Annotated in this window: 48 protein-coding genes and 2 pseudogenes (1 of these 50 running past the window's edge); 22 read left to right on the plus strand and 28 right to left on the minus strand. The window is 63.8% G+C overall.

The window, feature by feature from the left end:
- The first annotated feature begins 66 nt into the window (after window positions 1–66).
- From IPN92_09540 to IPN92_09555, 4 genes are all read left to right on the plus strand, one after another.
- Entirely contained in the window at window positions 67–744 is a 678-nt protein-coding gene (locus IPN92_09540) for an ABC transporter ATP-binding protein (GenBank protein MBK8638503.1), read from the plus strand.
- Window positions 744–3302 (plus strand): ABC transporter permease, encoded by a 2559-nt coding sequence (locus IPN92_09545; GenBank protein MBK8638504.1) that lies wholly within the window; start codon window positions 744–746, stop codon window positions 3300–3302. The genes IPN92_09540 and IPN92_09545 overlap by 1 nt, the downstream gene beginning before the upstream one ends.
- Before the next feature lie 71 nt (window positions 3303–3373).
- Window positions 3374–4411 carry a carotenoid 1,2-hydratase gene (locus tag IPN92_09550; GenBank protein MBK8638505.1) on the plus strand — a complete coding sequence of 346 codons (1038 nt, stop codon included), beginning with the start codon at window positions 3374–3376 and terminating at the stop codon, window positions 4409–4411.
- A 62-nt stretch (window positions 4412–4473) separates the two neighbouring features.
- A complete protein-coding gene (locus tag IPN92_09555; GenBank protein MBK8638506.1) occupies window positions 4474–4815 on the plus strand; it encodes a hypothetical protein in 342 nt (113 codons plus the stop codon).
- An 18-nt stretch (window positions 4816–4833) separates the two neighbouring features.
- On the opposite strand, the gene IPN92_09560 is transcribed toward IPN92_09555, so the two are convergent.
- Window positions 4834–5160 (minus strand): tetratricopeptide repeat protein, encoded by a 327-nt coding sequence (locus tag IPN92_09560; GenBank protein MBK8638507.1) that lies wholly within the window; start codon window positions 5158–5160, stop codon window positions 4834–4836.
- Between the two features lie 186 nt (window positions 5161–5346).
- Here IPN92_09560 and IPN92_09565 point away from each other — a divergent pair, with 186 nt between their 5' ends.
- Entirely contained in the window at window positions 5347–5853 is a 507-nt protein-coding gene (locus IPN92_09565) for a DOMON-like domain-containing protein (GenBank protein ID MBK8638508.1), read from the plus strand.
- A 102-nt stretch (window positions 5854–5955) separates the two neighbouring features.
- On the plus strand, window positions 5956–6312 hold the full coding sequence (locus IPN92_09570) for a hypothetical protein (protein MBK8638509.1): 357 nt from the start codon (window positions 5956–5958) through the stop codon (window positions 6310–6312).
- Window positions 6313–6426: 114 nt separating this feature from the next.
- Here IPN92_09570 and IPN92_09575 read toward each other — a convergent pair whose 3' ends face one another.
- From IPN92_09575 to IPN92_09585, 3 genes are read right to left on the minus strand one after another with little or no spacing between them, the layout of a single operon-like run.
- Window positions 6427–6891 carry an EVE domain-containing protein gene (locus IPN92_09575; protein MBK8638510.1) on the minus strand — a complete coding sequence of 155 codons (465 nt, stop codon included), beginning with the start codon at window positions 6889–6891 and terminating at the stop codon, window positions 6427–6429.
- Window positions 6892–6927: 36 nt separating this feature from the next.
- Complete coding sequence (gene rsgA / locus IPN92_09580; protein MBK8638511.1) at window positions 6928–7944, minus strand: ribosome small subunit-dependent GTPase A; 1017 nt, start codon at window positions 7942–7944, stop codon at window positions 6928–6930.
- The gene (locus tag IPN92_09585) at window positions 7944–8222 is read right to left on the minus strand and encodes a cytochrome c (GenBank protein ID MBK8638512.1); all 279 of its coding nucleotides are present in this window, start codon (window positions 8220–8222) and stop codon (window positions 7944–7946) included. The genes rsgA and IPN92_09585 overlap by 1 nt, the downstream gene beginning before the upstream one ends.
- A 320-nt stretch (window positions 8223–8542) precedes the next feature.
- Between IPN92_09585 and orn the strand changes: the two genes are divergently transcribed.
- Window positions 8543–9088, plus strand: coding sequence for an oligoribonuclease (orn, locus tag IPN92_09590; GenBank protein MBK8638513.1), 546 nt, complete (start codon window positions 8543–8545; stop codon window positions 9086–9088).
- On the opposite strand, the gene queG is transcribed toward orn, so the two are convergent.
- Window positions 9061–10233, minus strand: coding sequence for a tRNA epoxyqueuosine(34) reductase QueG (gene queG / locus IPN92_09595; GenBank protein MBK8638514.1), 1173 nt, complete (start codon window positions 10231–10233; stop codon window positions 9061–9063). The genes orn and queG overlap by 28 nt on opposite strands.
- Between queG and folB the strand changes: the two genes are divergently transcribed.
- Together folB and folK are read left to right on the plus strand one after the other, a co-directional pair.
- Entirely contained in the window at window positions 10232–10597 is a 366-nt protein-coding gene (folB, locus tag IPN92_09600; GenBank protein ID MBK8638515.1) for a dihydroneopterin aldolase, read from the plus strand. The genes queG and folB overlap by 2 nt on opposite strands.
- Window positions 10590–11129, plus strand: a complete 540-nt coding sequence (folK, locus tag IPN92_09605; protein ID MBK8638516.1) for a 2-amino-4-hydroxy-6-hydroxymethyldihydropteridine diphosphokinase — start codon at window positions 10590–10592, stop codon at window positions 11127–11129. The genes folB and folK overlap by 8 nt, the downstream gene beginning before the upstream one ends.
- Here the strand turns inward: folK and IPN92_09610 are convergent.
- The 3 genes from IPN92_09610 to mnmA form a co-directional block, all read right to left on the minus strand.
- A complete protein-coding gene (locus tag IPN92_09610) occupies window positions 11111–11407 on the minus strand; it encodes a hypothetical protein (protein ID MBK8638517.1) in 297 nt (98 codons plus the stop codon). The genes folK and IPN92_09610 overlap by 19 nt on opposite strands.
- Before the next feature lie 16 nt (window positions 11408–11423).
- Window positions 11424–12050: a high frequency lysogenization protein HflD gene (gene hflD, locus IPN92_09615; GenBank protein MBK8638518.1), complete on the minus strand. Its 627-nt coding sequence runs from the start codon at window positions 12048–12050 to the stop codon at window positions 11424–11426.
- Window positions 12051–12129: 79 nt separating this feature from the next.
- Window positions 12130–13245, minus strand: a complete 1116-nt coding sequence (mnmA, locus tag IPN92_09620; protein MBK8638519.1) for a tRNA 2-thiouridine(34) synthase MnmA — start codon at window positions 13243–13245, stop codon at window positions 12130–12132.
- A gap of 146 nt (window positions 13246–13391) precedes the next feature.
- On the opposite strand from mnmA, the pseudogene icd (IPN92_09625) reads away from it, so the two are divergent.
- Window positions 13392–14341 (plus strand): annotated as a pseudogene (gene icd / locus IPN92_09625) (NADP-dependent isocitrate dehydrogenase).
- A 484-nt stretch (window positions 14342–14825) separates the two neighbouring features.
- On the opposite strand, the gene IPN92_09630 reads toward icd (IPN92_09625), so the two are convergent.
- The 14 genes from IPN92_09630 to IPN92_09695 all read right to left on the minus strand — a co-directional run bounded on the left by IPN92_09630 (window position 14826) and on the right by IPN92_09695 (window position 37574).
- Window positions 14826–15404, minus strand: coding sequence for an RnfABCDGE type electron transport complex subunit A (locus IPN92_09630; GenBank protein MBK8638520.1), 579 nt, complete (start codon window positions 15402–15404; stop codon window positions 14826–14828).
- Window positions 15401–16051: an electron transport complex subunit RsxE gene (rsxE, locus tag IPN92_09635; protein ID MBK8638521.1), complete on the minus strand. Its 651-nt coding sequence runs from the start codon at window positions 16049–16051 to the stop codon at window positions 15401–15403. Before rsxE ends, IPN92_09630 begins: the two co-directional genes overlap by 4 nt.
- A gap of 187 nt (window positions 16052–16238) precedes the next feature.
- Window positions 16239–16925, minus strand: coding sequence for an FMN-binding protein (locus IPN92_09640; protein ID MBK8638522.1), 687 nt, complete (start codon window positions 16923–16925; stop codon window positions 16239–16241).
- A complete protein-coding gene (locus IPN92_09645) occupies window positions 16922–17941 on the minus strand; it encodes an RnfABCDGE type electron transport complex subunit D (GenBank protein MBK8638523.1) in 1020 nt (339 codons plus the stop codon). The genes IPN92_09640 and IPN92_09645 overlap by 4 nt, the downstream gene beginning before the upstream one ends.
- Window positions 17938–19281: an electron transport complex subunit RsxC gene (gene rsxC / locus IPN92_09650; GenBank protein ID MBK8638524.1), complete on the minus strand. Its 1344-nt coding sequence runs from the start codon at window positions 19279–19281 to the stop codon at window positions 17938–17940. The genes IPN92_09645 and rsxC overlap by 4 nt, the downstream gene beginning before the upstream one ends.
- A 2-nt stretch (window positions 19282–19283) precedes the next feature.
- Window positions 19284–23858: a 4Fe-4S binding protein gene (locus IPN92_09655; protein ID MBK8638525.1), complete on the minus strand. Its 4575-nt coding sequence runs from the start codon at window positions 23856–23858 to the stop codon at window positions 19284–19286.
- A 16-nt stretch (window positions 23859–23874) separates the two neighbouring features.
- Window positions 23875–24708, minus strand: coding sequence for a 4Fe-4S binding protein (locus tag IPN92_09660; GenBank protein MBK8638526.1), 834 nt, complete (start codon window positions 24706–24708; stop codon window positions 23875–23877).
- A 26-nt stretch (window positions 24709–24734) separates the two neighbouring features.
- Window positions 24735–27257 carry a ferredoxin gene (locus tag IPN92_09665; GenBank protein MBK8638527.1) on the minus strand — a complete coding sequence of 841 codons (2523 nt, stop codon included), beginning with the start codon at window positions 27255–27257 and terminating at the stop codon, window positions 24735–24737.
- Window positions 27258–27292: 35 nt separating this feature from the next.
- Window positions 27293–28246 carry a 2-oxoglutarate oxidoreductase gene (locus tag IPN92_09670; protein ID MBK8638528.1) on the minus strand — a complete coding sequence of 318 codons (954 nt, stop codon included), beginning with the start codon at window positions 28244–28246 and terminating at the stop codon, window positions 27293–27295.
- Window positions 28246–30126 (minus strand): 2-oxoacid:acceptor oxidoreductase subunit alpha, encoded by a 1881-nt coding sequence (locus IPN92_09675; protein MBK8638529.1) that lies wholly within the window; start codon window positions 30124–30126, stop codon window positions 28246–28248. Before IPN92_09675 ends, IPN92_09670 begins: the two co-directional genes overlap by 1 nt.
- A gap of 210 nt (window positions 30127–30336) precedes the next feature.
- Window positions 30337–31746, minus strand: a complete 1410-nt coding sequence (gene pntB, locus IPN92_09680; GenBank protein ID MBK8638530.1) for a Re/Si-specific NAD(P)(+) transhydrogenase subunit beta — start codon at window positions 31744–31746, stop codon at window positions 30337–30339.
- A gap of 14 nt (window positions 31747–31760) precedes the next feature.
- Entirely contained in the window at window positions 31761–33344 is a 1584-nt protein-coding gene (locus IPN92_09685; protein ID MBK8638531.1) for a Re/Si-specific NAD(P)(+) transhydrogenase subunit alpha, read from the minus strand.
- 170 nt (window positions 33345–33514) lie between these two features.
- On the minus strand, window positions 33515–36280 hold the full coding sequence (locus tag IPN92_09690; GenBank protein MBK8638532.1) for a CoA-binding protein: 2766 nt from the start codon (window positions 36278–36280) through the stop codon (window positions 33515–33517).
- 19 nt (window positions 36281–36299) lie between these two features.
- Window positions 36300–37574, minus strand: coding sequence for a carboxylate--amine ligase (locus IPN92_09695; GenBank protein ID MBK8638533.1), 1275 nt, complete (start codon window positions 37572–37574; stop codon window positions 36300–36302).
- Between the two features lie 684 nt (window positions 37575–38258).
- Between IPN92_09695 and frdA the strand changes: the two genes are divergently transcribed.
- The 6 genes and pseudogenes from frdA to icd (IPN92_09725) all read left to right on the plus strand — a co-directional run bounded on the left by frdA (window position 38259) and on the right by icd (IPN92_09725) (window position 45014).
- Window positions 38259–40010: a fumarate reductase (quinol) flavoprotein subunit gene (frdA, locus tag IPN92_09700; protein ID MBK8638534.1), complete on the plus strand. Its 1752-nt coding sequence runs from the start codon at window positions 38259–38261 to the stop codon at window positions 40008–40010.
- Window positions 40007–40756, plus strand: a complete 750-nt coding sequence (locus IPN92_09705) for a succinate dehydrogenase/fumarate reductase iron-sulfur subunit (protein MBK8638535.1) — start codon at window positions 40007–40009, stop codon at window positions 40754–40756. The genes frdA and IPN92_09705 overlap by 4 nt, the downstream gene beginning before the upstream one ends.
- Entirely contained in the window at window positions 40753–41166 is a 414-nt protein-coding gene (locus tag IPN92_09710; protein ID MBK8638536.1) for a fumarate reductase subunit C, read from the plus strand. The genes IPN92_09705 and IPN92_09710 overlap by 4 nt, the downstream gene beginning before the upstream one ends.
- Window positions 41159–41500: a fumarate reductase subunit D gene (locus IPN92_09715; GenBank protein ID MBK8638537.1), complete on the plus strand. Its 342-nt coding sequence runs from the start codon at window positions 41159–41161 to the stop codon at window positions 41498–41500. The genes IPN92_09710 and IPN92_09715 overlap by 8 nt, the downstream gene beginning before the upstream one ends.
- Before the next feature lie 90 nt (window positions 41501–41590).
- Window positions 41591–43510: an aconitate hydratase gene (locus IPN92_09720; GenBank protein MBK8638538.1), complete on the plus strand. Its 1920-nt coding sequence runs from the start codon at window positions 41591–41593 to the stop codon at window positions 43508–43510.
- Window positions 43511–43758: 248 nt separating this feature from the next.
- A pseudogene (gene icd / locus IPN92_09725) lies at window positions 43759–45014 on the plus strand (NADP-dependent isocitrate dehydrogenase).
- Between the two features lie 49 nt (window positions 45015–45063).
- On the opposite strand, the gene cspD reads toward icd (IPN92_09725), so the two are convergent.
- Window positions 45064–45270, minus strand: coding sequence for a cold shock domain-containing protein CspD (gene cspD, locus IPN92_09730; GenBank protein MBK8638539.1), 207 nt, complete (start codon window positions 45268–45270; stop codon window positions 45064–45066).
- Between the two features lie 312 nt (window positions 45271–45582).
- Here cspD and clpS point away from each other — a divergent pair, with 312 nt between their 5' ends.
- Entirely contained in the window at window positions 45583–45906 is a 324-nt protein-coding gene (gene clpS / locus IPN92_09735; protein MBK8638540.1) for an ATP-dependent Clp protease adapter ClpS, read from the plus strand.
- A gap of 32 nt (window positions 45907–45938) precedes the next feature.
- On the plus strand, window positions 45939–48197 hold the full coding sequence (gene clpA / locus IPN92_09740; protein ID MBK8638541.1) for an ATP-dependent Clp protease ATP-binding subunit ClpA: 2259 nt from the start codon (window positions 45939–45941) through the stop codon (window positions 48195–48197).
- Between the two features lie 49 nt (window positions 48198–48246).
- Here the strand turns inward: clpA and infA are convergent, their stop codons facing one another.
- Both infA and IPN92_09750 read right to left on the minus strand, forming a co-directional pair.
- Entirely contained in the window at window positions 48247–48465 is a 219-nt protein-coding gene (gene infA / locus IPN92_09745) for a translation initiation factor IF-1 (GenBank protein ID MBK8638542.1), read from the minus strand.
- Between the two features lie 549 nt (window positions 48466–49014).
- Window positions 49015–49218 carry a DUF2892 domain-containing protein gene (locus IPN92_09750; GenBank protein ID MBK8638543.1) on the minus strand — a complete coding sequence of 68 codons (204 nt, stop codon included), beginning with the start codon at window positions 49216–49218 and terminating at the stop codon, window positions 49015–49017.
- A gap of 136 nt (window positions 49219–49354) precedes the next feature.
- Here IPN92_09750 and IPN92_09755 point away from each other — a divergent pair, with 136 nt between their 5' ends.
- Complete coding sequence (locus tag IPN92_09755) at window positions 49355–50926, plus strand: AAA family ATPase (GenBank protein ID MBK8638544.1); 1572 nt, start codon at window positions 49355–49357, stop codon at window positions 50924–50926.
- A gap of 42 nt (window positions 50927–50968) precedes the next feature.
- On the opposite strand, the gene rho is transcribed toward IPN92_09755, so the two are convergent.
- Together rho and trxA are read right to left on the minus strand one after the other, a co-directional pair.
- A complete protein-coding gene (gene rho / locus IPN92_09760; GenBank protein MBK8638545.1) occupies window positions 50969–52225 on the minus strand; it encodes a transcription termination factor Rho in 1257 nt (418 codons plus the stop codon).
- A gap of 160 nt (window positions 52226–52385) precedes the next feature.
- Window positions 52386–52712 (minus strand): thioredoxin TrxA, encoded by a 327-nt coding sequence (gene trxA / locus IPN92_09765; GenBank protein MBK8638546.1) that lies wholly within the window; start codon window positions 52710–52712, stop codon window positions 52386–52388.
- A 213-nt stretch (window positions 52713–52925) separates the two neighbouring features.
- Between trxA and IPN92_09770 the strand changes: the two genes are divergently transcribed.
- Window positions 52926–54446, plus strand: coding sequence for a DEAD/DEAH box helicase (locus IPN92_09770; protein ID MBK8638547.1), 1521 nt, complete (start codon window positions 52926–52928; stop codon window positions 54444–54446).
- Between the two features lie 17 nt (window positions 54447–54463).
- On the opposite strand, the gene yrfG is transcribed toward IPN92_09770, so the two are convergent.
- Window positions 54464–55126 (minus strand): GMP/IMP nucleotidase, encoded by a 663-nt coding sequence (gene yrfG / locus IPN92_09775; protein ID MBK8638548.1) that lies wholly within the window; start codon window positions 55124–55126, stop codon window positions 54464–54466.
- Window positions 55127–55290: 164 nt separating this feature from the next.
- Here yrfG and IPN92_09780 point away from each other — a divergent pair, with 164 nt between their 5' ends.
- Together IPN92_09780 and pta are read left to right on the plus strand one after the other, a co-directional pair.
- Window positions 55291–56307, plus strand: coding sequence for a thioredoxin fold domain-containing protein (locus IPN92_09780; GenBank protein ID MBK8638549.1), 1017 nt, complete (start codon window positions 55291–55293; stop codon window positions 56305–56307).
- Between the two features lie 113 nt (window positions 56308–56420).
- Window positions 56421–57314, plus strand: partial view of a phosphate acetyltransferase gene (gene pta, locus IPN92_09785; protein MBK8638550.1) — the 5' portion only. Its footprint extends 1200 nt past the window's final position; the window shows 894 of its 2094 coding nt (coding positions 1–894); its start codon is at window positions 56421–56423; its stop codon lies beyond the right edge, outside the window.

Consider the following 57314-nt stretch of genomic DNA (forward strand, 5'->3'; position numbering starts at 1 on the left):
GGTGGCACCTGTCGGCGACTGGCCGGCTGACAGGGCCCGGCGCCATCGCTGAGCAGGGAAGCCAGCATGCTTGCCATCGACAATCTCTCGAAACGTTTTGATATCTCCTGCGAGCAGGCCCTCTTCGAGCGGGTCTCCCTGCGGCTGGCCCCGGGCGAGTCCGTGGCGATCATGGGCGAGTCAGGGGTTGGGAAATCAACCTTCCTCAACTGCATCGCGGGCCTGGAGCCCGTCGATGGGGGACGCATCCAACTGTGGGACCGGGAACTGACGACCCTGGACGAGGATGCCTTCGCGCGGCTGCGGCGGCGGGACTTCGGCTTCGTGTTCCAGGCCTTTCACCTGCTGCCGCATTTGACACTCGCTCAGAACGTCGCCCTGCCACTCTGGTTGCTGGAACAGGACGAGGCCAGCGCCGCCGCCCGCGCCCGCGCCCTGCTCGAACGGGTCGGCCTTGGCCACCGCGCCGATGACTGGCCGCGCCACCTCTCGGGCGGGGAGATGCAGCGGGTGGCCATCGCCCGCGCCCTGGTCCATGAGCCGAAGCTGGTGCTGTGCGATGAGCCCACGGGCAACCTCGATCCCGCCCGGGCCCTGGGGGTGCTGGAACTCCTATTCGAGGGCATCCGGACTAGCGGTGCCATGGGTATCCTGGTCACCCACTCACGGCTGGCGGCGTCCTATGCCAATCGCATCCTGCGCCTGACCCCCCTCGGTTTGGTCGAGGAGCCCGGTGGGACATGATGCTGGGCGCCCTATCGAGGCATGTCTTTCTGGGCAGCCTGTGGCGACGGCGCCTGGCCACCAGCCTGTCGCTATTGGCTATTGCCCTGGGGGTGGCGCTGGGGTTGGCAGTGCAACTCATCCATGCCGCGGCCCTGGATGAATTCGGGCGCGGTATGCGCTTGATTAGCGGGGAGGCCGATCTGCAGGTCGTGGGGCCCCAGAGTGGCTTTGATGATGGCCTTTATCCGCTGTTGGCCCAGCGCCCGGAGGTGTCCGAGGCCAGCCCTCTGCTGGAAATCGAGGCCCGCTTGCCTGGTCGAACCACCAGCCTGCGCATCCTCGGCATCGACCTCTTTCGCGCCGCTCGCGTCACTCCCTCCTTGCTGCCCCTGGCCGAGGCCCCGGCGGGGGGAGAGGCAACCTCCGACCGGATCGTACCCACGGCCCGGGGCGATTTCCGGCTGGACGCCCTCAAGCCCGATGCCCTCTTTGCGAGCCCCGCCGCCGCGACCCAACTCGCCCTGGCCAGCGGGGCCATCCTGAAGGTGCAGATTGGCACCCGCGAGGTGGGACTACGCCTCGCCGGCTCGGTACCCGCCGCGGGTGTTGGTCAGGTGCTGGCCGTGATGGATATTGCCGCTGCTCAGCAGACCTTTGAGCGGATCGGTCGCCTGAGCCGGATCGATATACGTCTCGCCCCCGGTACCGATAGGGATCGGGCCCGTCAAACCCTGAGCGCGCTGCTGCCCCCGGGTGTCAGCCTCCGCACCCCGGCCGACGCCCAGTCCGAGATCCAGAGTCTGTCCCGCGCCTACCGGGTCAATCTAACTATGCTGGCGGCCATCGCCCTCTTGACCGGGGGCTTCCTGGTCTTTTCCGCCCAGTGGCTCGCGGTGGTACGACGGCGGCAGGAATTTGCCTTTTTGCGGGCCCTTGGCCTGGATCGTGCCGGACTGCGGCGTGGTCTGCTGGCCGAGGGGGCCCTGCTGGGGCTGGTTGGCGGACTTATTGGCGTGGTCCTGGCCCATGGGCTGACCGCCCTGGCCTTCCGGTTGATTGGCGGCGATTTGGGGGCCGGTTACTTTCGGGGCCTGGCCCCGCAACTCCAGTGGGAGCCCGGCCTGATCCTCGCCTATCTGGTCCTGGGGATTGGCGCGGGGCTGGCCGGGGCCTGGCTGCCAGCGCGCGAGGCCGCGCGGCTGATCCCCGCCCGGGGCCTGCGGGCAGGTGACGAGGCCGAGGCCTACCAGGCACCCCCGCGCTGGGGCCTGACCCTGAGCCTCTTCGCCCTGGCGGCCCTCTGTTGTCTTCTCCCGCCGCTCGATGGCCTGCCCCTGGGCGGCTATCTGGCGGTGGCCCTGATCCTGGTGGGGGCCGTGATGGCCTTGCCGGGGGTCACCCCCTGGGCCATGCGTCCCCTGGCGGGGGGCCGGGGGATACTGATGCGACTGGCGCGGGCGCGTCTTGCCGCGGCGCCCGGACAGGCGGTGGTGGCGGGCGCCGGGGTGGTGGCCAGCGTCGCCCTGGCGGTCTCCATGGCCATCATGGTCAGCTCCTTCCGAGGTTCGCTGGACGACTGGCTGACCCAGATGCTGCCCGCCGATCTCTATCTGCGCGCGGCCGCCGCGGGTAGTAGCGGCTATCTGGAACCCGCCTGGGTGGACCGAGTGGGCCAACTGCCAGGGGTGACGGCGGTGCGCCCCGTGCGCTTCGAGAGCCTGCGCAGTGCCGAAGGCGGCGAGGCGATCGCGCTCATCGCCCGTCACGTCACGGATAGCCTGGGCCTGCCGCTGGTGGCCGGCACCACCGCTCCGGACTTGGGACCCGGCACGAACCCGCCGGCCTGGATCTCGGAGGCGGTGGCTGATCGACGGGGCCTCGGGGTCGCCGATCCCCTTTCGCTGCCCCTAGGCGAGCAAGTCCAGGTCTTTCGTGTCGCCGGCATCTGGCGGGACTATGCCCGCCAGCAGGGGGCCGTCGTCATCGAACTGGAAACCTTTCGGAGGCTGACCGGGGATGGGCGCATCAACGATCTCGGGCTCTTTCTGGCCGCCGGGACTGACCCCTCGGGGGTGATGAGCGCGATCCGTGTTCTGCTCGGCACGGAGGTGAGCGAGATGGTCCTGCCGGGGGAGCTGCGCGCCATGATCCTCGGGGTCTTCGATCGCACCTTCCTGGTAACCTACCTGATGGAGGCGGTTGCGGTCATGATCGGGCTCTTTGGGATCAGCACCAGCTTTGCCGCTCTGGCCACCAGTCGGCGTAAGGAACTGGGCATCCTGCGCCATCTCGGCCTGAGGCGGTGCCAGATCGGGACCCTGCTGGCCACCGAGGCGGCCCTGACCGCCGCGGTCGGCGTGGTGATCGGCCTGGTCGCGGGCGCGGCCATCGCCTGGATCCTGATCGAGGTTATCAATCGTCAGAGTTTCCACTGGAGCATGGATATGCAATGGCCCCTGGGTGTACTGCTGGTCTTCAGTTTCGCCATGATCCTGCTCGCGGCCCTGGCCGCCCGGCTCTCCGGCCGTCAGGCGATGCGGCAGGATGCGGTCCTGGCGGTTCGGGAGGACTGGTGAAGAGGCCGGTTCCGCCCGGCGGTCGTCGCTACCCTGGGTGGGGCTGGCCCCGTCCCGCCCCGCGTCTGGGTATGGCCCTGGGCATTTTTCTGAGCCTGATGCTGATTCCGGCCCTCCAGGCGAGCGACTTTACCCCGGTGATAGAAGGTCGGCGCCTGGTCTTTCCCGCCGATATCGGCGCCCACCCGGACTACCGGACGGAATGGTGGTATATCACCGGCTGGCTGACCGATGAGGCTGGCGCCGAGCGGGGTTTTCAGGTGACCTTCTTTCGGGTCGCCACCGGTATCGGCGCGGATAATCCCAGCCGCTTCGCGCCACGTCAGTTGATTCTGGCCCATGCCGCCATCGCTGACCCGGCCACCGGCCATCTGCTCCATGCCGAGCGGGCCGAGCGCGGCCTGGAGCCCCTCGCTGGCGCGGCACCCGAGCGGACCCATGCCTGGATCAAGGATTGGGCGCTGGCCCTGGACGGGGACCGGTATCAGGCGCGGATCGAGACCGAAGCCTTCGCGCTCGACCTCGAGCTGATCCCCGCCGGTCCCCCTGTCCTCAATGGTCGCGAGGGCTTCAGCCAGAAGACCCCGGATCCCCACCATGCCAGCTTTTATTACAGCCGCCCCCAAGTCGCCGTCAGGGGCCGGATGCGCCTGAACGCCGAGGAGCGCCCGGTCACCGGACGGGCCTGGCTGGATCATGAATGGTCCAGCGAACTGCTGTCCGAGGAGGCCCAGGGCTGGGACTGGATCGGCATCAATCTGCATGATGGCGGTTCCCTGATGGCCTTCCAGATGCGCCATGCCGACGGTTCGGTCATCTGGAGCGCCGGTACTCTGCGCGAGGGGAGCGCCAGCGCACGGCACCTGACGCCCGAGCAGGTCCGGTTTCACCCCCAACGCCGCTGGCAGTCGCCGCGCACGGGTAAGTCATATCCGGTCGCGTGGGGTCTGGAGATCGATGGACGCTCCTGGGAACTCCTGCCCCTGATGGATGACCAAGAGTTGGATGGCCGCCAGTCCACCGGGGTCGTTTACTGGGAAGGCGCGGTCCGCCTCATGGCGGCGGACCGGGAAATCGGCCGCGGCTATCTGGAGATGACGGGGTATTGACCGCCTTGGCCCCGCCGGAAATTGGCCTTGATCGCCGGGATAAAGTAGGAGCTTGCGGGGACATGATTGACTTGAGAGAGATCTTGGCCGCCTGGGACACGCCCGGGCGCGAGGCCGCCCTGAAGCGGGCCCTGGAGGGCCTGGATGCCGCGGGTCTGCCCTTGCAACAGGCCCTGACGCAGGGGAGTCAGGTGACGGCGGAGCCCTTCCAGGTCATGGTCCTGACGACGGCGGAGACGGAGGACGGCCTGGAGGCACGGGTGGGGGTCTTTTTCACCAGCCTCCTAGGCGGCTGTCAGTGTGCGGACGATCCGACACCCCTGGAGCCTTTGCCTGAATATGCCCAGATCGAGGTCACCATCCATCGCGAGACTGGGATGGCGCGCCTTAGCCTCCTGGATTGATCCGGTTAAATTTTGGATTTAGGAGGATGCCAGGGCCTTCAGTGCCCGCTTGCGGAAGACGCCCATCTCCTTGGCGGCCTGGATGTCGCCTCTAGCCTCGGCAACGGCGATGCCTTGATTCAGGACGGCAATCGCCTTCGCGGGGCGGCCGCTGGCCTGGAGGGCCTTGCCGTGAAGCTTCCAGGCGGCGGAGTAACGCGGGTCGAGTCGGGTCGCCGTGGCCAGGTGCTCGATGGCCCTTTCCAGATCCCCAAGCTTGAGATATTCATTGCCGAGGCTGTACCGCAGCAGGGCGTTATCCGGTCCCTTGGCAAGCAGGGCCTCCAGGTTGGTGACAGTGGTCATGGGCGTCTCCCGAAGGGATGAAATATGAATCGCAAGAGGTGGGTTGTGGCGATCCGGCGCACAAGAGGGCTGGCTAAATTTCGGGGGCGGGCAGGGTGCCCAGGGCGAGACCGGGGTGTGCCGGGCGCCGTGCCCTGGCGGACGCTGGTCTGCCATCCCGCCTCCCCGGCGCCGGGGACTTGGCGCTTGCGCGTCAAATTGATCTGGGCCGGGGATGGCGCCCTCCGGCTCGATTACCAGCTTCGGGCGCCGCGAGGGGCCCTGGCCATGCCGCCCCGGACCAATCCGGGCCGCCAGGATGGGCTCTGGCGGCATAGCTGCTGCGAGGCCTTCATCGGCCTGGCGGGGGAGACGGCTTACCGTGAGTTCAATTTTTCTCCTTCGGGGGCCTGGGCGCTTTATGACTTTGCCGATGAGCGGGTGCCTGTGCCTCAACCCCAAGTCGAGGGTGAGGGGGGCGCTCCCGGCGTCCGGTGCGAACGTCGCCGCCACGCCTGGTGCCTACGCGCCCGTATTCCCGTGGATCTGCTGCCCAGGCGACCGCCTGGCGCGGCTCTGCTCCTGGGGCTGGCGACCGTGGTCGAGGATAGGCGGGGCGGTCTCACCTACTGGGCACTGGCCCATCCTTGCCCCCAGCCGGATTTCCATCACCCGGGGGGGCGGGTGGTGACCTGGTCAGGGCCTGGTCAATAGCGCCGGGCTGGAACAGAGTGGGAGCTTGCCCCGGTCCGGGTGGCTTTGGATTCAGCCTCGCCGCCACCAGATTGGCGCCATTCAACTTCGGGGGAGCCGAACATGCAGGACAAACCCATCATCCGTACCGCCATTCCCAAACGCCGCTACCAGATCGGCGATCATGCCGCCAGTCTGCTGGGAGAGATCGAGAGTGGGGATGCCCGGGCCTTTCGTTACATCCTCGCCTTCGTCGCCCTGGGCAAGGCGGAGCCGTCCCTCTATGTCTTGTCCGAGCTGAGTCCCCCGCGCGAGGCGGACCTGGGCCGTTATCGCCTGCGCCTCGTCAACGAGACCCTGTCCGAGGTCATGGATAGCGATGATCGCTGGGGCGATCTGGAGACCTTCGCCGAGCAGGCCCTCAAGCTCGGCATTCAAGCCTTGGGCCTGCAACGGGAGGCGGTGATTCGTCTCCTGTAGCCGGACCAGTATCCAGTGCCCCGGTGAACGCCGCCTCGCTGGGCTCGCCAGCCAGGAAGGGGCTCCCATCCTGGGATAAGCGGGGCTGTTCGCGATTCTGGACGTCCCAGGCGGCTATTCCAGGGATAGGATGAAATCCCACTGTTCCGGGGTCACCGGCATGACGGAGAGTCGGTTGCCCTGGCGCACCAGGGGCATGCCCGCCAGGGGGCCATCGGCATGGGCCTTGAGTTCGGCCAGGGTGATGTTGCGCCGCAGATGGCGCACATAGCGCACCTCTACCATGACCCAGCGCGGCTTGTCTGGGTCGCTCTTGGGGTCGAAATACTTGGCCTCGGGATCGAAGGCGGTGTGGTCGGGGTAGGCCTCCCGCGCCACCTCCATGAGGCCGACGATGCCGGGCTCTGCGCAGTTGGAGTGGTAAAAGAAGACCGGGTCGCCCACCTTCATCTCGTCACGCATCATGTTGCGCGCCTGATAGTTGCGCACCCCGTCCCAGGGTTCGGTCTGGCCCGGAGCGGCGACCAGGTGGTCGATGCCGAAGACATGGGGCTCTGATTTCATCAGCCAGTAGGCCATGATTAGTTCTCTCAGTTAAACATGGGGTTCGTGGTATTAGCGCCACGCGCTGGATCGCTCCAGGGTGGCGCTCATGTGCAGGAAGTTCGCCAGCCGCTCCGGATTGAGCTCCCCTCCCGCCACGGCACCCTTGAGGGCGCAGCCGGGCTCCCGGTCGTGGTTGCAGTTCGCGAAGCGACAATGCCCGATGAGGGGGGCAATGTCCCGGAAGCCATGCTCCAGATCGGCCTGATCGTCCAGGGTCAGCCGGAAGCTGCGTACCCCGGGGGAGTCGATGAGATGGCCCCCACCCGGCAGGTGGTAACAGGTGGTAGTGGAGGTGGTGTGCCGGCCCAGTCCGGTGGCCAGGGACAGGCGTCCGATCTGGATGTCGAGATCCGGCAGCAGGGCCTTGACCAGGGACGACTTGCCCACCCCCGATTGGCCCACCAGGATGTTGGTCTCCCCCGCCAGTTGGGCCGCCAGGGGTCTCAGGTCCGGGTCGTCGAGCAGGCTTAACCAGACCAGGGGGTAGCGGATCCGCTCGTAAGGGGCCAGCAGGCTGGCCATGGTGGTCCGGCCCTGGGCATCCAGCAGGTCGGTTTTGTTGCAGGCGATCAGGGCCTTGACGCCCAGGCGTTCGGCGGCGGCCAGGTATTGGTCGAGCAGGTAGGTGCTGGGCTCGGGCCGGGGGGCGAGGATGGCCACCAGTTGGGTCAGGTTGGCCGCCAGGGCTTTGTCGCGGCCGCTGTAATCCGGACGGGCCAGGACCGTCGTACGCGCCTGAATGGCGGTGACCACGCCGCGATCCGGGCCACTGGCCTGCCAAACCACCCGGTCGCCGCAGACGGGATGGCCCATGTTCTGACGCGCCAGACAATGCCAGACCTGGCCCGCCTCGTCCTCCACGGCCAGGTCGGCCCCATGACGCACCACCACAAGGCCGTGGCGAGGCTGGTCGATCTCGCAGGTCGCCAGGACCTGTTCGGCGCGCTCGTCCAGCCGTTGGCGCCGCTGGTCCTGAAGGTTGAGGATGCGCGCCTTCTGGCGATCCGAGAGCCGGCGGCCCGGCATCAGGGTTTGAATTTGTAGTAGTGCGTGTTCAGGTAGGCCGCCATGTCGGTGATCTCTTCGTCGAACCATTTGAGCCCCAGGGACTGCTCGCAGCGCCGGACTTGCGACTCCAGACTGGCCAGGGAGGTCACCTTGCGATCGGTGCGCGTATAGACCTCGGCGCCATGGCAGGAGGTGCAGTTGAATTGGTAGAGGTCGGTGACGTCCTTGTCCTCGCCGGCCAGGACCGGGAGGGCGGTGGCGAGGCCGAGTGACAGTAAAATCAGGCGTGGGTGCATGGGTGGGTCTCCGGGAAAGGGATGTCGTTGGGATTCTATGCCATTTTGTCGGGGTGCCGATATCGGGAATGGCTGCCGGTAGCATGTGGCCAGGGGCGGGACGGCAAGGTTGAGGTTATACCCGAGACACCCGGTTTTTCGGTTTCCCGGGCCGGGTGGTGTCTGGCGGGGGGCGCCGTGATTACCTCCCTGTAGGCTTGACGACACAGCATCCCTGCTGTCGACACCCCCGCCAGCCCCCACCCGGCCCTCCCGCGATATGCCGCGAGTGGCCTCGCTGGGTATAAACTGAGGCCTTTCTCAGCGCGATACAAGACAGCATGAAACCCGACGACAACCATTTGGTTTGGCTGGACCTGGAAATGACGGGTCTGGAACCAGCACAGGATCGGATCCTCGAGATCGCTACCCTCGTTACCGACACCCACCTGGAGGTCCTGGCGGAGGGGCCGGTCATTGCCATCCATCAGCCCGAGGTGGTGCTGGCGGCCATGGACGATTGGAACCGGGAACACCATGGGGCCTCTGGCCTGTTGCAGCGGGTTCGGGCCAGCGATCGGGACGAGGCAGGGGCGGAACTCGAAACCCTGGCGTTTCTCGCGGCATGGGTGCCGGCGGGCAAGTCGCCCCTCTGCGGCAACAGCATCTGCCAGGACCGGCGTTTTCTTGCCGGGTCCATGCCCCAGCTGGAGGCCTGGTTCCATTACCGCAATCTGGACGTGAGCAGCCTCAAGATCCTGGCGCAGCGCTGGGCGCCGGCGGTGGCGGACGCCTTCAAAAAGCAATCGGCCCACCGCGCCATGGACGATATTCGCGAATCCATCGCCGAACTCCGGCACTATCGGGAGCACCTGCTGCGGCTCTGACGGGCCAGGGCCCAGACGACGTGCTCGCGGACCAGTTCGCTGGCATGATCGCGTCGTCCCTCCAGTGCCGCGATGGCGGCGGGGGAGGGCGGGGCATTGCCTAGGGCGACGGCGAGATTGCGCAGCCAGCGGGGATGCCCGATGCGGCGGATGGCGCTGCCCGCGGTGCGGTGCAGGAACTCCGCCTCGTCCCAGGCGAAGAGGGCGATGAGGGTGGCGGCTTCCAGGCCCTGGCGGGGGTGGAAATCCCCCTCCCGGGTGAGCCGGGAGAAGCGGTTCCAGGGGCAGACCAACTGGCAGTCATCGCAGCCATAAATCCGGTTGCCCATCAAGGGCCGCAGGGGTGCGGGGATGGGGCCCTTCAGTTCGATGGTGAGATAGGAGATACAGCGGCGGGCGTCGAGCTGGTAGGGCGCCAGAATGGCGCCGGTCGGGCAGACGTCCAGGCAGGCCTGGCACCGCCCGCAGTGATGAGTGGCCGGTGTATCCGGCGGTAGCGGTAAATCGACGAAGAGTTCGCCGAGAAAAAACCAGGAGCCGGCCTGGCGGTTGATCAGGTTGGTATGTTTGCCGATCCAGCCCAGGCCGGCTTTGTGGGCCAGGGCCTTCTCCAGCACCGGGGCGGAATCGACGAAGGCGCGGTGGCCAAAGGGGCCGATTTCGGCGGTGATGCGCTCGGCCAGGCGTTGCAGGCGGGTGCGCATCAGCTTGTGATAGTCCCGGCCCAGGGCGTAGCGGGAGATGAAGGCCGTGGTCGGTTCCTCCAGGTGCTCGCGCAGGCGGTCCTGGGCCTCGGGGAGATAGTCCATCCGCGCGGAGAGGACGCGCAGGGTGCCGGGCACCAGCTCCGCGGGCCGGGCGCGCTTGACGCCGTGGCGGACCAGGTAATCCATCTCGCCCATGCGGCCTTGTTCGAGCCAGGCCAACAGCCGGGCCTCGTCCTCGGCCAGGTCGATGCCGGTGATGCCGACCTGCTGGAATCCCAATTCCCGGCCCCATTTCTTGATGCGCTCGGCGATTAACGCCAGATCAGCGTCCTTAAGGGGTCCTGGGTCTGATGGCGGCGCGGGGTGGTAATGGTTCTCGGCTGCCCGACCAGGGCGGCGGAGGGTAGTGGTTTCTTTAGTCGAAAGAGGGGGCGTCATGGATATCGTGTTCCTGAGCGGGTTGCGCATCGAGACTACCATCGGTATCTACGATTGGGAAAAGCAGATCAAACAGCCCGTGGTGCTGGATCTGGAGATGGGCGCGGACGTGGCCCGGGGGGCGGCCACGGATCGCATCGAGGATGCCCTGGACTACAAGCGGGTATCCAAGCGCCTCAAGGAATTCGTGGCCGAGAGCCGCTTCGAACTGGTGGAGACCCTGGCGGAGCGCTGCGCGGCGCTGCTGCGCGAGGAGTTTGGCATTCCCTGGTTGCGGCTCAGCGTCAATAAGATTGGCGCTGTCAGCGGCGCGGCGGACGTGGGCGTCATCATTGAACGCGGGGAGCGGCCTGGCGGTGCCTAGGGTCTGGCTAGGTCTGGGGAGCAATCTGGACCGGGAGTCATCCTTGCGAGCCGCCATTGGCGCCCTGCGCCGGCATTATGGCGAGCTGGTGCTCTCCCCGGTTTACGAGACCCCTGCGGTGGGTTTCGTGGGTGAGCCCTTTCTGAATCTGGTGGTTGGCTTCCAAACGGCGGAGTCCGTGGCGGCCCTGATTGGCTGCCTGCGCGCCATCGAGGGTGCGGCGGGGCGGGTCCGGGGCCCCAATAGGTTCGCGCCTCGGACCCTGGATATCGATCTGCTGACCTACGGTGATGCCGTGGGTCTCATCGATGGCTATGACTTGCCGCGCGACGAGATCCTGCGTTATGCCTTCGTGCTCAAACCCCTGGCGGACGTGGCCGGGGAGGAGTTCCATCCAGCAACCGGACGCACCTATGGCGAACTGTGGCGGGATTTTAGCGGGGAGGCGCTCACCCTTGAGCCCCTGGTTCTGGATCTGACCGGGGAACCGGCCAACCCGGTCTCTCCTCCGGATCACTTGAAGAGGTCCTGAGCGCGCTGGAGCAGGTCGGTGGCGCGGGACGGGCCTTGGCCGGTGGTGGCTAAGTCGGCGGGATCGAAGAGTTCGCAGAAGTTGGCCTTTTCCTTGTCCGCCACCAGGTCGGTCATGGGCTCCAGGCAGGCATTGGGTCGGCCCGGGGCAAAGTGGCGGCAATTGCGGCAGACCCGGGTGGGCTTGCCACAACCGAGACAGAGGGCCTCGCGGCCATAGTCGCAGGTGGCAAGATCGCGGCCGCAGTGCCAGCAGTGTCCGATGATGTCCCTAGCCATGCCGTGGGCTCCAGGTTTAATGGGTGTTCAAGCGCAGGTAATGATGGGCCGCCTCCAGCAGCTTGCCCCGCCCTAAGACGATCTTCCAGCGGCTGCCGCCGACCTGGCGCCAGAGCCAGGCGGCGCGTATCCCGGCCAGCAGCAGGGATCGGATGCGGTTCTGGTTGTCCGGGTTTTGCAGAAAGTTGGGCTCCCCCTTCACCATGATGCGGGGCTGGAACTGGCTGACGGTCTGACTGTAGATGTCGGCCAGGTGGGCCAGTAGGTTGGGGTGCAGCATGGGGAAATGCACCAGCTTGGCGCGGGCGCCCTCGATGCCTTGGGCAATCTGCTGGATCATGTCAGGGCGACCGGTAAGCACGGACTCCAGCTTGAGGAGGGCGAGCAGGTAGCGGGTGAATTCCAGGTCCTTGGGCGTCTTACCGCTGAGTTGGTTGGCCAGTTCCCGGATGCCAGGGGTTAGCGCCCCCGGGGGGCCGAAAATGTCGGCGGTGGAGCCGGCATCGGTTTGAAAGAGACTGTGAATGCAGGGCTCCATGAGGTCCGTGTCCACCGTGCCCTTGGTGGCGATGCGGCGGACACAAAGACTGGCTTGGTAGATGGCCCCCAGGGCGAGGAGGCGGTCTTGAAGGGTGTAGATCATGGGCTTGGCGAATTACGAGCTATCAGAAGGCCAGCGTGGCGGTGGAATCCTAACGGGGTAAAGATCACTTCGCCACCGGTCAGGGTTCCGTGGCCTCAATGATGCCACCCCCCAGGCATTCCTCGCCTAAATAAATGACCGCCGATTGGCCGGGGGTGACGGCCCTTTGGGGCTGGACAAAGCTGAGTCTGGCGCGATCCCCACTGAGATCCTCGATCCGGCAGGTTTGCAGGGCCTGGCGATGCCGCAGGCGGGCCTGGCAGGCGAAGGGTGGGTCGCGAGGCGGCTGACCGCTGATCCAGTGCAACCGGCTGGCGATCAGGCGGCGGCTGAACAGCAGGGGGTGGTCGTGGCCCTGAACCACAATCAGGCTGTTGCGGGTCGCATCCTTGGCAGCCACGAACCACGGGGCCTCCAGACCCCCCGCCTGGCCACCGATGCCGAGCCCCTGCCGCTGGCCGAGGGTGAAATAGGCCAGCCCCGGGTGCTCGCCGAGGCATTGCCCCTCCGGTGTCTCGATGGGACCCGGGTTAGGCGGGACATAGCGGGTGAGGAAGTCTTTGAAACGGCGTTCGCCGATGAAGCAGATACCGGTGCTGTCCTTTTTGGCCGCGTTTGCCAGACCGGCCCGCCGAGCCAAGGCGCGGACCTCTTGCTTATTCAGTTCCCCGAGGGGGAAGAGGGCGTGGGCGAGCTGCTCCTGGTCCAGGAGGTGGAGGAAATAGGTTTGGTCCTTATCCGCATCGCGGCTCAGGCAGAGGTGATAGCCCCGGGTGTCCTCGGTCAGGCGGGCATAGTGGCCGGTGGCGATCCGCTGCAGGCCGAGGGTCAGGGCATGATCCAGGAAGGCGCGGAATTTAATTTCGCGGTTGCACAGAACATCCGGATTGGGGGTTCGGTTGGCCTGGTACTCCGCCAGGAAATCGGAAAAGACCCGATCCCAATACTCCGTGGCAAAGTTGACGGTACCCAGGGGGATGCCAAGCCGGGTCGCGACCGCCATCGCATCCCTCAGATCCGCCGCCGCCGCGCAATAGCCGGCAGCGTCATCTTCCTCCCAGTTCTTCATGAAGAGTCCTTCCACCCGATGCCCCTGTTCCAGCAGCAGCAGGGCCGCCACCGATGAATCCACGCCGCCCGAGAGGCCGACCATGACGGAGCACGGGGCAGAATGAAGGGCTATCGGGGGGGGCATCTCCATTGATTTATATAATTGATTAATAATATTTTTATAGGATAGAGAAAGGGGGCATATTATTTGCCTAGCGGTACGCAAGCCCCGGGTCGGGTGCTAGACTAACCTCATTTTTCAACCCAAAGAGACAAACAACATGGCCTACGCCCCTGACCACCCCCGTGGGTGGTGGGATCCGCTCCCTCAACGTTGCCTTGCGTCAACAACTGGATCTCTACGTCTGTCTCCGGCCCGTACGCTACTTCCAGGGCACCCCCAGCCCGGTCAAGGAGCCGGAAAACACCGATATGGTGATCTTCCGCGAAAATTCCGAGGACATCTATGCGGGTATCGAGTGGCAGGCGGGGTCCCCGGAGGTGAACAAGGTCATTGATTTCCTCCAGCAGGAGATGGGGGTGACCAAGATCCGCTTCCCCGCGACCTCCGGCATTGGCGTCAAGCCCGTCTCCGCCGAGGGGACCCAGCGCCTGGTGCGCAAGGCGATCCAATACGCCATTGACAACGATCGCGCCTCCGTGACCCTGGTGCACAAGGGCAACATCATGAAGTTCACGGAAGGCGCCTTCAAGACCTGGGGCTACGCACTGGCCAGGGAGGAATTTGGCGCCGAGGAGATCGATGGGGGTCCCTGGTGCGCCATGACCAATCCCAAAACCGGCCGTGAGATCGTCATCAAGGATGTCATCGCCGACGCCTTTCTGCAGCAGATTCTGCTGCGCCCAAGGAATACGATGTCATTGCCACGCTCAATCTCAACGGCGACTACATCTCCGATGCCCTGGCGGCGCAGGTGGGTGGCATTGGGCTGGCGCCCGGGGCCAACCTGTCGGATTCCGTGGCCATGTTCGAGGCGACCCATGGCACCGCGCCTAAGTATGCTGGCAAGGACCAGGTCAACCCGAGTTCCATCATCCTCTCGGCCGAGATGATGTTGCGTCACCTGGGCTGGACCGAGGCGGCGGATCTCATTATCAAGGGCGTGGAAGGCGCCATCCTGGCCAAGACCGTGACCTACGATCTGGAGCGTTTAATGCCAGGGGCCACCAAGCTCAGCTGTTCGGCCTTTGGGGAGGCGGTGATCGCTAATATGGGGTGAGGCTTGGGGCCTCGGCCTGGCCTGGGGGCGGCCACCCCGCTTCCGAAGACGAAGATGGCCCTATCCTTGGCTGGAGGGCGGGATTTTCCCCCTCGCTTGTACTGATTCATCGGCGGGCGAAAAAAACCGCACGACCAAGGGACGGTGGCCCGGGTTTGTACTGTTTGACTAATGTATTCCATTTGGGAAACCCCCGGCGTTGCCGGGGGACAGTTTCAGTTTGATATTTAAGGGATCATCGCGACGGCGCCCGCAAATGTCTGCCCGGGTTTCAAAACGTTGTCCCTCCTTGGCGGTTTTGGTGGTTCAATCGCTCCCTTTGGGATTACTACACCCACATCCCCCGCACCCGCCACGCCTCACTGAGCAATCGCCCTGCTCGGGGTCGACCCGGGCGATCCACTGTTGAAAGAGAACCCAGGCGGCGCACAGGGTGGTTAGCCCGGCGATGGCAATGAGATATGCCCACATGAAACGATATTCCTCAGGTCGCGCTGAAGAGACCGGCAAAGCCCATGAAGGCGGTGGACAGGATGCCGGCGATGATGAGGTTCATGGCGGTGCCGCGGATCAGGCGGGGGACGGGGGCCAACTCAGTTTCCTGCCGTAGCCCGGCCATCAGCACCATGGCGAGGGTAAAGCCGAGGCCCGACCCCAGGGCATAGACCATTCCCTCCACCAGGCCATAGCCCTTGTTGGTGGTGAAGATGGCGATCGCGAGAACGGCGCAGTTGGTGGTGATGAGCGGCAGGTAGATCCCCAGGGCCCTGAACAAGGCGGGGCTCAGCTTCTTGATCACCATCTCGATGAACTGCACCGTGCTGGCGATGACCACGATGAAGCTGATGAGCCGTAGATAGGGCGCGTGCTCGAGGATGTAGGTGTTGAGGAACCAAACGCAGAGGCCGGTGATGAGCATGACGAAGGAGGTGGCCATACCCAGCCGGAAGGCGGTGTCCAGGCGTTGGGAGACGCCGAGAAAGGGGCAGATCCCGAGGAAGTAGGCAAGAACGAAGTTGTTGATCAGCAGGGTGCTGACGAAGATCCACAGTAGATCGTTCATTGCGCTTGGGCCTCCATCGCATCGATGCGTCGCACCAGGCGTTCCTTGCGCTCCTTCAACCAGTTGAAGAAGAGCAACAGGAGGCCGAGGGTGAGGAAGCCGCCGGGCGGCAGAATCATGATGACCCAGGGCTCGAAATTCGGGCCGAAGAGGTTGATGCCGAACAGACTGCCCACGCCGAGGATCTCGCGCACGCTCCCCAGGGCGAGCAGGGCAAACAGAAAGCCGATGCCCATGCCGAGGGCGTCCACCAACGCCAGACGCACGGGGTTACGCGCGGCGAAGGCCTCCTGTCGGGCCATGATGATGCAGTTGACGACGATCAGGGAAATAAATGGCCCCAGTTCCTTGTGCACCCTGGGCAACAGAGACTCCAGGCCGAAGTCGATGACGGTCACGAAGGTGGCGATGATAACGATGTAGGTGGCCATGCGCACCTGCGCCGGTATCCAGCGTTGGAGCGCGGAGACGAAAAAGCTCGACCCCACCAGGACGAAAATGGTGGCCCCGGCCATGACAAGGGCGTTCTCCGCCGAGTTGGTGACCGCCAGGGTGGGGCACATGCCCAGCACCTGGACGAACACCGGGTTTTCCCGCCACAGGCCCTTGATGAATTCCTGGTAGGCGTCTGGTTTGATCTTGGGCATGGTTGATACCTGGTGCTCGTCGGTGCTGTTGTTTTAGCTTCTTTTCTTGGCCACGTCGCTATGTCGAAGGCGCCGCGGATTCTCCGATGTTTGCCGTCCCTGGCGCCTGGGTCCCGGCAGCCCCTGTCGGGAGGACGGGTGTGCGATCGGACTTAGCCGACGAGTCCGGCCGATCTCTCAATCTTGATTACTCATTCGCGTCCTTGGGGCTCGTTGGAGCTGCCTCCGCTTGCGAGCCGGACGCCGCTTCCAGCCGCGGCAGCCAGAGGGTATTGGCGGTGTTGATAGCCTTAACCACCGCTTTGGATGAGATGGTCGCGCCGGTGATGGCATCGATCTGGTTGGGGGCAGCCTTCTTGCCCTTCTTCACCGCCACGATCTCGGGGTCGACGGACAGGTTAGCGAAGTTGGCGACGAACGCTGCGTCCTTGTAGATCTTGTCCCCCAGACCGGGGGTCTCGCGGCTCTCCAGCACCTCCATGCCCACCACCTTGCGCCCCTCGGCGAGATAGCCGTACAGCAGGCGGATGGTGTCCGCAAAGCCAGGACCGGCCGCCGGGATGGCGTAGCCAACTAGGCGCCCGTCGGCCGCGTGGCCGCCAAGGATGACATCCTCGCCCTTGCCCTCCCGCTCGACGACGATCAGCCGCTCGTCGCGTTGGACCATCCGGCTCACGCTGACGGCGCCCGGGAGAACTTTGAATACCGACTGCTCGAGCGTCAGATCCCGGTGCGCGGTGATGGAGGCCAGGGTGGACTCGAAGGCCGTGACGATGATCAAACCAGACATGAAGCCGGCGAAGGCGAGGGTGGCGACCAGCCGGAGGGAGCTTGGCTCGTCCGCTTTGGGGATGGGCTGGGGGGTGTCCATCATTTCGCCTCGATGCCCTTGCCGAAGACCCGCGGCTGGGTGTAACGGTCGATCAGGGGGGTGACCGCGTTCATAAGCAGGATGGCGTACATCACCCCCTCCGGAAAGCCGCCGAAGACCCGGATCAGCACCACCAGCAGTCCGATCCCGGCGGCGAAGATCCATGCCCCGCGCGGGGTGAGTGGAGATGTCACCGGATCGGTGGCCATGTAGAAGGCGCCGATGAGCAATCCGCCGGAAAACACCGAGAACAGGGGCCCTGGGTAGCGTGCCGCGTCCACCAGGGACAGGATGCCCGAGAAAAGGGTTACCACGATCAGGATACCGGCCGGAATGCGCCAGTCGATATTCCGCCGCAACAACAGGTAGACCCCGCCCGCTAACAACAACAGCCCGCTGGTCTCGCCCAGGCAGCCAGCGGTATTGCCGAGCATCAGGTCTAGGAGGGGGGTGGGTTGGTGCTCGAACTTCATGAGTCCCAGGGGCGTGGCGGCGCTGATCGCATCGTAATGGGCCTGCATGAAGGGCAGGGTCAGGTTGGAGGAATAGACGTGGAAGAATCCTGCACCGGTCGTTGGGTCGCTCCAGGTGGTCATGGCGTTGGGAAAGGTACCGCCTAGGAAGGCGCGCCCCACCAGGGCCGGGTTGAACAGGTTGTACCCCAGTCCGCCCCAAATCAACTTGCCCAGGCCAATGGATACGGCGCCCCCAATGAAGGCGATCCACAAAGGCAGGGCAGGCGGCAGGGTCAGGCCCAGTAGCAGGCCAGTGAGGAGGCCGCTGCCGTCCAGCAGCCGCCCCGTGCGCTGCTGCACTGGCGAAAAGGTCCACTCGGTGAGCACGGCACCGGCAATACTGGCCAGCAAAACCAGGACCGCCCCCAGCCCGAAAAACCAGATGCCCGCCAGGGTCGCCGGTAGCAGGGCGTAGATCACATCCTGCATGGCCTGGACGGTGGTCATCTGCTGCCTGAGCAGGGGGGCGGCCTGCAGCCGCAGCCGGGGATCCTTCTGTTTCATGCAGTCTTTCTCGTGGGTTGCCGTAGTTGGGACTTCGCGGTGCGGATGAGTTGGACGATGGGAATGCCCGAAGGACAGGAATAGGTGCAGGATCCGCATTCGATGCAGTCCATTACCGCATACTGCTTCATCTCGCCGAACATCCGCGCCTTGGCGAGCCGAGCCAGCCGCGATGGGTTAAGGAAGGCCGGACAGGCTTCGACGCATCGGCCGCAACGGATGCAGGGGTATTCCTTTGGACGGACTGATTCCTCCCGGGTGAAGGCCAACAGGCCCGAGGTTCCCTTCAGCACGGGTACATCCAGGCTGGATACCGTGGTGCCCATCATGGGACCGCCCACGACGACTTCGACGGTGTCGTCCCGCAGCCCACCACAAAAGCGCAGTACCTCACGCACCGGCGTGCCCAAGGGGACAATCAGGTTTGAAGGCTTCGCAACTCCTCTACCGGAGACGGTCACAACGCGCTCAATTAGTGGCACGCCCGAATCGAGCCAGTCGGCGATCGCCACCACGGTCCCCACATTGTTCACGACGATGCCGATATCCCGCGGCAGTTCTCCAGACCGGACCTCCTGGTCGTAGATCGCCTTGATCAGCATCTTCTCCGCTCCCTGGGGATATTTCACGCGCAAGGGCACCACCCGGACCGGGCCGGCGGGGTCGATGCGTCGTTGCAGGACGGAGATGGCATCTGGTTTATTCAGTTCCACACCGATGGTCGCGGCCTTGGCGCCAAGGACGTGCAGCAGGATCTCGATGCCGCGCAACAGGGCATCGGGACGCTCCACCATGAGCCGGTGGTCGTTGGTTAGGAAGGGCTCGCATTCGGCGCCATTGACCAGGACATTGTCGATATGCTGACCGTCCGGAAGGGAGTATTTCACATGGGCCGGAAAGGCGGCGCCACCCATCCCGACGATGCCTGCCTTCTGTACCTCGGCGATGAAATCCGTGATCGATAGGGCCTTCCATGCAAGTGGTGGGCGGGGGGTCAGTCTTTGGGTGGCATAGGGATCGGTTTCGATTTCGATGGAACGGGCGAAAAGGCCACCGGGATGGCGCCGGCTCGCGATCGCCCGGACCCAGCCGGTAACCGGGCTATGCAGGCTGGTGGAGACAAAGGCGCCAGGCTCCGCGATGAGCTGGCCACGCACCACCCTCTCACCCACCTCTACCACGGGTTTGGATGGCGCCCCAAGATGCTGGCCAAGGGGCAGCACGTAGCGGCCCACGAAGGGCATCCGCTGGATCGGCACTCCCTCCGTGCGCTCCTTGTGTTCTTCCGGATGAACGCCATGACGGAAGCCGCGCCTAAGCAAGGTGTACAGGGCATCCATTTCTAATGCAGCGCCCCGGACGACAACTCGCCTTCGACGCCACCCCCTCCATATCCCGCCAACACCATCAGGCGGTCGCGAATATCCTTGCGGGTCTTCTCCCGCATCTCCTCCTGGAGATTGCGGATGCGCCCTTCGTATTCGTCACGCAGCGCCCGTAGCTCCACCTCGTGGGCTGCAGCGACCCCATCCCGAACTTCCCGCTCGATGCGCGAGGTGAAGGGGGTCACGACGCCGGCCAGTTCCTGAAGGGTGCGCCAAGCCTGTTGGCACCTCTCGCTTGCGCGAACCAGCGGCGCAGCGACCGCGTAGCGGGTCGATTCCCCATCCTGCCGCGCGAGCGACACGAAGGGCGTCCTGCCTCCCCGTGCCGAATCTTCAAGCATGAGATACTCGGCCAGTGGCATCGGGTACGACGCATCCTCGGGGAGCGGCATAAAACAGCTTGCAAAACGGCCCTCCGTCAAGGCCCAATCAGCTGGGGTGGGGGCATGGCCCAGTGCCTCGCCAGCCCAGATGGCGGAGGGCTCCGGGTTGCCTTCCAGGCTGAGGCGGGAGCCGAATACGCCCTCGCCGAGTGGATCGTAGCGGAAAAGCGGGAAAACCCGCGCCTCCAGGGCGCGGTGGGCCTGTTCAACGGTCAATTGTGGCGCAAAGCCGTGGCGTTCCGGACTGGGCGCATGGACGTGGAGTAGCGCGGGGCCGGCAAAGGCCCAGGCCGCATCCAGGCTGTGCCCGAGATGCGCGGGGGCGCCGATCGAGCTTTGCGCGATACAGGCGCCGCGCTGGGCCAACGCCAGCAGGGCCAGGTTGATCGCCGGGTCCGCGACGGCGACCAAGGGTGCTTCCACCGCGGCCCGAGTGGACAGCCCCAGGTCCAATTCGGCGAAGAGCATCATCTTGAGCGGAAGATCGGTGCCCAGTAGCCAAGCTACCTGGGCCAGCCCTCGGCCCGCGAGGATGGCCGCACTGCCGACCAGGAGCAGGGAAGGACAGAGCGCCCGCTCCTCGGTGGTCAGATCGCGCCAACTCAGCCCGTCCAGGCTCGACCATTGACGCACTGCGTCGGCGGGGCTTTCCAACTCAAGGCTGGCCTTGCGCATCAGAATGAAGCCCTCGGTCGCCTGCCGTAACTGACCTTCCAGCAGCCCCGCGGCGAGTTGAGCACCGTCACCGGTCAGATCGAGGGTTACCGGATCGCGGAACGGATTGTAGGGAAATATCCCGGCCCAGCCCGACGGCGCATCGGAGCAAAGCACCAGTCCCAGGTGGGCGCGCCCGTAGCCTTGCCGCCCCTCGGACAGGCGCCAAGCCAGATCGCCCAGTTGCTGCGCCAATACCACCAGCCGGCGCATCCGTGGGGCGTCGATACCGCTGTCGACCGCGTTCTCCGCGTCCCTGATGAAGGCGCTGAGTTCCGCCTGGCGCGTATCGACCCTGTCCAGGCCCCGCGCCAGGGCGTCCAGATCATCCGCGGGCAAAGCGGCGGCCAGTATCCGTCGGATCAGCCCGGTGACCTTCTCCCGGGTGGCACGAACCTCCGCGATAAAACGATCTACCAGGGGCCGCTGCCGGGTCTCGACGGCAGCCAAGGCCAGGCGCAGCGCGAGCCGTTCCCCGGAGCCCGGCTCGGCACCATCGCCGCCCGCCATGGATTGGGCACTGCGGCGAGACAGCAGGCCCGCCGCTAGCGCCCCCACCTCTGGCCTGGTAGCCACCCGTTCCAGGGTGGTGGTGCGAGTGTCGGGTAACAGCTCCCAGGCCCTCCATAGCCGGTGGGCATGCTCAAGCGTCCGCGGGGTCTGTTCGGCAAGGCTCAGTGCCCCCGGAACGCAGGAGAAGACACAAATTCCACAACCCTTGCAGGTGTCCGGGTTGAACGCGAGGAACAGCAATTCACCGCTACCCTTTGCCGCGCCCTCGGGCAGGAAAAAGAAAGGCTCGGTGATCGCAGCTGGCAGACAGCCAAACCTCTCGACTACCTTGTCGAGTCCCGCTTGCATGGTCTGCAGACGCTCGGCCGCCAGGGAGGCCTTTGCTTGCAACCAGCCGAAGGACTCCGTCAGCAGATCACCGGCGTTCGCGACGGCTCCCTGTTCGCTGCACCGGGTGCTCATTCGGGCCGCCAGTTTTGAAATCATGGGCCGCAGGGCATCCGCGCCGACGCCAGCGATGGCGGCCTCGAGCAGCGGGCCAGGGGCTAAGGCCGCGGGCCCGATCGCGGCATCCGGACAACGACTCCAACAGGCCCCGCAACCCGTGCAAGCCGCCGGATCGAGGACGGGCAGCCGATCCCGCGTCGGGCTCAGGTCCCGAAATGCCGCGGACAGCGGAGGCACCGCCCCGAGCGCAAGGTAGGGATCCGCGGCCAGCTCCGCGGTCCCCCCGGTGCGGTAGAGGACACCAACCTGGTCCCAGAAGCGGGGCAGGCTGTCGTAGGCACCGTCCATGTTGCCGAGCCGGCGGACTACCAGCGGCACATCGTCCACCGCCGGGGCGGCGAGGAGATCCCCCGCCACGGACGTCCCCGTGTCGAGCTTGCGGACCCCTTCCAGGCCGGCGCTGAAGGCCCCGAGCCTCGTCTCCCGCGGCCCCTCCGGGACACCCCTGAGTACCTCCTCGCGCAGGGACAGGATGCGGCGGGGCTTGACCTCCATCAGACCGAGATCCAGCAGTGCCCCACACAGGGCGCCGAGGAGATATTCGTTGCGCTGTGCCGACTCCCCGCCATCGGAAGCGCCGGCGAAGGCGGGCACGCCATACAGCAGCGCACCCCTTCCGCGCAGGGCCTCGGTCAAGTGCGAGGGTGGCCCCGCGGCTGACTCCTCCAGCAGAAGGGCTCCGCCTGACGCCAGATCGGCACAGGGATCCATGAGGTGGTTTGCCGTATCCCCTTCGACGAAGGAGAGATCGATGGCAACCCGGTCGCCAGGATCCCGCAGTTCGCGGGCGGCGATGGTGAAACGGTCGACGCAATAGTCGCCCCAGGGCGCGGTGAACAGGGCCGGCCGGCTGCGCAGATGTCCGCCGACGACCTGACGCAGGAAGGCGGCGGCCTCCGCGGCCAGCCCCTCGCCGCCCGCTCCCGACAGCCGGTGAATGGCGAGCGTGAAGGCACCCGCGGGCCGCAGGTCGGGTGGGTCACCGCAGCCCACCAGCCCCAGATCGGCGATATCCGGATAACTGCGGCGCAACTGGTCAAGCAATACCTGGCGTTTAGGGTAGGCGCTAGCAGGCGGCGCGAAGGTCAGTCCCAGATAGATGGCGGTACGCCGAATGCTTTTGGCTTGGGTACAGAGATCCACCAAGTCCCCGGCATGCAACGGCAGACCACCTAAGCCATAAACCACCGAGAGCAGGTGGGGAACTTCCGCCTCGCGGAAGGCCGGATAACCGGGGTGGCTGGCGGGCGCGAAACGACCCTTCTCCAGGGCACGCCCGAGGGCGGCGCGCAACTCCCGCAGTAAGGGGGGCTCGCCAGCCAAGGGGGTATCCAGACGTTCCAGTACGCAGACCCGGCGTCCCCTGCCCAGATGGGTCAGGATTTGGGCGTCTGGGAACGGCCGCAGGGAGCGTACCCCCAGTACCCCGACCCGGATCTTATGGGCCGAGCGGACCTGGTCGGCCGCCGCCTCGGCAGTCTCGATCGCTGCCCCCTGGGCCACTAGCACCAGCGTGGCATCTTCCATCCGATAGGCGGAGACACATGGATGGGCACGCCCCGTCTGCTTGGCAAAGTGGCTGAGGGATTCGTCCAACGCGGCGGCCAGGTGTGCATCGAAATAGGCACGACCCGCGGCCTTGCCGAGGCCCCAGATGGCGGCGGATTGCAGCGCGCCCTGCAGGACCGGTCGGTCCAGGTCATGGCGGCGGGGCACGCGGCGGCGTTCCTCGCCGAACAACAGGGCTTGGGGGGGGGTGGGGGGGGGAATGAGGTCACTCGGGGCGCCGAGGTATTCCGCCACCAACCCCCGGGGCGGCAGCCGTACGTCCTGCATCGCGAGCGCCGTCTGCTCGCTGTCCATGGCCACGAGGCCTGGGATCAGGGTCTGTTCCGCCACCCGGCGGGCAATCAGGGTGAAGTCCACTGCCTCCTGGACATTGGCCGCGAATAGCAGAAAACAGCCGCTGTCCGCCGTCTGGTGATAGGCCTCGTGGCCACTGCCTACCGGGGCGCCCGATCCGCCTTGGGCGCGGCCACTCAGGTGCACCACCAGGGGCAGACGCTGCCCGGCGGCACTGGCCAGGAGATCCAGTGCACCCCCTAGGTCTGGTCCCGACAGGAAGGCCGTGGCCCGGGTCCCGGCCATCGACAGGCCGAGGGCGGCCGCCAGCCCCCCTCTGGGGCCCTCGGCCACACAGCCGGCAAGGGCCTTTCCCATCAGATTCGTGCCGAGTCGCCGTTGCTCGGCGCGCCAGGCCAGTACCGCGGTATCCGCCGGGAAGGATGCGCCCAGGCCGGCGGCCTCGCCGAGGATCGTCTCGGTGACGGCGACGGCAGTGTTGCCGTCCAGGGCCGTCGCCTCCCCGGCATAAGGACCCTCGATCCGGGACGGGGCGCCCAGGACTCGGCTCAACAATCTCAATGCCGAATTAGCGAAGCTGGGCATATCGGGTCTCGCTGTGAACGTTGGTCGTTTCGCCATCGGCGAACTGGGCCCCTTCCAACCATTGAATGGCTCCGGTGGGGCAGCGATAGGTCGCTTCCAGCCTTGCCGGGCCGCCAGCCGAGTAATCGACAATCGGCAGGTTATCGGCCATAAGCACCAGGCCGGGGGCCGCATCGGCCGCGCACCGACCACAGGCATCGCAGGCTGCGGTACACAGCGCCAGCGCCGCATCGCCACTCAGCGGCGCGCTGCATTGGACGAACAGTTTGTGCTTGAGGGGAACCAACTCGAACAGGTTCCGCGGGCAGGCCTCCACACAATCGCCGCAGGCTGTGCACTTGTCGATCGCCACCACCGGCAGTCCGTTGCGGTTCATCTGGATCGCTTCGAAGGTGCAAGCCGTACGACAGTCCCCCAGCCCGAGGCAACCCCAGGAACAGCCTTTCCCACCCCCGGAGACGACGGAGGCGGCGCGACAGCTCTCGAATCCCCAATATTCGGCGATCTGATAAGCCTGTCCTTTGCCTCCCGCGCAGTGCAGCCGCGCCACCAGACGTTCGTGCTGGCCCGGGTCCACATTCAACAGTTCCGCCACCGCCTCCACCGCCTCCGCGTTGGAGACGGTGCATTGACTGGGCTGTACGGCACCCAACACGAGTTGCTCGGCAAAGGCGTGACAACCGGCCTGGCCGCAGGCCCCGCAATTGGAGCCGGGCAGCAGCCCTTCGGTCTGCTCGATGCGCGGGTCTTCCTTAACGCGCAGAAAGCGGTAGGCGATCGTCAGAATGATGGCGAAGACCAGACCGATCCCGGTCATGATCGCCGGTGCTATGATGAATCCGCTCATCGATTGAAGGGTGCGGCTCGCTCGATCAACTCGACCAGTCCCGACTCGTTGGGATTCCAGGGCTGGCCGGGATGGATGCATTTTGCCGGACAAAGCTCCGCCGCCTTCACGAGTTGGGCGTAAGTGGCCTTGTTGACGTCCCCGAGCCGGGCCTGTTTATCCTCGTTGTATAAGAATAAGAGTGGGTTCACCTTCATGCAGTCGTTGCAACTGGTGCATAGGGGGGTATCGATCCAGGGCTCGTCGAAGGAGAGGGTCTCTTCCTGAGCAACCGTTGCCTGGGGCTGCGCCGGTGCTACCGCCATTGGCGCGGCGGCGGGCTCGCCCCCTGGCCTTAGGGCCGGGGCCGGCGGAACGAAACCGCCAGGTACTCCCGAGGTAAAGTCCATGCCAAGTATGACATTGGAGAGCCGTTCCATGGCCTCGCGGGCGGCCGTGTCGCGCACCCACTCCACTTCCGCCTTGTGTTCGACCTGGACCCGCTCGCGCTCTTGCTCCGCCAGCAGGTGCTCCTCGTTGCGGGTCCGCTCCACCGCGATGTCCACATAGTGGTTGCGCACGCCCGCCAGCTCCTGCAGGGTATGCCAAAAATTGAGCCGGTCCAGGCAGGCCAGCGCCAGTTCCCGGGAGACCAGCAGCCGGTGCAGTTGGGCGTTGCCGTCGACCGCCAAGATATAGGGCATGCGCTGGTAAGCGTCGTCCGGCTTCATGGCCAGGTAGTCCTGCATGGGCACCAGGGCATCGGACTCGCACCCAGGCGGGACGATGCGAAAATGATGACTCAGGCGTTCGATCAGCAGGGCGTAATCCGCGAAGGTGAAGGCCAACTCCTGGTCCACGCGGTTGCCGTTCTCGTCCATGTAATGGAACGGTTGGATGGGCCAGTCCAGTTCCGGTTGGGGGTTGCCGGCGAAATTCATGCGCGCCGCCGCGAAGTCCCCAGCCTCCGGATTCACGTGAAAGAAGGGGTGGGCGCGGCCCTCGAGGGCCGCGCCGGCCACCAGCCAGGCATTCAACGGGATTTTCCTGGAGGGGGGGCGCAGACCCGTGTTGATCAGGTGCAGGCTGGTGCGGGTGGCATCTAGGCCCGACAGGAAACCCTCCATTAGGTGCTCGTGGCGGGCGGGCGAGGATTGGGTAACCACCGCCTGGCGGTGGGCTATGCCCAGATAGCCGAGCTCGATGCGGTAGCGGTCGAAAGGGTTTTCCTCGGGACGGGTGCCCGGATTGTTGCTGGGTTGCACCCGGATCAGGATTTGCACCGGTCGCCCGGAGCTCAGCAGCCGGGAGAAGGCGTGCAGACCATCGCCCGCCAGCCAGTCCGCGGACCCCACCGCGATCACCGAGGGCACCAGCAGCAACTCGTCCTGGGAGAAGCCCTCCCAGTTGAACTTGGCGAACCAGGGGTCGTGGATGGCGGGATCGTAGATGCCGTTGATTTCCAGTTGGGCGATGCGCACGGCGGAAAACGCCTCCGCCAGCCGCCCGGCCTGCTCGTCGAACAGCCGGGTGGCACGCTCGCAGGGGTCGACGTCCGCGAGGTCGACCAGGGAGGGGTCCCCCTTCACCCATTCGGAGGCGAGACTGCCGTCATGGACGAAGCGCACCAGCACCGGGTCATCCCTCCAGCGCTCCAGCACCGCCAGGGCCTGCTGGATGCGCGCCCGGCGCTCGGAGGGCATCTGATGGGTGCCGCGCACATGGTCCATGACCTCGGACAGGGCGGCGGCGTCAAACAGGGCCGCGCCGGGTCCCACGCTGTCCCGCGCCCGGGCGGGCTCGATGGACTCGTCCGATTTGGTCCACTCCACCTCGAGCAATTCTTTGAGGCCGCGGATGCAATTGCCGATCAGGGCGTGGAAGCGCGCCCGGCGCGGGATCACCCGGCTGTGGATGGCATGTACCAGCAGGTGCAACGCGGGGTAACGCCCGTAGGCCAGGAGCATGGCCCCTGCCGGGGCCTGCGTGACCAGTCCTTGCAGATCTCCGGCCAGGCGTTCGCGCGCGGCCTGGTCGAGGTTCAGGTGCCCTTGCAGGGCCTCGCCGGCCTCGGCCAGCCGGGCGGCGGCCGCCACCGGTCCCTCGGTTGGGGCCAGGGCCTGCCGCAGGTAGTGTTCCAACCAGGGCAGGTGGTCCTTGAGGATCCGGGCCTTGTCCTCCCCCGGCGCGGCGGCGGCCACCGTCTGTTGGAGCCACTCGGACAGGGGCCCGGCCAGGTGGATTGCCTTCCGGTGGCTGTCCTGCCTATCTGGCGGATACAGGAAGAGGGGATATTCGTAGCGCAGCCGGGAGGTGTCGCGGAAGGGGTCGAGCAGGGCCGGCAGGAAGTCGTCGCCCGCCGGCTCCAGCTCCGCCTTGGCCCCGGGATCCCCCAAGTGAAAATGGCGCAGCGTGAACTCCAGCTTGCGGGTGGTCTTGACGTCCTTCACCGCGCCGGGAAGGACCGGAAGCGACGGCGCCGCTCCGCCCGATCGCTGCTGGGTCCTGCGTACGCCGCCGGCTTGCTTTGCAGTCGTCATGCTTTCAAAGCCCCTTTGGTCAATAGATCGTTGGCTCAAATGGTGAAGTCATCCAATGCCGAATCGAGACCGGCCAGCTTCCGCGCCGGGGTCATATCCCCGCCACGGCTGGACAGGTCTTCGTAGCAGGGGGCGTCGGGGTTGTGATAGAGCAGCCCCACCGGAATATGCGACTGGTCCTGGGCGATATCGCGGGCGCCGGCGAGGTCCGCGGGATCATGTTCGCGATGGTTGGGAAATTGGCGCGCCACGCCCTTGTCGATCGGGATGCCGCGCTCATGGTTGAGCAGGAGGACGCGCGTGGGGTCCGCCAGCATCTCCTTGCCGTGGGCATCCGCGAACACCGGGCAGCGCTGGATGATGCGCACGAAGCCGAGTCCGCGGTGGCGATGGGCGGCCTTGAGCACCTCGTAGAGCAGCGGCGGGCTCCAGTCCACGACCTGGGCGACGAAGGAAACGTTGCTGATGCCGAGGGTGATGGTCAAGGGGTTCAAGGGGCCGAGGATGGCCCCAAGGGGGTGGGTGTTGGTCTTCATCCCCATTGGGGTGGTGGGCGAGGACTGGGCCTTGGTCAGGCCGTAGATGGAGTTGTCGAACACCATCACCGTCATGTCCATGTTGTAACGGATGGCATGGATCCAGTGGGCGGTGCCGATGGAGAAGCAGTCGCCGTCGCCGGTGGAGACCCACACATCCAGCTCCGGTCGGCGGGACTTGATGCCGCAGGCCACCGGCAGCGCGCGTCCATGAAGGCTGTGGAAGCCGAAGGTGCCCATGTAGTGGGGCAGCCGGCTGGAGCAGCCGATACCGGACACCGCCACCGTCAGCTCCGGGACCACCTGTTCGTCGCGCAGGAGCTTGTGCACCGCGGCGAGGATGCCGTGGTCGCCGCAGCCGGGACACCAGCGCGCCTCCCCGCCCGCGTAATCACCAATGGTGAAATAGCGCTCGAAGACCTCGTGCGACCAGTCCGCCTTGAGTCCAAACATCAGTTGTTCCCCTCCAATGCCGCGAGGTGCTTCAGCAGAATCCGGTAAATCATTCCGGGCTGCAGCGGGTGCCCGTAGACCGCCGACCAGCAGTCCACGTCGATCAGGGTTTGGGCGCGCAGCAGCCAGGCGAGTTGAGCGTAGCGCCGCGTTTCCCGGGTGATGAGCGGCGCCTGCGGGTCGTCGCTGTAATTGATCTCCACCGTCAGGACCTTGCGGAAGCGGAGAAAGATCTCTTTCAGCCCCGGCTCCATGGGGGAGAGAAAACGCAAATGGAGGGAGGAGACCTTATGGCCATCCGCCCGCGCCCGGTCTATCGCCTCCTCGATGGCACCCAAGGTGGAGCCCCAGCCTACCACCAGCAGATCGCCCTCGGCGTCGCCGTGGACGATCGGCGGCTTCAGGGTGCCGGCCAGGGCCGCTAGTTTGCGGCTGCGCATCTCGCAGCCGCGCTGGTTGGAGTCCGAGTCGTAGGCGACCTTGCTCTGCTTGGTGTGGGCCAGACCGGTCAGCACGTACTCGCCGCCCCGCATGCCGGGGATCGGGCGCGAGGAGAGCCCAGTTACATCGTCCCAGGCATAGGGCGGGACGCTCTCGTCCCACTCGGATTGATCGATGGGAGGTGCCAGCCACTCGACGCAGGGCTCGGGCCGCGGATAGGGTTGCACGCCGGTGGCAAGGTTGGCGTCGGTCAGCAGCACCACCGGGGTACGGAAGGTCTCCGCCAGTCGCCGCGCCATGATCACGAAGTGGAGGCATTCCTCGATAGTGGCTGCGGCTATCACCACCTTGGGCGCATCCCCTGGTTCGCCATACAGGGCGGCCAGGAGATCTCCCTGCTCGACCTTGGTGGGTAGACCGGTCGAGGGACCGCCGCGCTGCACCAACACCAGCACCAAGGGGATCTCCGCCATCACCGCCAGGGCCAGGTACTCGGTCTTCAGTGCTAGCCCGGGACCGGAGGTGATGGTACAGGCGGTCTTGCCGGCATAGGATGCGCCCAGGGCAAAGCCGATGGCGGCGATCTCGTCCTCCGCCTGGTGCACAAAGCCCCCTACCTTGTGGAAAAACTCCGCCAGGTAATGGGAGGCGGAGGTGGCGGGGGTGATGGGATACATGGCGACTAGTTCCATGCCCGCGGCCATGACACCCAGGCCGATGGCCTGGTTGCCATTGGTGACGATGTATCTGCCACCGTGCCCGGGTCGGGGTGGAATCGTGTGGCAGATGTCGATCCGTTCCCGGGCAAATGCCGAGCCGGCGTCGAACAATCGTTGGTTGAGGCCGATAACCTTGTCGCCCTTACGGCGGAAGGTGTTGGCGATCTCGGCCCGAGCCATATCCAGGTCGCGGCTGAAGATGTGGCAAAGCATGCCCAAGACGAACATGTTCTTGCCGCGTTGCGGATTGGACGTGACTTCCAAACAGGCTCGCTCGATGGGCAGTTCATGGACGACCAGACCGTTGGCGCGGAACTCCGCCACCGCCTTGGCATACTGCGCCCGGATCCCCTCCACCGGGTCCTCCCGCCACTTGTCCTCCAGCAACACGATCGCACCCTGCTTGTAGGCGCCACTGGCGATGCGCGAATAGAGCACCTGCTCATTGAAGGCAACCACCAAGTCGGCCTCGTCGCCCATGTTGGTGACGTATTTCGAGGCCAGACGGATGCGGATACCGCTCGCGCCGGCCGGTGAGCGGGCAGGCGGTTGGATCTCCGCCGGGATGATCTCCACGGTCCAGACCCCATTGCCCATACGGGCACTGATGATACCGAAGGTCTGGCCGGCCTTCTGCGCCCCCTCGCCCGAGTCGCTGACAATCTCGACGATATACTCGTTGATGGTCTGCGCCAGTGGGTAGCTTTTCGCTTCCTTCATTTTGTCGCCCATAATCTGCCCTCAATATGAACCGACGAGCGCGGTTACCCTGTGCATGGAATACGGCCTCGTCTGTCAGTAAACCCGCTAGCCAAGGCCGCCACCTATACCTTGGTCCCATCATCCAGGTCTTACGCCGAACTGCATGGCCCCGCCGCCGCCATCGCGCTGTGATGACCTTTCGTCAGGGCCCGCCGAGCAAGCCGTTAATCATTTGCGCAGGTTGCCAAGCACCTCGTCCAGCATTTTCTTCGCATCGCCGAATAGCATCCGGTTGTTTTCCTTATAGAACAGCGGATTGTCCACGCCGGCATAACCCGATGCCATGGAGCGTTTCATGACGATGGAGGTCTTGGCCTTCCATACCTCAAGTACCGGCATCCCGGCGATCGGGCTGTTGGGGTCCTCCTGGGCGGACGGATTGACGATGTCGTTGGCGCCGATCACGATAGAGACGTCCGTCCGCGGGAAGTCCTGGTTGAGATCGTCCATCTCCATGACGATGTCATAAGGCACCTTGGCCTCGGCCAAAAGCACGTTCATGTGACCGGGCATGCGACCGGCTACCGGATGGATGCCGAAGCGGACGTTCACCCCTTTCTCGCGCAGGAGCTTGGTGATCTCGTAGACGGTGTGCTGGGCCTGGGCTACCGCCATGCCATAACCGGGTACGATAATGATATTGCGGGCGTTGCGCAGCAGCTCGGCGGTCTCCTCCACACCAATGGGATTGACCTCGCCTTGGGGCGCCGCACCTGCCGCCGGGGTCGCACTCCCGCCGGTGCCGAAGCCGCCGGCGATCACCGCGATGAAGTTGCGGTTCATCGCCCGGCACATGATGTAGCTCAGAATGGCACCGGAGGAGCCCACCAGCGCGCCGATGACGATCAAGAGGTCGTTGGAGAGCATGAAGCCGGTGGCCGCGGCCGCCCATCCCGAATAGCTGTTGAGCATGGACACTACCACGGGCATGTCGGCACCGCCAATGGCCATCACCATGTGGACGCCGAACAACAGGGCGAGCACCGACATGATGGCCAGCGGGACCAGCCCCGCCTGGGCGTTTTCGGCGCCGAGGAACACCCTGCCGGCGATCAGGACGGCGACCAGCAGACTCAAGTTGAGCCAATGACGGGCCGGCAACAGCATCGGCTTACCCCCGATCTTGCCCGAAAGCTTACCGAAGGCGATCACCGAGCCGGAGAAGGTCACGGCGCCGATCAGGATGCCGAGAAAGATTTCGACCTCGTGGATGGTCTTTTCCGCGCCGGTGAAATGGGCAGAGGGGTCAATATAGTTGGCGAAACCCACCGTGCAGGCGGCCACGCCAACCAGGCTGTGCATCAAAGCGACCAACTCGGGCATTTGGGTCATCTTGACCCGAATGGCAGCGTATACCCCCACCGCACCGCCGATGGCCATGCCCGCCAGAATAACGGCGAAATTGGATACCCCGGTAACGCGGGGACCGGCCAGGGTGGCAAGGACCGCGATGGCCATGCCGATCATGCCGAACAGGTTGCCCCGCCGCGAGGTCTCTGGGTTGCTCAATCCCCCCAAGCTGAGGATGAACAGGATGGCGGCGCCAATGTAGGCGGTGGTCATCAAACCTTCGTTCATGAGTCGGTGTTCCCTTATTTCCTGAACATGCGCAACATACGCTGAGTAACCCAGAAGCCGCCGAACATGTTGACGGCGGTCAACACGATGGCCAATCCCGCCAAGAGGGTGATAAGTGTTCCTGGGGAGCCGATCTGAATAAGGGCACCGATCACGATGATGCTGGAGATGGCGTTGGTCACGCTCATTAGCGGAGTGTGCAGCGCCGGCGTGACGTTCCAGACCACCATGTAGCCGATGAAGCAGGCCAGCACGAATATCATGAAGTGGCCCAGGAAGGCCGCCGGGGCGTTGGCACCGAGAAAGCCGAAGACGATCGCCAACAGGGCCCCGGTGATCAGGGTGGACTTGACGGAGACAGGGCTACCGGCCCCGTGGCCGCCCGCCTTGGGGGCCGGGGTGGAGGGCGGGGCGGTGGTCGCCATCTGCTGTCGGGGCGGTGGGGCAGCGGAGAGCTTGGGCGGCGGGGGCGGCCAAGTGATCGCGCCGTCCTTGATCACGGTTGTCCCCCGGATCACCTCGTCGTCCATGTTGACGTTGATCGTCCCATCCTTGGCGGGGCAGAGTTCCTCCAACAGGCGCACCAGGTTGGTGGAGTAGAGCTGGCTCGATTGGCGGGCCAGGCGGCTGGGCAGGTCGGCATAGCCGATGATGGTCACCCCGTGGCGTACCACCACTTGGTGGGGCACGGTTAGCTCGCAGTTGCCCCCCTGCTCGGCCGCCAGGTCCACGATCACCGAGCCGGGTTTCATGCTCTCCACCATCCCGGCCGTGATGAGCTTGGGGGCGGGCTTGCCGGGGATCAAGGCGGTGGTGACGATGATGTCGACCTCCATGGCCTGGCGGGCGGTCATCTCCTTCTGGGCTTTCTGGTAGTCCTCGCTCATGACCTTGGCGTAACCGCCCACGCCAGAGCCGTCCTCCCGAGAGTCGACGGTGACGAATTCGGCGCCCAAGCTTCTGACTTGGTCGGCCACCTCGGGGCGGGTGTCGAAGGCCCGTACGATAGCCCCCAGGGCGTTGGCCGCGCCAATGGCGGACAGGCCCGCCACGCCCGCGCCGATCACGAACACCTTGGCCGGTGGCACCTTGCCGGCGGCGGTCACCTGACCGGTGAAAAAGCGGCCGAAGTGGTGAGCCGCCTCGATCACTGCCCGGTAACCAGCAATATTGGCCATTGAGGAGAGGGCATCAAGCTTCTGGGCGCGGGAGATGCGGGGCACCGAGTCCATCGCCAGGACCGTCCCCTTGGTGGCGGCCAGATCTTGCATCAGCTCCGGATTCTGGGCGGGCCAGATGAAGGAGATGAGGGTCTTGCCGGCTACGAGCAACGCGACTTCGCTGCACCCCAGGGTCGGGTGAGGCATGGGCGCGCGCACCTTAAGGAGGATGTCCGCGGCCTTCCATACCTCCCGCGGGCCGGCCGCCACCTCGGCCCCGGCCTCCCGATAGACGTCGTCGCCAATGTTAGCCTCCATGCCGGCGTCGCTCTCCACCACGACCGAAAAACCGAGTTTGATCAACTGCGCCACCGATTCCGGGGTGGCGGCTACCCGTCGTTCTCCTGGATAGACCTCTCTGGGGATGCCGATCTGCATTCTGTTTACTCTTGGCTAAAGATGTACCGAAATGATGCGTTGTCGTCTTGTAGGAATCGGGCTGGCGTGCGACGAAAGGGCGCCTTGGTGGAGGTGGCCGGCGCGGTCGGGGCTCATGACCAACCGCGGGGCCACGACTCGGCTGCCAAACCCCGAGGTTATCGCCGCGCCTAGCCTACGTAACGACACGCGCTGGCTGCCGTGCGCGTATCCATGTTGCGACCCCGGTTGATATGGTCCTCGATCTCGGCGGCGGAGCCGCCGATGCGCCCGAAGAGGAACACGGTGAAGGCGGCCGATTCCAGCATGGAATCGCTGACCTGACCCGCCATGAAGGGCTCCCATAGCTTTCTCAGCAGGATGACGGCAATCACCGCATCCACGTTAACGCAGTAGACATTGCTACTCACCCCCACCCTGCACAGGGCCTCGACGAGCTCATGGTAGAACTCGAGAAAGATGTTATAGGCCCCCCGTTTCTTGATGAGGTCGCGTACATAGACCTCCCGCGGGTCGAAGTTGATGTCCTTGCCGGCGAACACCGGATGGTTGACACAGGGGATCTTGGCGTAGGAAAGATTGCCTTCGGCCTTCGCCTCGGTCTTATAAGCCAGATAGTCCCGCGCGTATTTCGCGGCCATTCCGGCCAAGTCCAACCCGTGGTCGACACTGCCGGGGTTTTTCAGACCCACGTCGCGGAACTGGTTGATGAGGAAGGCCATGGCCTCAAAGCCGTTACCACCATGCGCATAGCCAGTGTGGGTGAGGAATCCCACGTACGCCTTGTTGATCTGTACCCGACCCGGTACCTCGGGGCCATCGGCGCTCACTGCCCCCTTGGGTCCCTGAGCGGAAATGGTGCCAGGGCCGTTGGTGGCGACCAGACCGATGAGGATCGAAAAGGTAAATAGGGCGCCCTCGTCCGGGCGATTACCGATCAGGCCCAGGTGGGCGCTCTCGGCGAAGCTCCATTGGTCCATGAGCTCCCGGTTGTCCACGCCACAGAAAGTGGTTGATTGCTGTCTCTCGCCGGACACCGCCGAACCGACCAGGCAGCTAAAGATCCGCAGGTGCCAGGGTAGGTTAAGTAGGGTCGTGACCGACAGCCGTTTGCTCATCAGGGGAATCCACGCCAGGTGGCAGGCAATCGCCGCCAGCACTACCTGTCCGCGGACGGATTTACCGGTGCGCTCGGCAAGGGCCTCGAGAAAGCTGATGAAGACCGACTTGGCCGAACGGGCGCGCACGGCGGCCAACATGCCGCTGCCCCGCTCGGAGGGCTCCTCCGAGAGGAGAATGCTCGCGATCTCGCTGATTTCGAGAGTCTGTTCCAGTTGCGGCCCGAAGTCGAAGGAAACATCTTCGGGGTCGAATTGGCGCGCCTTGCGAAATAGATCCAACAGAGTCTGCGCCGCCTGGCGGGAGTGGGCGACGTTATGGGGACCCAAGATCGAGATGGCCGCCGCCAATACGGTGTTGGGGCTGTTGCCCCCGGCTCGGGCCGCGTCCGCGGCCGCTAGCATGGGGGTGCCGTGCTGGTTGATGAAGGCGTTGAGGGCCACATTGGCCAGCGCGCAACCGGTCGCGTCCGGGTACTCCCGCAGCAGCGCCAGCATGAGGTTGCTCTCGAAGGACTTGGTCGCCATCTCCAGCACGCTCACGCCGTGCAGGCGGCTGACCTGGGTCTCGGGATCCATCTGGGAGGCGCCCGAGGCGTCCTTCATGGTCTGGCGCGGGAACACAGCGCCGACCTGTTCGGCCAGGCGGGCGATCTGCCGGTTGTAGGGTGCAATAGCCGCCACCACCGGCAGGTCCAGCTTCTCGGGCAGATCGAACTTGTTGTCGCTGGCAAACCAGCACTTGAGGGACAGGTCGCCTCTGGGCGCGAAGTCGGGCTCGATCCCATGCAGGCGCATAACGGCCGTCATGGCCTCCGGGATGTAGCCGATGTTGGTGACCACGGCCCCTTTTTCGGTGTAGACGGGGTGCTCGGGCGTATAGACGTGGGATACGCCCAGCTTCTCCATGAACCAGCGTTCCTTTTCGGCCGCATTGTCGCCGCTGCCGGCGATGGCGCCGGCATGCCCGCAGGCGCGAGTTAGCTTGTCCTTCCAGCGGCCGACGATGCAGGCGATGACCGGCTTTTGAAACTCCAGGGTCCGTTCATAGTAACCGCCTGGCTCGATGTACATCACGGCGGCCTGACTGCGCGGGTCGTGGTGGAAGGCGTTGACGAACTCCCGGGCGGCGAAGTGGATGTAGACATCCTTTCCCGATGACAGCGAGACGGTGGTACCCCAGCCGGCGCTCAGCAAATAGGTGGCGATAGTGGTGGTGAAGTTGCCGGAGTTGGAATAGAGGGCGACGGTACCGGCGACTAAAGATTCCTCGGGGGCATCGCCGCCTAGGGCGCCGCCGATGCGCACATGGTGATGGGCGTCCGCGATCCCCAGGCAGTTGGCGCCGAACACATCGACGCCCTGCTGTTGGCAGTATTGGCGGATGACCCGCGAGTCCGCCAGCGGCACCTTTTCGGTGAGAATCACGATCTTATTGATCTCCGGATTCACCCGGACCGCCTCGATCACGGCGTCCTTGACCCCGGCGGGGGGCATGTAGACCACGGCTACGTTGAAGTGGTGGCCGGCCTGCAGGGCCTCGGCCACGTTGTTGTAGACGGGGATGTCGCCGATCTGGGTCTTCAGCGTGGTCCCGCTGCGCCCGGGCATGGTGCCGCAGACGATGTTGCCGCCAGAGTAGACGTGGCTGACCGGCGTCACCTTCTGGCTCTCACTGCCCAGGATGTTGAGGACACAGACTCGGTCCTCCGCGACGGCGATCTGCTCCAAGGAATCGATGCCGACGTAAAATTGCTTGAACGCCGCGACCCCGTGGGGGTGTACCTGGTATCGGGCGGCATCTTCTGTCTTATTCATGTCGTTGTTCTCCTCGTCTCTAACGGATACCCATGGAGCGGGCAATGGCCGCCTTGCCACCCCCATGCTCCATCCAGTCGTCAATGGACTTGGCGTAGTCGACCACGGAGCTCATGGAAGAGTCATAGCCGAACATACGGTAGGGGACCTTGAGGGCGTCCAGGGTATCCTTGAGCGTGCTCAGACCACGAACTAGATTGGGGCCCCCACGGCCCACCACTACGAACAGGGGTTTGGGCCCGTGGGTATTGAAATAGTCGTGCAACGCATCTGCCATGCCGCGGAAGGTCTCGAAGATGTCGGTGTTATTCGCCTTGCCGCCGATGATGAACAAGACGTTGCTCTGGGAGAGCCAGTAGCGGTAGACGATACGGCTGATGTCAAACATCTTTTGGTACGGCGGGTTGCCGCCGAAGTCCGAGGAGATGGTGGCAGTGTCTCCCAGCATCTCGGTGACCAGGGCATTGGCTCCACCGCCGAAGGTCATGGCGGTGATGGTGCCCAGATCGTTGATGATAAACACGTCGGACTGACCCTGGTAGGTGCGCAACTGGTTGACCTCGCTCTCGAAGTCCGACAGCTCGGTGCTGAACAGACCGGCCGGGAGGCCCAAGCGCTGCCAGGCGGGGTCGTCGCCATCCAGCGCGCATTTGAAATCGCAGGCCATAGGAACGAGCCGCCCCTTGTCGTCCGGCATCATCCGCACCGGGTTCAGTTCCAGGGTGGACATGCCATAGTCGTTGAATAGGTCCCAGAGCTTGGGAATGTTCTGCACCAAGGGGCTGATGATCTCGTTGGGCGCTTTCAACTCGTTGAGGATATTGGAGACTACGAAGCCCTTGAGGCCGGTAAGGGGATCGAAGGGGACGCTGGCGATCAGATTGGCCGGTAAATCCTCGATGTCCATGCCGCCGTGATGGGTGAGGGTCAGGGTTGGTGCCCGGAAGCGGGTGTTGTCGGTAATCGAGATATAGACCTCGTGCTTAGCAGGGACCGCACCCTCGAAGGTAACGCCTTCGGACTTGGCGGAGGTATTGCCGTGTTGATGGCGGACGAAATACAGTCGCTCGCGTTCGGCCAAGGCGGTGGCGAGATCCTTGGCCTGGCCAATCAGTCCTGCCTTGCCCTTCTTACCCACCCCACCCTTGAATATCGGCTTGATCAGTATCCGGTTCCAGCGTTTGATCAACCCGCGGATCTCTTCGTCCGTGGCTTGGGGACCCAATATCTCAGCCGTTGGAAAATCGACGAATTTCAGGAGCTTCGCTCCCCATAACATGCCCGTGATCTGCATCGTCTGCTCCTCGTCTTCTTGTTGTCATGGTGCCCTGGATCGCCCCAGGGGCGCCAAGGGCCGGGGAGCGCGCGCAGGTTGTCCCGGAAAAAATACGGCAAAACCACCCCATGACTCGTCACTACGCATCATGGGCAAGCGGGAATCGAAAGACCGGGATAACCGGATAAATCTAGGGCCGACTCCAGATTTATCCGGTCCGCCGCGGATGCAGTATTACCATGGTAATCGCAACGTTGCCGTAATTATATTATGCATCATAATTAGGCAGCCGCGCAGGATAATTTTAAGCGCATGCAATGAAGTTATTTAACTTATTTATTAATAAACGATGTACTTATGGACTTCAATGTTTGGGTTCAAGTCCGGATAATTTGAGGATTTCCATTCGCAGCGAATTCAGTCCTTGGCATATTCCGCAAGATTTTTGAAAAATACCTAACGAGCCTTATTATGGCAAGTTGCTGGGTGGCGTTACCGTCCTTAATATTCAGCCGGGAAATGAAATGAGACCAGCATAACTTTAAATGGCGGGAACAGCGGGGCTCCCCGCGGGCTAGCCAATTCCGTACGAATGCCCCCTTGCCGATCGCGGAGCGAGGGAATAGCACGACCTCCCCGGGGCGGTTGCGCTCTCGGTTCATTCCGCGTCCACACCGGCATATGGGGTAAAGGGAGATGTCCATGGAAATCATCACCACCGATATTGCGATCATCGGGGCTGGCGGCGCCGGCCTGCGCGCCGCCATCGCCGCCGCCGAGAGCGATCCGGGACTGAAGATTGCACTGATTTCAAAAGTCTATCCGATGCGCAGCCACACCGTGGCCGCCGAGGGCGGTGCTGCGGGGGTAATCGGAAAAGGCGACAGCCTAGAGCAGCATTTTCATGACACGGTGGCAGGCGGAGATTGGCTGAGCGATCAGGACGCCGTTGACCTGTTCGTCAAGCAGGCCCCCTTGGAACTGACCCAACTCGAACACTGGGGCTGCCCCTGGAGCCGCACCCCGGACGGTCATGTCAACGTCCGCCCCTTCGGCGGGATGCAGATCGAACGGACCTGGTTCGCCGCGGACAAGAGCGGATTCCACATCCTGCATACCCTGTTCCAGACCTCGCTCCAATTTCCCTCCATCCAGCGTTTCGACGAATACTACTGCACGGACCTGCTGGTGGAGGATGGTCGTTGCGTGGGCGTCACCGCCATCGAGATGCGGACAGGCTTAATGCGCCTGTTCCGGGCCAAGGCGGTGATTATTGCCACCGGCGGGGCCGGCTGGATGTTCCCCTTCACGACCAACGGGGCCATCAAGACCGCCGATGGCATGGCGATGGCCTATCGGGCGGGCATCCCCTTGAAGGATATGGAGTTCGTCCAGTATCACCCGACGGGCTTGCCCGGCACCGGAATATTGCTCACCGAGGCTTGCCGTGGCGAGGGCGGCATCCTGGTGAATAAAGATGGCTACCGCTATTTGCAGGACTACGATCTGGGCCCCCCCGATCCCTGGCCGCGCCTGAAGGCCATGGAACTGGGGCCGCGGGATCGCCTGAGTCAGGCCTTCTGGCATGAGCAGCAGAAGGGGCGTACCGTCAGCACCCGCTGGGGCGAGGTGGTGCATCTGGATCTGCGCCACTTGGGCGAGAAGAAGATCAACGAGCGTCTGCCGATGATCCGCGATCTGGCCGCCAGTTATGTTGGAGCGGACCCGGTGCATGAACTGGTACCGGTGCGTCCGGTGGTTCACTACATGATGGGTGGCATTCACACGGATATCGATGCCGCCACGCCCCTGCCGGGGCTGTACGCGGCGGGGGAGTGCGCCTGCGTCAGCATCAACGGAGCCAACCGATTGGGCTCGAACTCCCTCACCGAGCTACTGGTGTTTGGCGGACGGGCCGGCCGCCATGCCGCACAGCTTGCGCGCGCGGCGAGCCCACCCGTGAGCGAATCCGCGGTGCTCAAACGTGCCGGGGAGGCCCGTCAGCGCATGGCCGATCTCTTCTTGCGGGAAGACGGCGCAGAGCGCGTCGCCGGGCTGCGTAAGGAGATGAACGATACCATGGAGGCCGGTGCCGGCATCTATCGCACCGAGGCATCGCTCAAGGCCAGTTGCGATAAGCTCGCGGAGCTACGCGATCGCTATGCCCGGGTGCACCTGGAAGACAAGAGCAACGTCTTCAACACCCATCTCATCTATACGCTGGAGATGGGCTCCATGCTCGAGGCGGCCCATGCCATCGCCCATTCGGCCTTGCAGCGCAAGGAGTCACGGGGCTCGCACCAGCGTCTCGATTACACCGCGCGCGACGATGCGCAATTCCTCAAGCACTCGCTGGCCTACTACAACGGCGGCGCCGATCCGCGCATCGACTACCTGGACGTGGTCATCACCCGCTCGCTCCCCGGCGAACGGATCTACGGAGGTGGCGTATGAGCTACAAGACGATCGAGCTGGCGATCCTGCGCTACCGCCCGGAGACCGACCAGGCGCCTTGGTTCCAGGACTACCGGATCCCCTGCGAGGAGGATTGGGTAGTGCTGGATGCCATCAATTACATTAAGGACCACCTGGACAGCACCCTCAGCTATCGCTGGTCCTGCCACATGGCGGTGTGCGGAAGTTGCGGCATGATGATCGACGGGGAGCCACGGCTTTCCTGCAAGACCTTTCTGCGTGACCTGCCCGAGCGCAAGATCCGCATCGAGCCCCTCGCGAACTTCCCCATCGAGCGGGATCTGGTGGTAGTGCTCGATGACTTCATCGAGAAGCTTCAGCGGGTCAAGCCGTACATCATCCGCAAGGAAGAACGGGCCCTCGACCAGGGGGAGCATCTTCAGACACCGGCTCAGCTTGCACGATTCATGCAATATACCCACTGCATTAACTGTTGTTGCTGCTATTCAGCCTGTCCTCAATACGCGCTGATCCCCGAGTTCCTCGGGCCTGCCGCCCTTGCCCTAGCGCACAGATACAACCTGGACTCCCGCGATCAGGGCCGGGAGGAACGCGAAGAGGTGGTGGCCAGCAATATCGGGATCTGGGACTGCGCCTTTGCCGACGCCTGCTCCCTGGTATGTCCGAAGCACGTGGATCCGGCCGGGGCCATCCAGCAGATGAAGATCGGGAGTACCGTCGGTTGGTATCTGGACCACCTGGGGTTGGGGAGGAAAAAGACATGATCGATAAATCCCTTCCAAAGCCATTCGTCCGGGAGGTCGCGCGCACCACCTGGTATCTGACCCGCCGGCGCGATCGGGTGCATATGGCCCAAGAGCTCAGCTCCGTCTTCATCGGTGGCTACGCATTGCTGCTGCTGTGGGGGGTCAAGGCGCTCGCCGCTGGCCCCGAGGCCTATCAGGCCTTTCTAACGAGTCTGGGCAGCCCCTTGTCGCTGGGCCTTCATTGGCTGGTGCTCGCCGTCACCCTGTTCCATACCGTTTCCTGGTTCGGCGTGACGCCAAAGGCGATGCCAGTACAGATCGGCGAGGAGTTCTTGCCCGGGGGCATCATCGTTGGCGGTCATTATGTCGTCTGGACCGCGCTCTCCCTGTTCATCCTGTTCGTCGCGGGGGTATTCAACGGTGGCTAGATCCAACAAACCCATGGTCTGGAGTCTGTTCGCCGCCGGCGGCACCGTCGCCGCCTTCGTGCTGCCGGCCCTCGTGTTGATCACGCTGATGGCCGGCTATGGGCACGCCCCAGCGTCTCTGAGCTACGAGGACATGCGCACCTTCGCCGGCGGTTGGCTCGGTAAGCTCGTGGTGTTCGGCGTCATCACCCTGTGTCTGTGGCATGCCGCCCATCGGCTGCGCACCGCGCTGCATGGACTGGGCCTCCGGGCGGACACGGCCGTGGCGGTGGTCGGCTACGGGATCGCGGCGGCGGGTACCCTCCTCAGCGTCTATTACCTGCTGCGAATTTGACGGCGTAAACCGGTGGCGCTGCCGAGCGACCCGTCGCCGGCAATGCCGATCATGCGAGCGACGTGTGAAAGATAACTTGGGAGACAACCAATGGCACCGATGAATCTGACAGAAAAAATATTTTCCGAGCACCTGGTTGGAAATGGCGAATTGCCCCCGCCGGGCGAGGCGGCGACGATCCGGGTCGACGAGGCATTCACCCAGGATGCCACCGGGACCATGTGCATGCTCCAGCTTGAGGCCATGGGCGTCAAACGGGTCAAGCCCCTGTCAGTCAACTTCGTCGACCACAGCATGATGCAGTCGGGCTTCCGTAACCCGGACGACCACGAGTATCTGCGCACCGTCTCCAAGAAGCTTGGCATCATCTTCTCCCCACCGGGTACCGGGATCTGCCACTTCCTCAACATCGAGAACTTCGTCAAGCCCGGCATGACCGGTGTCGGGGCTGACAGTCATACCGTGAATGCCGGTGGCATGGGCGCCATCTATTTTGGCGCTGGCGGCTACGATGTGGCCCTGGCCATGGCCACCGGCGAGTACGTCATCCCCATGCCGGAGGTCGTGCAGGTGCATCTCGACGGCGCCCTGCCCGATGGCGTTATGGCCATGGACGTCATTCTGAAAATGCTCTCGATCATGGGCGTCAAGGGCGGCAAGGGGAAGGTCTTCGAATATACCGGCCCGGGCGTGGCGAGCCTGTCTCTGACCGAGCGGGCTACCATCACCAACATGGGTGCCGAGATGGGCGCCTCGACCTCCATCTTTCCTAGCGACGAGCGCACCCATGACTATCTGGACAGTCGCGGCCGGGGCGACGACTACCGCCCACTGGCGGCGGACGAGGGGGCGCAATACGCTGGCCGGATTGATATCGACCTCTCCGCGCTGGAGCCACTGATCGCCATCTACCCTTCCCCGGGCAGCGTCGAGCGGGTCGCGGACCACATCGGCACCCGCGTCCATCAGGTCTGCGTGGGCAGTTGTACCAACAGCTCTTTTGAGAACATTGCCGGTTTCGCCGAGGTGCTGAAAGGCCAGCGGGTAGCGGTGGATACCCTGCTGTACCCCGGCTCTCGGGCAGTAGCCATGCAGCTCGCCAACGCGGGCTACCTGACCTCCCTGTTCGCCTCCGGCGTGCGGGTCATGGAGAACGGCTGCGGTGCCTGTATCGGCCAGGGTGGCTCCCCGGTGAGCGGGGGAATCAGTCTGCGCACCTTCAATCGCAACTTCCCCAAGCGATCCGGTACGGCGGATGCCCAGGTGCATCTGGTCAGTCCGCTGGTGGCAGCCGCCAGTGCGCTGGCCGGTGAGATCCGCGTGCCGGACCGGCGGGTGGAAATCACTCCCGCTGGGCAGGTGGACGACACCGACTCCTTCATCATACCCCTACCTCCAGGGGAGGCGGAGCGGGTCGAGGTGATCCGCGGCCCCAACATCATGGCCCTGCCGGACTTCGAGCCCTTGCCGGGGCGCCTGGAGGGTGAGGTGCTGCTCAAGCTGGGGGACAACATCAGCACCGACGACATTCAGCCCGCCGGCGTCTATCTGCCCCTGCGCTCCAACGTCAAGGAGTACGCCATGCAGGCCACTTTCAACCTGGTGGACCCAACCTTCTCGCGGCGCGCCGTCGCCCACCGCGATGCCGGCGGTCACGGCGTTCTGGTCGGCCGCGAGAATTACGGTCAGGGCAGTTCCCGGGAACATGCTGCGCTGTGCCCGCGCTGGCTTGGGGTACGCGCGGTGGTGGTGGCCCAGTTCGCCCGCATCCATGTCGCCAACCTGGTCAACTTCGGTATTGTACCGCTCACTTTTCGGAACATGGACGACTACGACAGGGTGAGCCAAGGCGATCGGGTGGCTATCGACGTGTCGGAACTGGCGGGCGAGCTGTTCCTTGAAGTCAAGGGTGAAAGAATTCCCTTGGCCCCCGCCTTCGAAACAAAGGATATCCCCGTCCTGCAGGCCGGTGGCGCGATGGCTCACTTCAAGGCGCGCCACACCCCCTAGAAGACAACAATCCAAATTTTGCCCTGTCGGGCAACTCATTGTCCGTGCGGGCCTCAAACGGGGGTCGACGAACTGGTTTCGGTCCGAAAAGCTTCTTGGATTTTGTATGTTGTGATCAGAGAAGCCGGCTGAGCCGCCGCCAAGCTCAAAATTGGAATTGCTGATGCGTACTTAGGGGCTTCGACGTAAGCAAGTGCCCACTCGGGTGCTAGACTAACCTCATTTTTCAACCCAAAGAGACAAACAACATGGCCTACGACAAAATCCAGATCCCCGCCAGCGGCGAAAAGATCCAGGTGGATGACCATTATGCCCTCCGGGTCCCCAACCAGCCCATCATTCCCTATATCGAAGGTGATGGCACGGGCGTCGATATCTCCCCCGTCATGATGAAGGTGGTGGATGCCGCGGTGGCCAAGGCCTACGACGGCAGCCGCCAGATTCAGTGGATGGAGATTTATGCCGGCGAGAAATCCACCCAGATCTATGGCGATGATGTCTGGTTGCCGGCGGAGACCCTGGACGCCGTACGGGAGTATGTCGTCTCCATCAAGGGGCCCCTGACCACCCCCGTGGGTGGTGGGATCCGCTCCCTCAACGTTGCCTTGCGTCAACAACTGGATCTCTACGTCTGTCTCCGGCCCGTACGCTACTTCCAGGGCACCCCCAGCCCGGTCAAGGAGCCGGAAAACACCGATATGGTGATCTTCCGCGAAAATTCCGAGGACATCTATGCGGGTATCGAGTGGCAGGCGGGGTCCCCGGAGGTGAACAAGGTCATTGATTTCCTCCAGCAGGAGATGGGGGTGACCAAGATCCGCTTCCCCGCGACCTCCGGCATTGGCGTCAAGCCCGTCTCCGCCGAGGGGACCCAGCGCCTGGTGCGCAAGGCGATCCAATACGCCATTGACAACGATCGCGCCTCCGTGACCCTGGTGCACAAGGGCAACATCATGAAGTTCACGGAAGGCGCCTTCAAGACCTGGGGCTACGCACTGGCCAGGGAGGAATTTGGCGCCGAGGAGATCGATGGGGGTCCCTGGTGCGCCATGACCAATCCCAAAACCGGCCGTGAGATCGTCATCAAGGATGTCATCGCCGACGCCTTTCTGCAGCAGATTCTGCTGCGCCCCAAGGAATACGATGTCATTGCCACGCTCAATCTCAACGGCGACTACATCTCCGATGCCCTGGCGGCGCAGGTGGGTGGCATTGGGCTGGCGCCCGGGGCCAACCTGTCGGATTCCGTGGCCATGTTCGAGGCGACCCATGGCACCGCGCCTAAGTATGCTGGCAAGGACCAGGTCAACCGAGTTCCATCATCCTCTCGGCCGAGATGATGTTGCGTCACCTGGGCTGGACCGAGGCGGCGGATCTCATTATCAAGGGCGTGGAAGGCGCCATCCTGGCCAAGACCGTGACCTACGATCTGGAGCGTTTAATGCCAGGGGCCACCAAGCTCAGCTGTTCGGCCTTTGGGGAGGCGGTGATCGCTAATATGTAAGTAGAACCCCCCGCGCACCTCGATTGGGGAGCGCGGGGGGGTTTGAAATCTAGTTAAGGCGGTTTAAGCGGGCGGCGTGGAGACCCTTGGGACCTTGGGTAATCTCGAACTGAACCTTCTGCCCCTCCTTGAGGGTCCGATAGCCATCCATGTCGATGGCCGAAAAATGAACGAAAATATCGTCTTCTTTTTCATCGGCCTTTACAAACCCATACCCTTTGGCATTATTAAACCATTTTACGGTACCGGTCATCATCGCTGCTACTCCTCCAGGAGATGGGTGGGGTTTTCCCCCTGTTAGTATTTCAGGCCTGGAACCGGCTCCTCTGGCGCCTCGTCCAGGGCACAAGATAGCTCCCTTGGCCGGAGGGAAATAGTGATTTACCGCTCGGTTCAGGGTGCTGCTGGGGCTGGGGCCCGCTGGGGCGCTCCAAACTTACGGGCAGCCCTCTTATCAATATCCGGCATCCTGTCCCGCTAGGCGAGCCGATACCTTGAGTGCGAAGTATAATGACCCCATGGCAAGGGTCAAATCCAAAGTGACGGTTCCGTGGGGTTTCGCATTGACATGAGTGGATCGAATGTGAATAGAGAGCGCGAGGAGGGGGCGGCGGTCCAGGAATCCAGACCGGAACTCAAGCCACCCCCCCTCTATAAGGTGCTGCTGATCAATGATGACTTCACCCCCATGGAATTCGTCGTCCAGGTCCTGGAGACCTTCTTCCATTTGAATCGGGAAAAAGCTACCCAGATTATGTTGCATGTCCATACCCGCGGCGTTGGCGTCTGCGGGGTTTTTGCGCGCGATGTCGCCGAGACCAAGGTGGCCCAGGTCATGGACTTTGCGCGCCGGCATCAACACCCCTTGATGTGTACTATGGAAGAGGCTTGATAGACCCCTGAATACCGTATCGGTGACCCTTTATGTTGAGCAAAGACCTTGAATTCACGCTGACCCAGGCCTTCCATCAGGCACGGGAACGCAGGCACGAATACATGACGGTGGAGCACCTGCTCCTATCCCTGCTCGATAATCCGAGCGCATCTAGGGTGTTACGGGCTTGTGGGGCGGACGAAGGGCGGCTGAGATCGGACATTAACCTCTTCATCGAGGAGACCACGCCCCTGGTTCCAACCGGGGAAACGCGCGAGACCCAGCCGACCATAGGTTTTCAGCGTGTCTTGCAACGGGCTGTCTTCCATGTCCAGTCCGCTGGCAAGAAAGAGGTTACGGGGGCGAATGTCCTGGTCGCGCTCTTCGGCGAGCAGGACTCCCAGGCGGTGTTCCTGCTCAATCGGCAGGACATCAGTCGCCTGGATGTGGTCAATTATATTTCCCATGGCATCTCCAAGGTCCCAGGTGAGGGTGGGGACGAGGAGGCCCAGGGTGAACCGGGCGGAGAGCGGCGACAAGAGGTTAAGGAAAACACCAGCCCCCTGGAGAGCTTTACATCCAATCTCAATGACCTGGCGCGTCAAGGCCTGATCGATCCCCTCATCGGTCGCCAGACCGAGATTGAGCGCACCTTGCAGATCCTCTGTCGGCGCCGCAAGAACAACCCCTTGCTGGTAGGCGAGGCCGGTGTCGGCAAGACCGCCATTGCCGAGGGGCTGGCGCGGCGTATCGTCGAGGAAGAGGTGCCCGAGGTTCTGGCTGACGCGGTCATTTATGCCTTGGATCTGGGCGCCTTGGTGGCCGGCACCAAGTATCGGGGCGATTTCGAGAAACGTCTTAAGGCGGTGATCGCGCAACTCAAGCGTCAGCCCAAGGCCATTCTTTTTATCGACGAAATCCACACTATTATTGGCGCGGGCTCCGCCTCGGGCGGGGCCATGGATGCCTCTAACCTCATCAAGCCGGTTTTGGCCTCTGGCGACCTGCGTTGTATTGGCTCCACGACTTATCAGGAGTTTCGTGGCATTTTCGAGAAGGACCGGGCCCTGGCCCGGCGCTTTCAGAAGATCGATATCGAGGAACCTAGCGTCGAGGATACGGTGGAAATCCTCAAGGGCCTCAAGAGTCGCTTCGAAGAGCATCACCAGGTCAGCTACACCCAGCCGGCCTTGCGCGCGGCCGCGGAACTCTCGGCCAAGCACATCAATGATCGCCACTTGCCGGACAAGGCCATCGATGTCATCGACGAGGCGGGGGCCCACGTCCAGCTGATGCCCGCGGCCAAGCGCAAGAAGCGTATCGATGTCCTGGATATCGAGCGCATCGTTGCCAAGATCGCCCGCATTCCGCCCAAGCAGGTCTCGTCCTCGGATACCGAATCCCTGCGTAACCTGGATCGGGACCTGAAGCTGGTGGTATTTGGCCAGGAGGCGGCCATCGATACCCTGACCTCGGCCATCCGTATGAGCCGCTCGGGCTTGGGCCAGGAGGAAAAGCCCATCGGCTCCTTCCTCTTCGCGGGCCCGACCGGCGTCGGCAAGACGGAGGTGACGCGTCAGCTTGCCCGTATCCTGGGCTTACAGTTGATCCGCTTCGATATGTCCGAGTACATGGAACGCCACACGGTCTCCCGCCTCATCGGCGCCCCGCCCGGCTATGTTGGGTTTGACCAGGGCGGCCTCTTGACGGAGGAAATCAACAAGCATCCGCACGCCGTGCTGCTTCTGGACGAGGTCGAGAAGGCCCACCCGGATGTTTTCAATTTGCTGCTGCAGGTCATGGACCACGGCACCCTCACCGACAACAACGGCCGTAAGGCGGATTTTCGTCATGTCGTCCTGGTGATGACCACTAACGCCGGCGCGGCGGAGGCCAGTCGTCCCTCCATCGGCTTCACCGAGCAGGACCATGCCACGGATGGCATGGAGGCCCTAAAACGCCTCTTCACCCCCGAATTCCGCAATCGGCTCGATGCCGTGATCCAGTTTGGTGCCCTGTCGCCCGCCACGATTGTCAACGTGGTGGACAAGTTCCTGTTTGAACTGGAGCAACAGTTGCTGGAGAAGAAGGTCACCCTGACCGTGGATAGCGAGGCGCGTGCCTGGCTGGCTACTCGGGGCTATGACGCCCGAATGGGTGCTCGACCCATGAGCCGCATCATTCGTGAGCACATCAAGAAGCCCCTGGCCAACGAACTGCTATTTGGACAGCTCGTCAACGGGGGTTCGGTGCGGGTCAAGGTGGAGGGAGAGGAGTTGGGCTTCGAGATTACGCCCAAAACCCCCTAGCGAGTGCCTGACGGCAAAGGATAGGGCGGTCCGCTGGCGACCCTGTCGCCTAGCGGGCGCGGTAGGTGATGCGGCCCTTGGTCAGGTCGTAGGGGGTGAGCTCCACGGTAACCTTATCCCCGGTAAGAATGCGAATGTAGTGCTTACGCATCTTGCCCGAAATATGAGCGGTAACGACGTGCCCGTTTTCCAACTCCACGCGGAACATAGTGTTAGGAAGGGTGTCGACCACCGTGCCTTCCATCGAAATAACGTCTTCTTTTGCCATGGATATAGGTTGTTCGCCTTCCGAGCGTTCCTCAACTGTAAAGCTGCGGAATTATAGCACGGAGCTTCAGAAAAGCTTCTAGCTTTCCAAATTGTACAAGACTCATCATGATACCTGTGAGGTGAATCCCTGCCCTATATATTTACTCAGGGTATCCCCTAGGTAGGTGTCAAGGCAGTGGTCGCATTGGTTATGCGGGCGTTGCTTCGGTCTGCCGTTCCATTTTGAGGGGTTTTTCGGGGTTGAGGAGGATCCTCGCGCCGGTAGGCCTCGTCCAAGACGCTGGCGGTCAGGTCGGCGGACGCGGAGTCGTAAACCTCCCAGTTGACGATCTTGCGGCTATAGAAGCCTATTGATCAGGTTCAGATAAAAGAAGACCCCGCGAAGGGTGGTGGTCAGGCAGGTGATGTCCCAACTCCAGACCTGATGGGGGCCGGTGGCCACCAGGGGCGTGGGGCGCGCCCGGGCCGGGGCATGGGGTTTGCCACGGGGGGTCAGCGCGCAGCACCCGCTAGCAGGTCGATGCCGATGCCAGGTAGCCGGTAGGGATCAGAAGGCGGCACCCGACTGCTTGCCCAGCTTTTTGAGGATAAGGGCCAGGGGGCAGAAGCCGGTGAAGGCGGACTGGAGCAGGTTCAGGCCAACGAAACCGGTCAGCAGCAGCCAGAGCTGATTGCCGGTCAGGTAGGCCAGAATAACGGAGAGCAGGATGACGACGCCGGCGAAGGCCAGGATAATGCGGTCGATGCTCATGGGGAAAGTCCTCTTGGTCGAAATGTTAAAAAAGGGGTTAGGTCAGTGACATATTATCGGACGCTAATATGGTCTTCAAGCTCGATGCGCGTTCAGGGTTCTGTCCTGGCGGCTCCTATCCCCGGAGAGTCCCTCCATGACCGGGTTTGATGACATGATCACAGGTTTAGGGCTCCCCAGCGCCTATCCGCACCCGGTGTCGGGGGTAGAGCATGTCGAGACCCATATCTCCCACGTCTTTCTCGCGGGGGATTTTGCTTACAAAATCAAGAAACCGGTCAATCTGGGTTTTCTGGATTTCTCCACCTTGGAGCGCAGGCATTTCTTTTGCCAGGAGGAACTCCGCCTCAATGGCCGCCTGGCGCCGCATCTGTACCTGGAGGTGGTGCCAGTAACGGGGACCCCGGAGGCTCCGCATCTGGGAGGTGCGGGCCAGGCGCTGGAATACGCGGTCAAGATGCGCCGATTCGATCAGACGGGTTTGCTCAGTACCCGGCCTCTTGAGGGTGATCTGCCGGAACGGGTCGCGGAACGGGTCGCGGCCTTCCATGCCGCAATCCCGGCGGTGGGCGAGGATCAAGCCTTCGGCACTCCCGAGGCGGTGCTGGTGCCCATGCTTGCCAATTTCGAGGCCATCCGGAGCCGTTCCCAAGATACCGCCATTCTCAATCGCCTGGTATTGCTGGAGGCTTGGACCCGTAACCGCCATGCGGAGTTGGTGCCCATTATCCGCCAGCGCTGTACCGAGGGCTTCGTGCGTGAATGTCATGGGGACATGCACCGGGGCAACATCGCCTTGGATGAGGGCGAGATCCTCATTTTCGATGGTATCGAGTTCAACCCCGCCCTGCGCTGGATTGATGTCCAGAGTGAATTGGCTTTTCTCCTTATGGACCTGGAAGAGGCGGGTGAACTCGGTCCCGCGCGGCGGCTGTTGAACCGCTACCTGGAACTGACCGGCGATTATGCCGGGCTAAGGGTGCTGAGTTTTTACCAGGTCTATCGTGCCCTGGTGCGTGCCAAGGTACGGGCCATTCGCCTCAGCCAGCCGGATCTCCCGTCCGAGGAGGTGGAGCGGGATGGGTGCGCACTGGGGGACTACCTGACCCTGGCCGAGGGCTACACCCAGTCTCCCCATCCCTGCCTCTGCCTCATTCATGGGGTCTCGGGATCGGGCAAGAGCCGGCTGGCGCTGGGATTGCGGGCCTGTCTCCCCTTAATTCATCTCCGTTCCGACATCGAGCGCAAACGCCTCTTTGGGTTGACGGCGGAGGCGCGTACTCATCCCGGGACGGTCAGCGGTGGCATCTATGCCCCCGATGCCGGGGAGCGGACTTATGGACGTCTGCTGGAATTGGCGGTGACCCTGCTCGATGCCGGCTATAGCCCGCTGGTGGACGCCACCTTCCTCAAGGGTATCCAACGCGCGTCCTTTCTGGATCTGGCGAAGGCCGAGGACCTGCCCTGCCAGATGTTGGCTTGCGAGGCGCCCACGGATGTGCTGCGTGAACGGGTTCGCCGCCGGGCGGGGGAGGGCGCGGATCCGTCCGAGGCGGGGGTCGAAGTCCTGGAGGCTCAGCTCGTTAGCCGTGAGGCCCTGACCGCCGATGAGCTGGCTCTGACCATCCCGGTGGACACGACCCAGACATCATGCCTGGAGAGCGTGATTCAGCGCCTGGCTGCGGCCTGCCACTGGCGGCCGTCCTAGGTCCCTCATAGCTTTGGGCTTCCCGGGTAGGGGAAGCCTGACTCACCCCCGCATGGAGTCGAAAAACTCGTTATTGGTCTTGGTGGCCTTGAGCTTGTCGTGCAGGAATTCCATGGCGGCCAGTTCGTCCATGGGGTGCAGGATTTTGCGCAGGATCCACATCTTTTGCAGTTCCGCCGGGTCCATCAGCAGTTCCTCGCGGCGGGTGCCGGAGCGGTTGATGTTGATGGCGGGGAAGATGCGCTTTTCGGCGATGCGCCGGTCCATGTGGATCTCCATGTTGCCGGTGCCCTTGAACTCCTCGTAGATGACGTCGTCCATCCGCGACCCGGTGTCCACCAAGGCCGTGGCCAGGATGGTCAGGGAGCCCCCTTCCTCGACGTTACGGGCGGCACCGAAGAAGCGCTTGGGTCGCTGGAGGGCGTTGGCATCTACCCCACCGGTCAGTACTTTGCCGGAGGAGGGCACCACCGTATTGTAGGCACGGGCCAGGCGGGTGATGGAGTCTAGTAGGATGACCACGTCGTGTTTATGTTCCACGAGGCGCTTGGCCTTCTCGATCACCATTTCGGCCACCTGGACGTGGCGGGTGGCGGGCTCGTCGAAGGTGGAGGAGATGACCTCGCCGCGCACGGAGCGCGACATCTCGGTGACCTCTTCCGGGCGCTCGTCGATGAGCAGGACGATGAGGTAGCAATCCGGATGATTATGACCGATCGATTGGGCGATATTCTGCAACATCATCGTTTTGCCGGCCTTCGGGGGAGAGACGATGAGACCGCGCTGGCCCCTGCCGATGGGGGACACCAGGTCGATGGTGCGGGCGGTAATATCCTCGGTGCTACCATTGCCCAGTTCGAGCTTAAGGCGCTTGTTGGCAAAGAGCGGTGTAAAGTTTTCGAAGAGAATCTTGGTCTTGGTCGCTTCCGGCCGGTCGAAGTTGATGTCGTTGACCTTGAGCAGCGCAAAGTAGCGCTCGCCTTCCTTGGGGGGGCGGATCTTGCCGGTGATGGTATCGCCCGTGCGCAGGTTAAAGCGGCGAATCTGGCTGGGGGAGACATAGATGTCGTCCGGCCCGGCGAGGTAGGAGGAGTCACCCGCGCGCAGAAAGCCGAAGCCGTCCTGGAGAATCTCCAGCACCCCGTCGCCGGAAATTTCCTCGCCCTTTTTGGCATGGGCCTTGAGGATGGCAAAGATCAGGTCCTGTTTGCGCGACCGGCCAACGCCCTCGATGAGCATGGTTTGGGCCATGTCCACCAGTTCGTTAACCGGCATCTTTTTCAGTTCGGTCAGATTCATGTTGTTACTTGAAACGGGGGTGTGGTCGGATGGCTCAAAACCGGCCGCGGGCGTCCGAGGTGCCCGAACGGCGGAGTGGAGGAAAAGGGTGAGTTGGGGGCGGGGGCACCCGGTCGGGCGCCCCGCGCGGATCATTCCATTGCCTGATGATGCCTGGGGATCACAAGTTACTGTCGATAAAGGCCGTGAGCTGAGACTTGGAGACGGCACCGACCTTGGTGGCCTCCACCCCGCCCTGCTTGAAGAGCATCAGGGTCGGGATGCCCCTGATGCCGTAGCGGGGCGGAGTGTCCGGATTCTGATCGATGTTGAGCTTGGCGACGCGCAGCCGGCCCTGGTACTCGTCGGCGATTTCGTCCAGGACGGGCGCGATCATTTTGCAGGGGCCACACCAATCGGCCCAGTAATCGACGAGAACGGGATCGGCGGCTTTGATGACGTCTTGCTCGAAGGATGCATCCGTCACATGCATGATGCGATCGCTCACTTGGGTTGATCTCCCTTTAGAGTTGGGTTCTTGCGGGACGCGGCCTTGGAGGAGGTTGCCGCCGGCAAGCGTGGTACGAGTCACGCGTGGCGGGCGAGCCGAGTGGCGCTGGGAACTGGCCTTGAGTAAGATGCTATTTCAGCCAAGATTCCAGAAATTTGCAAGCCTTTCGAAAGGCAGCCAATCATTCGGGCCCCTGAGCCCCCGGTTTTCATGACCCAAACACACCTCTCAGCCATCCGATTTGCGAGCTTTGATCTCGATCTCCGCATCCTCCAGGGCCTGGCGGACGCGGGTTTTGACTACTGTACGCCCATCCAGGCCGAGGCCCTGCCCATCGCCCTGGCCGGCCAGGACGTGGCGGGCCAGGCCCAGACGGGAACGGGTAAAACCGCTGCCTTCGTCGTGGCCACCCTGCATCGCCTGCTGACCAAGGCCCCCTCGCCCCAGCGCAAGCCTAACGAGCCGCGGGCCCTGTTCGTGGCGCCGACCCGCGAACTGGCGGTACAGATCCACCGGGATACCCAACAATTGGCCGCCCATTGTGGCGTCCGCCTGGGTCTGGTCTATGGCGGCACCGGTTATCTTCAGCAGCGTGACGAGGTGGCCGCCGGGGTCGATATCCTCATTGGCACCCCGGGCCGGCTCATCGACTACTTCAAACAACGGGTCTTTGACCTGCGGGTGGCCGAGGTGGTGGTGATCGACGAGGCGGATCGTATGTTCGACCTGGGCTTCATTCAAGATATCCGCTACCTGCTGCGGCGCCTGCCACCCCCCAGCGAGCGCCTCGGGATGCTGTTCTCCGCCACCCTGTCCTATCGGGTTACCGAACTGGCCTACGAGCACATGAACGACCCCCGGCCGGTGGCGATCGAGCCCGACCGGGTGACGGCGGATCGGGTCGTGCAGCGGTGTTACATGGTAGGCAACGACGAGAAGGTGCCCCTCATTATCGGTCTGCTGCGGGCCATAGTCGATGCCCGGGTCATTATCTTTGCCAACACCAAACGCGCCACCGAGGGTATCTGGGGTTTTCTGGAGGGCAATGGCATTCGCGCCGCCATCCTCTCCGGCGACGTGCCTCAGAAGAAGCGCCTGAGTCTGCTCAAGGCCTTCCAGCATGGGGAACTCCCCGTCCTGGTGGCCACGGACGTGGCAGCGCGGGGTCTGCATATCCCCGGCGTGACGCATGTCATCAATTACGACCTGCCCGATGACGCGGAGGACTATGTGCACCGCATTGGCCGTACCGCCCGCGCCGGCGCCAAGGGCGACGCCATCAGTTTCGTCTGCGAGACTTACGCCTTTTGCCTGCCAGACATCGAACGTTTCATTGGTGCCAAGATCCCGGTGGAGCCCGTGACCGCCGCGATGCTGGCACGGGTCGATCCCCGCAGTCGGGTACGGGTACCTCGCCATGGTGACGGGCATGAGGATGAGGGGCCGCTGCGCCGGGGCCTTGGTGGCCGGGGTGAGGGCCCCCGTCCCGGCGGCGGGCGGCGTGGGCCCGATGAGCGCCGCCCGAGGCCCGAGGCACCCGCGAGCGAATTGCCTCCCCGCGCGGCGCCACTCATGACCGAAGCCAAACCCGTCGCCCCGCCCGAGACACCCGCGGGGGAAGTGGGGGCGCCCAAGAAGCGCCGGAGACGGCGTGGGCCAAGCCGCGCGGTGACGGACGGAACGGTGGGCAGCGGCCCGGAGGTCATGGCCCCCGCGCCAATGGAGTCCTGACTTCCCCGCAGCTTGGATTAGCCCCGTAGGCCGGGCAGCAAGTCTCCAAAGCCATGGATAGCCGGATAAGCCCCCGCCGCGTTAGGCGGGGCCATGGAATCCGGCGCCAGCACGGCCAGCAGGTGGCGGAAACCGTAATTACGGGCCGCCTGCAGCACCTTGGGGCTGTCATCGACGAAGAGGGTGCGCTCCGGGTCGAAGGGTTCGATGGCCTGGACGAGGGGCCAGAAGCCAGGGTTCTCCTTGGCCAGACCCAGGTCGTGGGCACTGATGATCCGTTCCAGATGGCCTACCAGGCGGGTTTTGCGCATCTTGAGGGCGATGGCCTTCTGATGGGCATTGGTCACGAGCACGCGCCGCTTACCCCGTCCGGCCAGGGCCTCGAGGAATTCCAAGACTTGGGGATGGACGGCGATCAGATGGTCGATTTCTTCCTTGAGGAGGGCGATGTCCAGTCCCAGTTCGCGGCTCCAGTGGTCGATGCAGTACCAGGCGAGCGTACCTTCGTGGTCCTTGTAGAGGGCGAGGAGTTGCTCCTTGGCCTGGTCCAGGGGCAGATCCCGCGCCGCCGCGTAACGGGCGGGGACATGTTCCCGCCAGAAGCGGTTGTCGAAATGCAGATCCAGCAAGGTCCCGTCCATGTCCAGGAAAACCTTGTCGATGGCGTCCCAGTCGATCATCGGCGGCCTCTCGTCTCCAGGTTGCGGTGGTGGCGTCAAAGGATACCCCCTTGGCCCGGCATTTTCTCCGTAATCCGTTACGTCGGGTCTCCGGCCCGCGGTTCCCTTCCGAAGACCCTTAACCCTGGACTCCAGGTGGAGGAAGCCCGTTGCGTATCCTGACAATGGCAGGCCACGGCAGGTGGCAAGCGCTGCTCTTCATGACTCTGGTCCTGGCTATGAGCAGGGTGGTTGGCGCGGAAGATGATTTCAGCTTTGATGACTCCCCCCGGGCGGAGGCGGTGGAGTACCCCGATTGGTTCAAGAGAAGCCTGCTCGACCTGCGGGAGGATCTGACCGAGGCGGTCAAAGCAGGTAAGCAAGGGCTGATGGTCTACTTTGGGCAGGCGCGGTGCGCCTATTGTCATCGCCTGTTGCAGGTCAATTTTGGTCTTGATGACATCGCCAATTACACGCGCCAACACTTCGACCTGGTAGCCCTGGATGCTCGGGGGCCCCGGGAGGTGACCCTCCTGGACGGTACCGTCATGACCGAACAGGATTTTGCCTTGGCGGAGGAGACCAACTTCACCCCTTCCATCCTCTTTTACGATCGCGAGGGCCGGGAAGCCTTGCGGTTGCGCGGCTATTATCCCCCCTACCAATTCCGTGCCGCCCTCGAATATGTCGCGGATGGCCATTACGCCAGGGAGACTTTCCGTGATTTTCTGGCGCGGGGTGACGACCGGCGCGTCTTCGATGCGGAGGATCTCAACGAGGAGGATTTCTTCGCCCCCCCGCCCTTCAATCTGGATCGGAGTCGGCTTCCCGGGGAGCGGCCCCTGGTGGTCTTTTTCGAGCAGGGGGACTGTCATGCCTGCGATGTGTTGCATGGCCAGTTGTTGCGGGACCCCGCCATTCGCGGTTTGACTCAAGGCCTGGATAGCGTGCAGCTCGACCTGCGCGCCGCAACCCCGGTGGTGACCCCCAGTGGGGAGCGCACCCGGGCCCGGGACTGGGCCGCCGCCTTGGGGCTCTTCCATACCCCCACCCTGATCTTTTTCGATGAGCAGGGCCGGGAGATTCTCCGCCTGGACTCCCTGGCCCGTTTTTATCGTCTGGGCCAGGTGCTTGGCTATGTCTCCAGCCGCGCCTACCGGGATCAGAGCTATCCCCTCTGGCGCGCCCAGCGTTCCGATTAGCCTGACCCCGGGGGTCCAGACCAGGAACCTGGGCCCTTTGTCCGCCATGGCGCTCGGTGGCATCCCCCATGCTCGCGCGATCCACCCCTAGGTTGTACTCTAAGGAATTTCCGATGCAAATCAGTCTGTATGTAGCCGGGGCGGGCAGGGGCACCGGCAAGTCCGTCGTTGCCCTGGGCTTGATGGAGATGTTATCGGCGTTCAATCGCACGATCGGTTTCTTTCGCCCCATCGTCCAGCGGTCCGCCCGGGAGGATGCCCTCATCGAACTGATGCGCGCCCGTTACAACCTGCCATTCGAGCCGGAGATGCTCTACGGTTGCACCGCCGAAGACGCCAAGCATCTGCTGGGTAGTGGGCATTATGATGAACTGCTCAAGCGGATCCTGACCAAGTTCAAGGCCCTGGAGGAAAGGTGCGACCTGGTGGTATGCGCCGGCACCGACTATGACGGCCTGGTACCCTCTCTGGAGTTCGATTTCAACGCCGACCTGGCCAACAACCTCGGCTGTCTCCTGATCGTGGTGGTGAAGGGCTTCAAGCGCGATCCCGAGGAGATTCTGGATGCCGTGCGCCTGGCTCAGGAATCCCTGCTGGACCGTGGCAGTGATGTCTGGGCGACCATTATCAATGGCGTGGCGGCGGAGCAGCTTGCCGCCATGCGCGAGCAGGTAGGTACGGCCTTGCCGGATGCATCGGTCTATGTGCTTCCCGAACACCCCTTGCTGGGTCAGCCGACCATCGGGGAGATCGCGCGCGCGCTCAAGGCGCGACGCCTTTACGGTGACGACGACACCCTGAACCAGGTGGTGACCCACTTCAAGATCGCCGCCATGGAGGTTCCGGACTTCCTCAATCACCTGGAGGATGGCTCTCTCATCATTACGCCGGGTGATCGCGTGGACATCATTCTTGCCAGCCTGGTGGCGGATGCCTCCACGAATTTCCCCCGTGTCGCGGGGCTGCTTCTGACCGGCGGTATCGACCTGGGAGATAACCTGCGCCGG

The organism is Chromatiaceae bacterium (genome assembly GCA_016714645.1).
Lineage (GTDB): Bacteria > Pseudomonadota > Gammaproteobacteria > Chromatiales > Chromatiaceae > M0108.

What these genes read in the sequence shown, in the direction of transcription:
- IPN92_09540 (MBK8638503.1), top strand. Translation starts at nt 67, where the DNA reads ATGCTTGCCATCGACAATCTCTCGAAACGTTTTGATATCTCCTGCGAG.
- IPN92_09545 (MBK8638504.1), top strand. Translation starts at nt 744, where the DNA reads ATGCTGGGCGCCCTATCGAGGCATGTCTTTCTGGGCAGCCTGTGGCGA.
- IPN92_09550 (MBK8638505.1), top strand. Translation starts at nt 3,374, where the DNA reads ATGGCCCTGGGCATTTTTCTGAGCCTGATGCTGATTCCGGCCCTCCAG.
- IPN92_09555 (MBK8638506.1), top strand. Translation starts at nt 4,474, where the DNA reads ATGATTGACTTGAGAGAGATCTTGGCCGCCTGGGACACGCCCGGGCGC.
- IPN92_09560 (MBK8638507.1), bottom strand. Translation starts at nt 5,160, where the DNA reads ATGACCACTGTCACCAACCTGGAGGCCCTGCTTGCCAAGGGACCGGAT.
- IPN92_09570 (MBK8638509.1), top strand. Translation starts at nt 5,956, where the DNA reads ATGCAGGACAAACCCATCATCCGTACCGCCATTCCCAAACGCCGCTAC.
- IPN92_09575 (MBK8638510.1), bottom strand. Translation starts at nt 6,891, where the DNA reads ATGGCCTACTGGCTGATGAAATCAGAGCCCCATGTCTTCGGCATCGAC.
- rsgA (MBK8638511.1), bottom strand. Translation starts at nt 7,944, where the DNA reads ATGCCGGGCCGCCGGCTCTCGGATCGCCAGAAGGCGCGCATCCTCAAC.
- IPN92_09585 (MBK8638512.1), bottom strand. Translation starts at nt 8,222, where the DNA reads ATGCACCCACGCCTGATTTTACTGTCACTCGGCCTCGCCACCGCCCTC.
- orn (MBK8638513.1), top strand. Translation starts at nt 8,543, where the DNA reads ATGAAACCCGACGACAACCATTTGGTTTGGCTGGACCTGGAAATGACG.
- folB (MBK8638515.1), top strand. Translation starts at nt 10,232, where the DNA reads ATGGATATCGTGTTCCTGAGCGGGTTGCGCATCGAGACTACCATCGGT.
- queG (MBK8638514.1), bottom strand. Translation starts at nt 10,233, where the DNA reads ATGACGCCCCCTCTTTCGACTAAAGAAACCACTACCCTCCGCCGCCCT.
- IPN92_09610 (MBK8638517.1), bottom strand. Translation starts at nt 11,407, where the DNA reads ATGGCTAGGGACATCATCGGACACTGCTGGCACTGCGGCCGCGATCTT.
- hflD (MBK8638518.1), bottom strand. Translation starts at nt 12,050, where the DNA reads ATGATCTACACCCTTCAAGACCGCCTCCTCGCCCTGGGGGCCATCTAC.
- mnmA (MBK8638519.1), bottom strand. Translation starts at nt 13,245, where the DNA reads ATGCCCCCCCCGATAGCCCTTCATTCTGCCCCGTGCTCCGTCATGGTC.
- IPN92_09630 (MBK8638520.1), bottom strand. Translation starts at nt 15,404, where the DNA reads ATGAACGATCTACTGTGGATCTTCGTCAGCACCCTGCTGATCAACAAC.
- rsxE (MBK8638521.1), bottom strand. Translation starts at nt 16,051, where the DNA reads ATGCCCAAGATCAAACCAGACGCCTACCAGGAATTCATCAAGGGCCTG.
- IPN92_09640 (MBK8638522.1), bottom strand. Translation starts at nt 16,925, where the DNA reads ATGATGGACACCCCCCAGCCCATCCCCAAAGCGGACGAGCCAAGCTCC.
- IPN92_09645 (MBK8638523.1), bottom strand. Translation starts at nt 17,941, where the DNA reads ATGAAACAGAAGGATCCCCGGCTGCGGCTGCAGGCCGCCCCCCTGCTC.
- rsxC (MBK8638524.1), bottom strand. Translation starts at nt 19,281, where the DNA reads ATGGATGCCCTGTACACCTTGCTTAGGCGCGGCTTCCGTCATGGCGTT.
- IPN92_09660 (MBK8638526.1), bottom strand. Translation starts at nt 24,708, where the DNA reads ATGACCGGGATCGGTCTGGTCTTCGCCATCATTCTGACGATCGCCTAC.
- IPN92_09665 (MBK8638527.1), bottom strand. Translation starts at nt 27,257, where the DNA reads ATGACGACTGCAAAGCAAGCCGGCGGCGTACGCAGGACCCAGCAGCGA.
- IPN92_09670 (MBK8638528.1), bottom strand. Translation starts at nt 28,246, where the DNA reads ATGTTTGGACTCAAGGCGGACTGGTCGCACGAGGTCTTCGAGCGCTAT.
- IPN92_09675 (MBK8638529.1), bottom strand. Translation starts at nt 30,126, where the DNA reads ATGAAGGAAGCGAAAAGCTACCCACTGGCGCAGACCATCAACGAGTAT.
- pntB (MBK8638530.1), bottom strand. Translation starts at nt 31,746, where the DNA reads ATGAACGAAGGTTTGATGACCACCGCCTACATTGGCGCCGCCATCCTG.
- IPN92_09685 (MBK8638531.1), bottom strand. Translation starts at nt 33,344, where the DNA reads ATGCAGATCGGCATCCCCAGAGAGGTCTATCCAGGAGAACGACGGGTA.
- IPN92_09690 (MBK8638532.1), bottom strand. Translation starts at nt 36,280, where the DNA reads ATGAATAAGACAGAAGATGCCGCCCGATACCAGGTACACCCCCACGGG.
- IPN92_09695 (MBK8638533.1), bottom strand. Translation starts at nt 37,574, where the DNA reads ATGCAGATCACGGGCATGTTATGGGGAGCGAAGCTCCTGAAATTCGTC.
- frdA (MBK8638534.1), top strand. Translation starts at nt 38,259, where the DNA reads ATGGAAATCATCACCACCGATATTGCGATCATCGGGGCTGGCGGCGCC.
- IPN92_09705 (MBK8638535.1), top strand. Translation starts at nt 40,007, where the DNA reads ATGAGCTACAAGACGATCGAGCTGGCGATCCTGCGCTACCGCCCGGAG.
- IPN92_09710 (MBK8638536.1), top strand. Translation starts at nt 40,753, where the DNA reads ATGATCGATAAATCCCTTCCAAAGCCATTCGTCCGGGAGGTCGCGCGC.
- IPN92_09720 (MBK8638538.1), top strand. Translation starts at nt 41,591, where the DNA reads ATGGCACCGATGAATCTGACAGAAAAAATATTTTCCGAGCACCTGGTT.
- cspD (MBK8638539.1), bottom strand. Translation starts at nt 45,270, where the DNA reads ATGATGACCGGTACCGTAAAATGGTTTAATAATGCCAAAGGGTATGGG.
- clpS (MBK8638540.1), top strand. Translation starts at nt 45,583, where the DNA reads ATGAGTGGATCGAATGTGAATAGAGAGCGCGAGGAGGGGGCGGCGGTC.
- clpA (MBK8638541.1), top strand. Translation starts at nt 45,939, where the DNA reads ATGTTGAGCAAAGACCTTGAATTCACGCTGACCCAGGCCTTCCATCAG.
- infA (MBK8638542.1), bottom strand. Translation starts at nt 48,465, where the DNA reads ATGGCAAAAGAAGACGTTATTTCGATGGAAGGCACGGTGGTCGACACC.
- IPN92_09750 (MBK8638543.1), bottom strand. Translation starts at nt 49,218, where the DNA reads ATGAGCATCGACCGCATTATCCTGGCCTTCGCCGGCGTCGTCATCCTG.
- IPN92_09755 (MBK8638544.1), top strand. Translation starts at nt 49,355, where the DNA reads ATGACCGGGTTTGATGACATGATCACAGGTTTAGGGCTCCCCAGCGCC.
- rho (MBK8638545.1), bottom strand. Translation starts at nt 52,225, where the DNA reads ATGAATCTGACCGAACTGAAAAAGATGCCGGTTAACGAACTGGTGGAC.
- IPN92_09770 (MBK8638547.1), top strand. Translation starts at nt 52,926, where the DNA reads ATGACCCAAACACACCTCTCAGCCATCCGATTTGCGAGCTTTGATCTC.
- yrfG (MBK8638548.1), bottom strand. Translation starts at nt 55,126, where the DNA reads ATGATCGACTGGGACGCCATCGACAAGGTTTTCCTGGACATGGACGGG.
- IPN92_09780 (MBK8638549.1), top strand. Translation starts at nt 55,291, where the DNA reads ATGGCAGGCCACGGCAGGTGGCAAGCGCTGCTCTTCATGACTCTGGTC.